Source organism: Enterococcus sp. HMSC061C05 (genome assembly GCF_001814765.1).
GTDB lineage: Bacteria > Bacillota > Bacilli > Lactobacillales > Enterococcaceae > Enterococcus_B > Enterococcus_B lactis.
Genome location: NZ_KV817750.1, coordinates 1 through 53899, shown reverse-complemented (window position 1 = coordinate 53899; position 53899 = coordinate 1). Strand labels below are relative to the sequence as shown.

General features: G+C 36.2%; 42 protein-coding genes and 1 pseudogene. 34 read left to right on the top strand and 9 right to left on the bottom strand.

Translation table 11 applies throughout. From position 1 onward, the window contains the following. Positions 1-217 precede the first annotated feature (217 nt). The 4 genes and pseudogenes from HMPREF2988_RS09655 (at position 218) to HMPREF2988_RS09640 (ending at position 4579) form a co-directional block, all read left to right on the top strand. Entirely contained in the window at positions 218-1150 is a 933-nt protein-coding gene (locus HMPREF2988_RS09655; RefSeq protein WP_070770545.1) for a hypothetical protein, read from the top strand. A gap of 115 nt (positions 1151-1265) precedes the next feature. Beyond that, positions 1266-1664: pseudogene (locus HMPREF2988_RS09650) on the top strand (recombinase family protein); the annotation flags it as partial. A gap of 285 nt (positions 1665-1949) precedes the next feature. Beyond that, positions 1950-3083: a DNA methyltransferase gene (locus HMPREF2988_RS09645; protein ID WP_070770544.1), complete on the top strand. Its 1134-nt coding sequence runs from the start codon at positions 1950-1952 to the stop codon at positions 3081-3083. Next, positions 3080-4579 carry a TRM11 family SAM-dependent methyltransferase gene (locus HMPREF2988_RS09640; RefSeq protein ID WP_070770543.1) on the top strand — a complete coding sequence of 500 codons (1500 nt, stop codon included), beginning with the start codon at positions 3080-3082 and terminating at the stop codon, positions 4577-4579. Before HMPREF2988_RS09645 ends, HMPREF2988_RS09640 begins: the two co-directional genes overlap by 4 nt. A gap of 39 nt (positions 4580-4618) precedes the next feature. Here HMPREF2988_RS09640 and HMPREF2988_RS09635 read toward each other — a convergent pair whose 3' ends face one another. Further along, positions 4619-5665 (bottom strand): phospholipase D-like domain-containing protein, encoded by a 1047-nt coding sequence (locus tag HMPREF2988_RS09635; protein WP_070770542.1) that lies wholly within the window; start codon positions 5663-5665, stop codon positions 4619-4621. Between the two features lie 781 nt (positions 5666-6446). On the opposite strand from HMPREF2988_RS09635, the gene HMPREF2988_RS09625 reads away from it, so the two are divergent. The 6 genes from HMPREF2988_RS09625 to HMPREF2988_RS13795 all read left to right on the top strand — a co-directional run bounded on the left by HMPREF2988_RS09625 (position 6447) and on the right by HMPREF2988_RS13795 (position 15710). Further along, positions 6447-8231: a type I restriction-modification system subunit M gene (locus HMPREF2988_RS09625; RefSeq protein ID WP_070770540.1), complete on the top strand. Its 1785-nt coding sequence runs from the start codon at positions 6447-6449 to the stop codon at positions 8229-8231. Beyond that, positions 8224-9468 carry a restriction endonuclease subunit S gene (locus HMPREF2988_RS09620; protein WP_083314638.1) on the top strand — a complete coding sequence of 415 codons (1245 nt, stop codon included), beginning with the start codon at positions 8224-8226 and terminating at the stop codon, positions 9466-9468. Before HMPREF2988_RS09625 ends, HMPREF2988_RS09620 begins: the two co-directional genes overlap by 8 nt. Positions 9469-9480: 12 nt before the next feature. After that, positions 9481-12513 (top strand): type I restriction endonuclease subunit R, encoded by a 3033-nt coding sequence (locus HMPREF2988_RS09615; RefSeq protein WP_070770539.1) that lies wholly within the window; start codon positions 9481-9483, stop codon positions 12511-12513. 189 nt (positions 12514-12702) lie between these two features. Continuing rightward, positions 12703-14508 (top strand): DUF262 domain-containing protein, encoded by a 1806-nt coding sequence (locus HMPREF2988_RS09610; RefSeq protein WP_041118760.1) that lies wholly within the window; start codon positions 12703-12705, stop codon positions 14506-14508. Between the two features lie 13 nt (positions 14509-14521). Further along, on the top strand, positions 14522-15553 hold the full coding sequence (locus HMPREF2988_RS09605) for a hypothetical protein (protein ID WP_070770538.1): 1032 nt from the start codon (positions 14522-14524) through the stop codon (positions 15551-15553). Next, entirely contained in the window at positions 15534-15710 is a 177-nt protein-coding gene (locus HMPREF2988_RS13795; protein ID WP_180363531.1) for a hypothetical protein, read from the top strand. Before HMPREF2988_RS09605 ends, HMPREF2988_RS13795 begins: the two co-directional genes overlap by 20 nt. Positions 15711-16648: 938 nt before the next feature. Here the strand turns inward: HMPREF2988_RS13795 and HMPREF2988_RS09600 are convergent. Genes HMPREF2988_RS09600 through HMPREF2988_RS09590 form a run of 3 tightly spaced genes read right to left on the bottom strand, consistent with a single transcriptional unit; the run spans position 16649 to position 20026 of the window. After that, positions 16649-17530: an ROK family protein gene (locus tag HMPREF2988_RS09600; protein ID WP_024635368.1), complete on the bottom strand. Its 882-nt coding sequence runs from the start codon at positions 17528-17530 to the stop codon at positions 16649-16651. A gap of 21 nt (positions 17531-17551) precedes the next feature. Further along, entirely contained in the window at positions 17552-18535 is a 984-nt protein-coding gene (locus tag HMPREF2988_RS09595) for a LacI family DNA-binding transcriptional regulator (protein ID WP_002310605.1), read from the bottom strand. A gap of 12 nt (positions 18536-18547) precedes the next feature. Then, positions 18548-20026 (bottom strand): sucrose-6-phosphate hydrolase, encoded by a 1479-nt coding sequence (locus tag HMPREF2988_RS09590; RefSeq protein WP_070770537.1) that lies wholly within the window; start codon positions 20024-20026, stop codon positions 18548-18550. A gap of 228 nt (positions 20027-20254) precedes the next feature. Here HMPREF2988_RS09590 and HMPREF2988_RS09585 point away from each other — a divergent pair, with 228 nt between their 5' ends. Further along, a complete protein-coding gene (locus HMPREF2988_RS09585; RefSeq protein ID WP_070770536.1) occupies positions 20255-22210 on the top strand; it encodes a sucrose-specific PTS transporter subunit IIBC in 1956 nt (651 codons plus the stop codon). After that, on the top strand, positions 22200-23795 hold the full coding sequence (locus HMPREF2988_RS09580; RefSeq protein WP_024635371.1) for a glycoside hydrolase family 13 protein: 1596 nt from the start codon (positions 22200-22202) through the stop codon (positions 23793-23795). The genes HMPREF2988_RS09585 and HMPREF2988_RS09580 overlap by 11 nt, the downstream gene beginning before the upstream one ends. A gap of 194 nt (positions 23796-23989) precedes the next feature. Here HMPREF2988_RS09580 and HMPREF2988_RS09575 read toward each other — a convergent pair whose 3' ends face one another. After that, positions 23990-24310 (bottom strand): PRD domain-containing protein, encoded by a 321-nt coding sequence (locus HMPREF2988_RS09575; protein ID WP_002330723.1) that lies wholly within the window; start codon positions 24308-24310, stop codon positions 23990-23992. Positions 24311-24610: 300 nt separating this feature from the next. Here HMPREF2988_RS09575 and HMPREF2988_RS09570 point away from each other — a divergent pair, with 300 nt between their 5' ends. The 4 genes from HMPREF2988_RS09570 (at position 24611) to HMPREF2988_RS09555 (ending at position 28295) form a co-directional block, all read left to right on the top strand. Continuing rightward, the gene (locus HMPREF2988_RS09570) at positions 24611-26491 is read left to right on the top strand and encodes a heavy metal translocating P-type ATPase (RefSeq protein ID WP_070770535.1); all 1881 of its coding nucleotides are present in this window, start codon (positions 24611-24613) and stop codon (positions 26489-26491) included. A gap of 78 nt (positions 26492-26569) precedes the next feature. Further along, positions 26570-26797: a heavy-metal-associated domain-containing protein gene (locus HMPREF2988_RS09565; protein ID WP_025477381.1), complete on the top strand. Its 228-nt coding sequence runs from the start codon at positions 26570-26572 to the stop codon at positions 26795-26797. Between the two features lie 4 nt (positions 26798-26801). After that, a complete protein-coding gene (locus HMPREF2988_RS09560) occupies positions 26802-27344 on the top strand; it encodes a ferritin-like domain-containing protein (RefSeq protein WP_010727258.1) in 543 nt (180 codons plus the stop codon). A 243-nt stretch (positions 27345-27587) separates the two neighbouring features. Then, positions 27588-28295, top strand: a complete 708-nt coding sequence (locus HMPREF2988_RS09555) for a DUF4767 domain-containing protein (RefSeq protein WP_070770534.1) — start codon at positions 27588-27590, stop codon at positions 28293-28295. 68 nt (positions 28296-28363) lie between these two features. Here HMPREF2988_RS09555 and HMPREF2988_RS09550 read toward each other — a convergent pair whose 3' ends face one another. Then, the gene (locus HMPREF2988_RS09550) at positions 28364-31357 is read right to left on the bottom strand and encodes an LTA synthase family protein (protein ID WP_276605363.1); all 2994 of its coding nucleotides are present in this window, start codon (positions 31355-31357) and stop codon (positions 28364-28366) included. 253 nt (positions 31358-31610) lie between these two features. Between HMPREF2988_RS09550 and sstT the strand changes: the two genes are divergently transcribed. The 7 genes from sstT to HMPREF2988_RS09515 all read left to right on the top strand — a co-directional run bounded on the left by sstT (position 31611) and on the right by HMPREF2988_RS09515 (position 38197). Further along, a complete protein-coding gene (sstT, locus tag HMPREF2988_RS09545) occupies positions 31611-32831 on the top strand; it encodes a serine/threonine transporter SstT (protein ID WP_002316020.1) in 1221 nt (406 codons plus the stop codon). A gap of 152 nt (positions 32832-32983) precedes the next feature. Then, positions 32984-33619, top strand: a complete 636-nt coding sequence (locus tag HMPREF2988_RS09540; protein ID WP_002342774.1) for a DUF998 domain-containing protein — start codon at positions 32984-32986, stop codon at positions 33617-33619. A gap of 219 nt (positions 33620-33838) precedes the next feature. After that, the gene (locus HMPREF2988_RS09535) at positions 33839-35479 is read left to right on the top strand and encodes a BglG family transcription antiterminator (RefSeq protein ID WP_070770533.1); all 1641 of its coding nucleotides are present in this window, start codon (positions 33839-33841) and stop codon (positions 35477-35479) included. Then, on the top strand, positions 35476-35907 hold the full coding sequence (locus HMPREF2988_RS09530) for a PTS sugar transporter subunit IIA (protein WP_002329674.1): 432 nt from the start codon (positions 35476-35478) through the stop codon (positions 35905-35907). The genes HMPREF2988_RS09535 and HMPREF2988_RS09530 overlap by 4 nt, the downstream gene beginning before the upstream one ends. 12 nt (positions 35908-35919) lie before the next feature. Beyond that, complete coding sequence (locus tag HMPREF2988_RS09525) at positions 35920-36201, top strand: PTS sugar transporter subunit IIB (RefSeq protein WP_002292323.1); 282 nt, start codon at positions 35920-35922, stop codon at positions 36199-36201. 4 nt (positions 36202-36205) lie between these two features. Continuing rightward, on the top strand, positions 36206-37456 hold the full coding sequence (locus tag HMPREF2988_RS09520) for a PTS ascorbate transporter subunit IIC (RefSeq protein WP_070770532.1): 1251 nt from the start codon (positions 36206-36208) through the stop codon (positions 37454-37456). Further along, the gene (locus HMPREF2988_RS09515; protein WP_070770531.1) at positions 37457-38197 is read left to right on the top strand and encodes a sugar isomerase domain-containing protein; all 741 of its coding nucleotides are present in this window, start codon (positions 37457-37459) and stop codon (positions 38195-38197) included. It begins immediately after the preceding gene. A 133-nt stretch (positions 38198-38330) separates the two neighbouring features. Here HMPREF2988_RS09515 and HMPREF2988_RS09510 read toward each other — a convergent pair whose 3' ends face one another. Further along, positions 38331-41051 (bottom strand): YfhO family protein, encoded by a 2721-nt coding sequence (locus tag HMPREF2988_RS09510; protein WP_070770530.1) that lies wholly within the window; start codon positions 41049-41051, stop codon positions 38331-38333. A 194-nt stretch (positions 41052-41245) separates the two neighbouring features. On the opposite strand from HMPREF2988_RS09510, the gene truA reads away from it, so the two are divergent. The 10 genes from truA to HMPREF2988_RS09460 all read left to right on the top strand — a co-directional run bounded on the left by truA (position 41246) and on the right by HMPREF2988_RS09460 (position 50946). Next, positions 41246-41989, top strand: a complete 744-nt coding sequence (truA, locus tag HMPREF2988_RS09505) for a tRNA pseudouridine(38-40) synthase TruA (protein WP_002316014.1) — start codon at positions 41246-41248, stop codon at positions 41987-41989. Positions 41990-42223: 234 nt separating this feature from the next. Continuing rightward, positions 42224-43027: a peptide-methionine (S)-S-oxide reductase MsrA gene (gene msrA, locus HMPREF2988_RS09500; protein WP_070770529.1), complete on the top strand. Its 804-nt coding sequence runs from the start codon at positions 42224-42226 to the stop codon at positions 43025-43027. Between the two features lie 140 nt (positions 43028-43167). After that, positions 43168-44124 (top strand): aldo/keto reductase, encoded by a 957-nt coding sequence (locus HMPREF2988_RS09495; RefSeq protein ID WP_002348342.1) that lies wholly within the window; start codon positions 43168-43170, stop codon positions 44122-44124. A 288-nt stretch (positions 44125-44412) separates the two neighbouring features. Continuing rightward, positions 44413-45111 (top strand): FadR/GntR family transcriptional regulator, encoded by a 699-nt coding sequence (locus HMPREF2988_RS09490; protein ID WP_002316012.1) that lies wholly within the window; start codon positions 44413-44415, stop codon positions 45109-45111. 149 nt (positions 45112-45260) lie between these two features. Next, the gene (locus HMPREF2988_RS09485) at positions 45261-46577 is read left to right on the top strand and encodes a PTS sugar transporter subunit IIC (RefSeq protein ID WP_016853121.1); all 1317 of its coding nucleotides are present in this window, start codon (positions 45261-45263) and stop codon (positions 46575-46577) included. Between the two features lie 16 nt (positions 46578-46593). Next, positions 46594-48009: a glycoside hydrolase family 1 protein gene (locus tag HMPREF2988_RS09480; RefSeq protein ID WP_070770528.1), complete on the top strand. Its 1416-nt coding sequence runs from the start codon at positions 46594-46596 to the stop codon at positions 48007-48009. Positions 48010-48321: 312 nt separating this feature from the next. Then, on the top strand, positions 48322-48642 hold the full coding sequence (locus HMPREF2988_RS09475; RefSeq protein ID WP_002292494.1) for a PTS sugar transporter subunit IIB: 321 nt from the start codon (positions 48322-48324) through the stop codon (positions 48640-48642). 24 nt (positions 48643-48666) lie between these two features. Continuing rightward, a complete protein-coding gene (locus HMPREF2988_RS09470; protein WP_002292496.1) occupies positions 48667-48984 on the top strand; it encodes a PTS lactose/cellobiose transporter subunit IIA in 318 nt (105 codons plus the stop codon). A gap of 28 nt (positions 48985-49012) precedes the next feature. Next, positions 49013-50266, top strand: a complete 1254-nt coding sequence (locus HMPREF2988_RS09465) for a PTS sugar transporter subunit IIC (RefSeq protein WP_002316009.1) — start codon at positions 49013-49015, stop codon at positions 50264-50266. A gap of 221 nt (positions 50267-50487) precedes the next feature. Beyond that, positions 50488-50946 (top strand): GNAT family N-acetyltransferase, encoded by a 459-nt coding sequence (locus tag HMPREF2988_RS09460; protein WP_002292498.1) that lies wholly within the window; start codon positions 50488-50490, stop codon positions 50944-50946. Positions 50947-51083: 137 nt separating this feature from the next. Here HMPREF2988_RS09460 and HMPREF2988_RS09455 read toward each other — a convergent pair whose 3' ends face one another. Continuing rightward, positions 51084-51398: a YrhK family protein gene (locus HMPREF2988_RS09455; RefSeq protein ID WP_002292499.1), complete on the bottom strand. Its 315-nt coding sequence runs from the start codon at positions 51396-51398 to the stop codon at positions 51084-51086. A gap of 30 nt (positions 51399-51428) precedes the next feature. Further along, on the bottom strand, positions 51429-52562 hold the full coding sequence (locus HMPREF2988_RS09450) for an alcohol dehydrogenase catalytic domain-containing protein (RefSeq protein WP_070770527.1): 1134 nt from the start codon (positions 52560-52562) through the stop codon (positions 51429-51431). 289 nt (positions 52563-52851) lie between these two features. On the opposite strand from HMPREF2988_RS09450, the gene HMPREF2988_RS09445 reads away from it, so the two are divergent. Beyond that, positions 52852-53712 (top strand): hypothetical protein, encoded by an 861-nt coding sequence (locus HMPREF2988_RS09445; RefSeq protein WP_070770526.1) that lies wholly within the window; start codon positions 52852-52854, stop codon positions 53710-53712. The last annotated feature ends 187 nt before the right edge of the window (positions 53713-53899 follow it).

Sequence of the window (53899 nt, the reverse complement as noted above, 5' to 3'; positions counted from 1 at the left end):
AACAAAGGATACGGCTATTTTTGTGTTAAAAACACCCTTTATGTTAACGATCTAGTCTAGGTTATATCAAACAACGTGAGAGGGGCGCTAACGCTTCTCTAGCGATTTGAAATCGTTAGAGGAGTCGTTAGGGAGGTACTTATCATAAATAGGGGTATTTATTAATGAATATTTGAAATATAATTGTATATAAGAATTAAAAAGAGTGGGGATAGATATGAAAAAGATGGGTAAGTGTATTTTATGTGAAAAATACACTGAACTTACTAAAGAGCATGTACCACCTAAAAAATCAGGGAATACTGGAGGTAAAAAGACCAGAACTGGTAATTTAGATGATTTTCTTAAGGGCGATTTTACAAAAGGTGATTTTCCGAAGGGGATTAAAAGGAAACCTCAAGGAAATGTTTATTATACGTTATGTAGTAAATGTAATAGTTTTTTTGGTAGTGAGTATGTTGAGGAATATATTAAATTTGCAGAAGACAATAAAAATTTCCTTTATAACAATACAAGTTTAAAGAATGGTAAGTCTGATTTAACACATTCAATAAAGAAAATGAATTCACTTAGAGTTGCAAAAGCAATTGTAGCAATGTTTTTTAGTTTAAATGGGGATGAAGATTCAATGGATAAGCCATTCTTAGATTCGGTACGAGAATATCTTAGCAATCCTAAGAGTACTTTATTTCCTCATGAAGACTACAAAATTATAATGAATTATTATCTTCCAATAGGTGCTCCGCAGAATTCTAAAATTAAAATTCCTAATGACATTATAAATGATGATGACGCTCACAATGTAATAAAAGGTTTTATGCCCCTTGATCTATCAACTGGGAGAAAAATTCGATTTTCAGAAATTCAGTATGAAGGAATTGGTTTTACTCTTATAGATTTAAAAAATTCAACTTTTGAAATAAAAGAAGGATTAGATTTAAAAAATCTCCTTTGTGCAGATGATAAAATCAAAAAAATACAATTGTACAAAGTCCCTATATTAACACCAACAGTACTTACAATGTTGGAGATGGAAAATAATATTAATTATATTGACTCAGGTTCAGATTTGCTGATTAGGTGGCAGATAATAACTAATTTTCTTATGGAATTAAAAAAATACAGTAATACTCAGACGTATTTCTCTTGAAGTTATAAAGAATACAATAGATATAAATTTCCTTTAGATTATATTAAAATCAGCAATCGAAGGAAAATAAACGAAGAAAATGGTACGCAAAATCTAACTATTAGAGCAAAAATAGGAAGCTGCTTTGGAAGATAGTCCCGAATTGTTTCCGATGTTAAAAGACCGCTTAGACGAATTGACTGAAAAACGACGGCAGTTACACATTCAAGAGAATAAAATCTTAGGAATCTTTCAACAACAAGGAGAGCCGATTCAAGTCAAAGATGTCCAACAGATATTAACTAGTTTGGATCGCTTTCTTGCCCAGAGTGAGAAGAAGCAAGTCAAAGCCTTGTATCGTACTTTTATTGAGAAAATCACCTTTGATCTTAAAAAGAAGGAGATGTTGGAGATTACGATGAAATTCACGCCTGCCGTGGTACAACAATTGAATGAGCAATATCAAATAGCCGTATCCAAAACAAAGGATACGGCTATTTTTGTGTTAAAGACACCCTTTACGCTAACAATCTAGTCTAAGCTATATCAAGTAACGTGAGAGGGGATCTAACGCTTCTCTAGCGATTTCAAATCGCTAGAGGAGTTGTTAGGGACCTGCGTAATTTAAAAGGGCAATTACTACTAAAAAATAATAGTTTATAGGGAACTTACGTTCTTGATGGTTTGTGATTTGTAGTGTAAAATAGCCATGTATTGCTTTAAGAATGATTTTGTTAAGAAATGATATACAGCTTTCAATTTGAAAAACGAAATATGCTATAATAGAACAGTTAGATTCAATTAGAATATAGGAGAAAACATGCTTACTAAAACTGAAATAATAGATAAAATAGACACGATTGATTGGGATTTTGTACAATCTAGTACTAGTACAACCAAAAATTCAATTCATCCATATCCAGCAAAATTTATTGAAGAGATACCTAGAGCTGTTATTGATTTATTTCCTATGGATTCTTCTTTTGCGATTTTTGATCCTTTTGTTGGTAGTGGAACTACTTTAGTAACTGCACAAGATAATGGATACTATTCTTATGGAAGTGATCTGAACCCAATAGCCTGTTTGATAAGTCGTGTTAAGACTAATGCGTTAGAGTATTCTTTTCTAAATGATTTAAATGAAGTGATTTTAGATTCATTAGATGACCCCGCAAAAAATATAACTGCTAAAGTTCAAAATAAGGATCATTGGTTTGAAATGGAGGTCCAGATTGCATTACAATCGCTTATAAACAAGATATATTTAATTGATAATGTGTTGAATCGAGAAGCTTTACTTGCTGCTTTATCTAGTATTATAGTAAAAGTTTCTAATCAAGAAAGTGATACTAGGTATGCTGCTATCGAAAAAAATGTATCGCAAAAATTTGTATATGATAATTTTGAGAAAGCAGCAAAAAGAATCTTCAACTTTATGAATGTCGATGTTTTTAAACCTCAAACAAAATCCGAAGTTTTCAACATGAATTCTTTGGATATTTCTTCTAGTATGTTTACTAAAGAGATAGGCTTAGTTATAACAAGTCCGCCTTATCCTAATGCTTATGAATACTGGCTTTATCATAAATTTAGAATGTCATGGTTAGGATTCGATCCAAAAGAAGTCAAGGCTGAAGAAATCGGAGCTAGGGCACACTATTTCAAAAAAAATCATGAGACTATCAATGATTTTTTCAATCAAATGTATACTTTATTTAGCAAATTAAACTCGATAGTTATTGATGGTGGGCTAATTGTGTTTGTTATTGGAAGATCAAAAATTCATGGTATTGAGTATGACAATGGAGAGTTATTAGTTGAAGTTGCAGAAAAAGCTGGATTAGAATTTATATGTAATAAAAAAAGAATAATACAATCCTCTAGGAAAAGTTTCAATTTGAATCACGCAAATATAAAAGAGGAAACTATTATGTTTATGAGGGCGAAACGATGAGATATGAGTTTTTTTACGCGGATTACAATATGTTCCCTTACGAACGCAAGTTAGCTGTTGATGAGATCCAATCAATTTTCAACGATAGTAATAAATTAGATGCGACAAGCGAATCACTCATTTTGACTACAGAAGAGTTTATTGATGATAATATGTTAAAAAAGATGACCTATTTCAAGTCTATAAGAATTGACGGAAGAGAAATCACTCCTGTAATTACTTTATTAGAAAAATCATCAATTTCATCTAATAGACAGGCAACTAGGTATTCAGCACATGGGATTCATGAATACAAAGGGAAGTTTAATCCTCAGATTGTTCATGCATTATTGAATATCTTAGGTGCCAATGAAGAAAGCTTGATCCTTGATCCTTTTTGTGGTTCAGGAACAACCTTGTTAGAATCCTCTTTGATGGGATATAAATCAATAGGTTTTGATATTAATCCATTAGCTGTGTTTATTGCTAATGCGAAACAGGAATCTTTGGATGTGGATCCAGAGATTTTACTGGCTACATGGAATGATATAGCTTCAGAAACGACAAGATACTCTTTGAACGAAATAGAAAGTTTAGTAAATGATCAGGAGAGAACGGACTATTTACTTAAATGGTTTCCTGAAAAAACATTTATTGAAATAGAGAATTTGCGTATATCTTTGTTGAACAAAGAAGCTAAAATTAGAGATATCATTTTAGTTCTAATATCAAATAATCTTCGCGACTACAGTAATCAAGAGCCTGGAGATTTGAGAATTAGAAAAAGGAGATCGGACTTTCCAATAATAGAATTGGTTGCAAAAATTGATAAAGATATCAATTCTTTTTGTCAAAAAATGAGTAAAGCTAGGAGAGTCTCAAAAAATTTTAGAGGAATAGGAAAAGCAATATTAGGGAATAATTCTTCTAATAATTTTTCTGATAGTATTAAGGTAGACATAGCGATAACAAGTCCACCATATGCAACTGCTTTGCCATATATAGATACTCAAAGGTTAAGTTTGGTGTGGCTTGGACTTATTAGACCATACGAAATTATGCCTTTAGAAAGAACCCTTACTGGAACAAGAGAGTTGAGGAAATCTGAAATCAATAAGATAATTTCAGAGATGCGGGAAAATAACCGTAAGCTTCCACAGCATTTGAACTTTTATGTAAATATGCTACAAGATACATTAAGTGAAGAGGACGGGTTCAGACGACAGGCAGTTCCAGCATTACTATATAACTATTTTTCCGATATGGAGAGTATGTTAGCTAATATTTTAAACATATTAAAGCCAGGAGGGGCTTTTGCTCTCGTTGTTGGTACTAACTCTACAACCTTGGGCGGGCAAAAATTTGTAATAGACACGCCGGAATGGTTAGCTTATATTGCCGAGCAAATTGGATGGAAGATCGAGTCGCTCAACAAATTAGAGACGTATAAGAGATATGATATTCATTCTGCTAATAGTATTAATGAGGAAACGCTTTTAGTACTGAGAAAGGCATAACACTAAAAGGTGATCACATTTAATGATCACCTTTTAGTGTTAAAATAAATTTTCGAACTCTTCGTTAGAAATCATACCATATTTCTTTCCTTTATGACCGATAAAATTGATGCAATAAGGTTCAAGTTTGGTCCATTCTTTTGATTTTTGACTAAAAATTCTCAAATTATACTCAGTTTCTGATATCCTTTCGAGCGCAAAAAGATCTCCAGGCTTTGCAATATTTGTGTTTCTGAGAGGACCTACCCCTAATCGGAAATCTAAGTTGTTTTCTGCTTCAAAAGTGATCCGCATTTCTTTAGAAATATTTAAATCTAGAAAATTTATGGTTATCAATGCTGAGTATGTAGGTTTAAACCCTCGCTTGTTCCGTATTGTTAATGGTGGAAAAAAATCGAATAGTTGTTTTGATAGAAAGAAATACAAGGAACCAACTTTAACTTTACCTGTAATTCTTGTGGTATCATTAGAAACTAACGTTTGTAACAAAGTATTTTTATCAGTATCATCTAGAACTAGGTTAGTTTTTTGTTCGTCATATAAAAGGTCCCAGATCGGATTTTTATCACTGTTTGTAGCCTTGTGAAATTGCCAATTTTGGGAAAAAAATGCTTTAATTAAGTCTTCCCATTTGAACTGCATTGCTGTTAAAGTTTCACTATCTAAAAAAACGGAAGATTCTACATTTTGTGACATACCTGGACCAGTAAAATTGCCGCTACTTACTACCAGTCGGCTATCATCTTTCGTTGAATATCCATATAGTTTAGAGTGAACTAATCTTTTTCTATTGACAATATGAACTTCAACACCTCTAGTCAATAACTCATTTACCACTTGTTTAGAGGCTAGTCTCTGGCTTGTGCTCCCCCCGAAGATAGCGATCACTTTTCCGCCTTTTGTAATATGCTGTTCTAAAACGTCATAGAAGCGTACGCCACCGTTGAAATTTGCAAAACCTGAAACAATGTAAATAGTTCCTATGCCAGGTTGTACGTTATGAATCCAAGCCCTTTCAAGCATTTGAATTAGTCCAGTTACAGAATCCGTACTGTAGACATTTGGATGCATAGAAAAATAATTCATATAATCTCCCTCACATTTTTAAGCTATCCCAATTGTATAATAGTTTATACCTAGTTTATACTTTTTTATTATGAAAATCGAGGTTGAAAACATCGAAAGAATTAAAAAATTTGCAAATAAGGGTTCAGTGCTTTTTAACTAATCGTAGCGGAAAATTATTTACAAAAATATCAATTGTCAACGTTACGGGTCCCCGTATCACAAATGATGCGGTTTTTAGAAGATTTGAAGAATATCATTCACTCATGATACCCAGCTCCGTATCATAAGTGAGGGTGTTTTTAAATCAGCTGCTACTTATATATAAATGTCGTTGAAGTAAAAGATCGGTTCATGAATTACTAATGGCCCTAGCATTCACTATCGGGTAATTAGATTATTTTTCATGTTGTCTAGGGATTGAAAAATATAATTATCATTCGCTAAAAAGTTTAAAATATGAATGATATAATTGAAAAGGACATTTTAGCATATGAAAACCATCTAGAAATAGAGGACTTTTCTAAAATGATTGATGTTGATAGAATAAATCTTAATAATAAGATAGTAAAAGGCTACTCAGCAAGCTTGCAACCGGAAGTTGACTTGTATGTTTTAAACAAGCACAATACTATTATATTATTGTGAATTACCGTAATTGACGGTGAATTTAATTTGCCATCTCGTAATAAAAAATTAAATAATGAAATTATTCTATGAAGGAGTACTACTATCTTAAAAAAGATTTATACGAATAAAGAGCTATCTTTAAACTATACAAACGAATTGAGGATGAATTTTAGTGAACGAAACAAAACGCAACGAACAAACAACCCAATTTATTCAAAAGAAAGCCAACATGATATGGAATGTGGCGGATATATTAAGAGGATTATACAAACCCCACGAGTATGGGAAAGTCATCTTACCTATGACAGTCATCAAACGTCTTCACGATACCTTATTACCAACCCGTCATGCTGTTTTAGAAGCTGCTGAAAAATACAAAGAGATGAATGACACGATGCGAAGTCGTTTTTTGGAAAAAGCATCAGGCTTTGCTTTCTATAATACGAGTATGTTCACTTTTGATACCTTGATTGCAGATGCGAATAATATCGAGGAAAATTTCCGTGCTTATTTAAACGGTTTTTCCGACAATATGCAGGATATCTTATCAAATTTCAAGTTTGAGCAAGAAATTACGAATATGGCGGAGAATAACATGCTTTTTGCTGTGATCACTGAATTTAATAAGGCATCTTCTTATCTTGGACCAGATATGGTTACTAGCACAGATATGGGATATATTTTTGAAGAGCTAGTACGGAAATTTTCTGAAAGTTACAATGAAGAGGCAGGAGCTCACTTTACCAGTCGAGATATCATTTATTTAATGACAGACCTACTGCTTGCTGAAGATAGTGAGACACTTGTCGGGGAGAATGTTGTCAAAACGGTTTATGACCAAACCATGGGAACTTCACAAATGCTATCTGCGATGATCGAACGGATTCATGATTTTAATGAAAGTGTTGAAGTTCGGACATTTGGTCAGGAATTAAATCCGGAAACCTTTGCCATTGCGAAAGCTGATACGATGATTCGTGGTGGTGATCCAGAAAATATGACAAAAGGAAATACACTATCCAATGATCAATTTACTGATTATACCTTCGATTATTGTATTTCTAATCCGCCTTTTGGTATTGACTGGAAAAGTGCAAAAAAAGAAGTAGAAGCAGAACATAAACTAGGCGAAGCAGGGCGCTTTGGACCTGGTCTGCCTAAAATTAGTGATGGCCAGTTGCTGTTTCAATTAAATGGTGTAGCTAAACTGAAAGAAACCGGGCGGATGGCGATCATCCATAATGGTTCCGCACTATTTTCAGGAAATGCTGGTGGTGGAGAGAGTGCGATTCGACAATATGTCATTGAAAATGACTGGGTGGAAGCCATTGTCCAGTTACCAACTGATTTGTTTTATAATACTGGAATTTCCACCTATATTTGGATTTTGACAAAGAACAAGTCGGCTGAACGTCAAGGGAAAATCCAACTGATCGATGCTTCGAAAATGTTTGAAAAACGTCGTAAAAATATTGGGAATAAACGAGTGGATATTACTGAAGAATGCCGTGAGATGATTGTTAAAGCCTATGGTGAGTTCCAAAGCCGTGAATATCACTTGGATAATAAAACAGTTGAATCAAAAATCTTTGATAATGCAGATTTTGGTTTTACCAAAGTGACTGTGGAGAGACCTTTGCGTGATGAAAACGGCGAAATTATTCTGAAAAAAGGCAAACCAACACCGGATGCTAGCCTACGAGATACAGAAGATATTCCTTTGAAAGAAAATATTCAGGAATATTTTGAACGAGAAGTACTGCCATTTAATCCAGATGCCTGGATGGATCGCAAGAAGGATAAAGTAGGTTTTGAAATCCCATTTACTCGTCTGTTTTACAAATACACTGCACCAGAGCCTTCAGAGGTTATTGCGGAGCGCATCAAACAACTAGAAGAATCAATCGTAGCTAACTTTGAAGCACTCTCTGGAAAGGATGTGAGCAACGTTGACTAGGAAACTGAAAAATTCCGGTGTGGAATGGATTGGGGAAATTCCGGAAAGTTGGGAGTTGGCTAAGATTGGTCAACATTTCAAACAACGGAATGAAAAAGTTTCTGATTTGGATTTTAAACCTTTATCTGTAACTAAAAACGGCATTGTTCCACAACTTGATAATGCTGCTAAATCTTCAAACCATAATGACCGTAAACTCGTTAAAAAAGGAGATTTTGTGATAAATTCAAGATCTGATAGGAAACAATCTTCCGGAATTGCATATGAGAACGGTTCCGTTTCACTAATAAATTTGGTAATAAAATCTAGAACGGTAGATACTAACTTTACAAATTACTTACTTAAAAATGCTGGTTTTGCTGAAGAATTCTATCGATGGGGTAACGGAATAGTTGCAGATTTATGGTCGACAAAATGGGATAGTATGAAAAGAATCCCAATTCCATTACCTGAACTAGCTGAACAGAAAAAAATTGCTAATGTAATTCGGGATAAAGTCAAAATTATTGATACCATCATTTCCGAAACCCAGCAATCCATCGATGAGTTAAAAAAATACAAACAGGCCTTGATTACTGAGACAGTGACCAAAGGATTGGATAAGAACGTTGAAATGAAGGATAGTGGGATTGAATGGATAAAAAAAGTTCCAAAATCATGGGAAATTAAGAAAACGAGATTTTTCCTGAAAGAGGTCTCAGAAAAAAACTACCCCAATGAAGAAATATTATCGCTTTATAGGGATTATGGTGTAATTCCAAAGAATAGTAGAGATGATAATCATAATGTTACATCACTAGATACTTCTGGTTATAAGCTCGTGAATCATAATCAATTGGTTATTAACAAGATGAAGGCTTGGCAAGGCTCAATGGCAATTTCAGAAATAAGAGGAATCATCTCACCTGCATACTACGTTTATGAAGTATTGGACAAGCAAATATATACTAAATTTCTTCATTATGCATTGCGTAATAATGCTTACTTAGATGAATACAGAAGGATATCTGCTGGATTAAGAATTGGTCAATGGGATCTTAACAAAGATTTGTTTAAAAATGTAAAAATTGCTTTTCCATCTACGATGGATGAACAAAGACAAATTGTAGACTTTCTTGAAGAAAAAGTAAAATGGATTGATAATATTGTCATAGAGAAAGAACACCTATTAATTCAATTTGAACAACTAAAGCAATCACTAATCTACGAATACGTAACCGGTAAAAAAGAAGCCTAGGAGGTGATTCATTTGGTAGAGAACAAAGAAATTCGTTTTGAGCAGGATATTGAGACTTCACTCACTACGTATGGCAAATGGCAGAAGGAAACATTCAGCGAATCAAACTTTGATCCTACGATTGGTTTGGATTGTCAAAAATTGCTAGGCTTTGTCCAGAAGACTCAACCAAAACAGTGGGCACGTCACCAACGAAACTATAACAATGATGGAGAAGTCAAGTTCCTTCAACGCTTTAATCAAGAGGTAGAAACCCACGGCATGTTACATGTATTGCGCAATGGGATCAAAGACCGCGGTGTGCGCTTTAAAGTAGCTTACTTCAAACCTGCTTCAGAGCTGAATGATGAAACGATGGAAAAGTATGAAGCAAATAGTTTTACCTGTACTCGCCAGTTTGCTTACAGTCCTAATAACCATAAAACCATTGATATGGTTTTGTCGTTAAATGGTATTCCGCTCGTTGCTTTAGAATTGAAAAACCAGTACACTGGTCAAACAGTAGAAAATGCCAAACTCCAGTTTCAAAAAGATCGTGATCCAAAAGAATTGGTATTTCGTTTTAATCGCCGCTTCTTAGTCTATTTTGCGGTGGACCATACAGATGTTTATATGACGACAAAGTTGGACGGTAAAAAAACGTACTTCTTGCCATTCAATCAAGGTTCCAATGGGCCGGGAAGAGTTGGTGGAGCAGGCAATCCGTCCAATAAAGATAGCTACCCAACTGCCTACTTGTGGGAAAAGGTGCTTACTAGAGACAATTTGATGGATATTATCCAACGTTTTATGAATCTAGAGATTAAAAAAGAAAAGCAAGGCGACAGAGAAGTCACAAAGAAAACGTTGATTTTTCCTCGTTATCATCAGTTAGATGTGGTTCGAAAATTGGTTGCAGATGTAAAAAGCCATGGTAGTGGAGAAAATTATTTGATCCAGCATAGTGCTGGTTCTGGAAAATCTAATAGTATTGCATGGCTGGCATACCATTTATCCTCTATTCATGATCAACTGAACTACCCAATTTTTTCATCAATTATTATTGTGACTGATCGAACAGTGTTGGATCGCCAGTTGCAAAATACTATCATGAACTTTGATCATCAGACAGGTTTGGTAGAAACGATTGACGATCGTAAATCCTCTCAAGATTTAAAAGAAGCCATTAATGATGGGCGTAAGATCATTATTACCACTTTGCAAAAGTTCCCAGTGATCTATCAAGAAGTAGATCATGTCGAAGGGCGTAATTTTGCTGTGATTGTGGATGAGGCACATTCTTCACAGACTGGGAATAGTGCCCAGAAGCTAAAAGCCGCTCTTTCGGACAAATCTAAATCCTTGGAAGAGTATTATGAACTGGAAGGCGAAGTTGACGATGAATTACCAGATGCTGAAGATGAACTAGTTCAACAATTGGCAGCACAAGGTAAACATCAAAATTTAAGTTTCTTTGCTTTTACCGCTACACCGAAAGAAAAGACATTGGAAATGTTTGGTACGAAACAACCAGATGGGCATTTCGAACCCTTTCATGTTTACTCGATGCGCCAGGCGATTGAGGAAGGCTTTATCTTAGATGTGCTGAAGAACTATATGACCTATAGTACTTCCTACAAAATTGCCCGTGAAATTGAAGATAACCCAGAATTACCAAAGAGTGAAGCAACCCGAGCGATTGTTCGTTTCCAATCATTGCATCCTTGGGCAGTTGCTCAAAAGACGGCTGTGATGGTGGAGCAATTCCGAGCGGTTACTTGTACAGCTATTGGTGGGCAGGCAAAAGCAATGGTCGTTACCGCATCACGCTTACACGCTGTTCGCTATATGAAAGAATTTAAAAAATATATAGCGAACAAAGGTTATAATGACTTGGATGTGTTGGTTGCTTTTTCTGGTTCGGTAGTAGATGGAGAGACTGAATATACAGAAACGAAGATGAATGTCACAAAATCTGGTGAGAATGTTCGGGAGAATCAATTAAAGGAAGCTTTCCATACAGATAATTTTAATATCTTGATTGTTGCTGAAAAATATCAAACGGGTTTTGATGAACCGTTGCTGCATACCATGTTTGTCGATAAGAAGTTAAAGGGTGTTAAAGCTGTTCAGACTTTATCACGACTCAATCGAACAATGCCTGGGAAGAAGGATACCTTTATTCTTGATTTTGTAAATGATGTTGAAGATATTGAAGCTGCTTTCCAACCCTTTTATGAACAAACAAATTTGAGAGAAGAAATCAATGTTAACTTGATTTATGATACTCAAAGCAAGCTACGAAAATTTAATGTTTACAATCAAGGTGATATTGAACGTGTCATGAAATTGGTGAAACAAGCCCAAAAGCAACAGAATGAGCGCTTGCTTGGACGAATTTCTAGCATGTTTAAGCCGATTATGGATCGCTATGAGGAAATGAACAAGGATAATCAGTACCAGTTTCGGGTGACTCTACGTAACTTTGGCAAGTGGTATGATTATATTTCACAACTTGATCGGTTATTCGATATGGAATTATTGGAGGAGCGGATTTTTACTGGATACTTGCTGAAGTTTCTACCTAAAGAAACACGAGAGAATATTGATATTTCTGATAAAGTAAAGTTGGAATATTATAAGTTACGTCAGGATTTTTCCGGTGAAATTCATCTAGTGAATAAAGAAGGCGAGCTAGTAAATCCAAAGACAATTGATGCAGGAATCAAACCGCCGGATGAACGAGACTCACTAGAAGAAATCATTCATAAAATCAATGAACGATTTCCTAATGATTTTGATGAAGGAGATCGAGTATTAGTAGAGATTTTGTATCGGTCATTTGCAGATAACCCAGATTTGAAGGTTGTCAGCATGGCTAAGAATAACGATGCTCAGATGTTTGAAAAATCGCTGTTCCCTGATGTATTTAAAGATAAGGTGATGGAGCAGTATGAGAAGAACAATGCAGCTTTTGAGAAAATGTTTGGGCATGATGATAAGTACTTTGATCTAGTATATACATTAGTTGCTAGAGATTTATACAAGTTATTACGGACGAAATAACTTGTATAAATAAGGATTAAGCAATACAATTTCTCTCAAAAATAAAGGAGAAGTTGTATTGTTTGCTTTTAAGAAAGCACTGAAAAATTTGTTACATACTAAATTGTCTGAACTCTGTCATATCAGCTATGTTAGAATAAAGGAAATAGATTTATTTTTATAAACAGTGTTGTCTCGGAGGTTTAAAATATGTCAACCACAATTGAAGTGAACAAACAAAGCGTGAAGCAGTTTCTTGAAACTGGGAAGATCAAAAAATTTGTTATTCCAGAATATCAACGTCCCTATGCTTGGACTGACGAGCAAATCCAAGTACTGTTTGATGATTTAGCGGAGTACACAGCAAACAATAACGAGAGTACTTACTTTTTGGGAAGCATTGTGGCTTATGAAAATGATCATAACGAGCAAGAAATCATTGATGGACAGCAAAGGATAACTACGCTATTTTTATTTTTGAGAGCTATCTATGCTAAATTAGAAAATAGTTGTGAAAAGGAAGCTTTATTCTTGAAAAGCCAAATTGAACCTGCGTTATGGGAACAAGATGACTTAACAGGTGAGGTTAAACCAGATAAAATTCTGATTATGTCTCGAGTAATGGGGGACGAGGGGAATGAAGAATTTGCTAGTATTTTAGTAAGTGGCAAAGCAGATGTTAAATCAAAAAGTAACTATTCAAAGAACTATAGTTTAATTCAACATCTATTAAATGAGTATGCAACAAACGAACCACTATCATTTTATCGTTTTATCAGTAATATATTGAATAAGGCGATTTTATTGCCGATTACAGCAGATACTCAGGATACGGCGTTGACTATTTTTTCAACATTAAATGATCGAGGACTTGCGCTATCAGATGCAGATATCTTCAAAGCAAAAATCTATAATCATTTGGATGTTCAAGGGAAAAATGATTTCATAGAAAAGTGGCAGCAATTGGATGAAGAAGCCACTAATGCTAATGAAAGTATTCAAAAACTTTTTTATTACTATATGTTTTATTTGAGGGCACTTGAGAATGATCGTAATACTACAACGCCAGGTGTAAGAAAATATTATTCAAAGAATAATTTTGAACGATTATATTCTGATGATGTACTGACTAACCTCAATACGATACTTAATCTGTGGATTGTGATAAACAATAGAAATTCACTTGATGGTGAACCATGGTCCGAGAATAAAGAGATTAAGCAGGTGCTTGATTGTTTAACTTCATACCCTAATGAATTTTGGAAATATCCAGTCGTGACTTATTATTTGAGTTATCATAAAAGTGATGAATTTGAGACTGATTTTTTAGCATTCCTCCGTCGCTTGTTGGCAACATTATCTGCACGCTATATTGTGACTCCGACAATAAACGCAGTAAAAAGAGGAATCTTAAACTTGAATGCAGAAATTGTCAAATCGTCTAGACCTAAATTTGATTTTACTCCGACTGATGAAAAAGACTTGAAAGAAAAAATAAAGGATGCTCATCGTAATACAGTACGCATGATATTGAAGATGATTTCTTATCAACATCAGGAAGAACTACTACCTGAAAAGTGGGAAATCGAGCATATTTTCCCTCAAAAATGGCAACCGACATATTTCCCGACAACATCAGATAAAGAAGTAAGGAATCTTGTAGAACATATAGGAAATAAAATACCATTTGAGAAAAAGCTGAATATTACTGCAAGTAATGGTTATTTTACAAAGAAAAAAGAGAGTTATGGTAAATCAAAAGTAGGCATATTACGTGAATTATCAGACGCACATGATGATTGGGGACTAGATGAAATTCGTGAACGTGATATACGGATTGCCGATGAATTATTTGATTTATTAAGTCAATGGGGATTGTATCAAAAGGATCCTGCAGAAGGGAAAAATCTAATTCCAATTCCAGAAGAAAAGTTCAATGACTATCAAAAATTTATCAAGATGTTTAATAAAGAGGACTCTTGTGAAACAAGACAAATGTTTTTAAATATGATCTAGGTGGGATTTGGTTGTGGATAAGAAAGAAGAACGAGTAGACAAACTAAAGGTGATAGAAAATAGCCCTTTTGATGTAAGAAAAGGAACATTTCTAAAATATCAAGAAAAAAAGAAAGCTAAACTCATTTCAGAATTAGCTTATCAATTGGTAAATGTCCCTCAACTAGTTGAAGAACTGACAAAGAGTCGCATGAAGATATTAGATATTTCTAAGGAGCTTGCTGAAAAAATTGTTAATGGTGAACTTGTTTTTAGTAGAAAAGAGACCACCGGAGAAGCAGTGGGAATCTTGCGAGACGTAAAAACTGGTAAATTATTTTCTCAAATACCCATTAAAGATATGCCAGTAGAATTAGGAGCAACTATAGCAACTGTGGGTCTGAGTGTAAAATTACAAGAAATCTCGAATAAACTTGAAGTGCTTAATAGTAAAATTAATAGAGTAAATCGAAATTTTGACTTAAACAGATACGCGGAAGTTTATTCAGCAGAGGACAAGTTCAAGTTAGCAATTTTGACCAAAGATCAAGAAATCAAAAAATCGTTACTTGTTGAAGTGTTATCTCAAGCTACTAACGCAAAAAACTTGTTGCTTAACCAATTATATGAATCAAAGCGACAACTCGAATTAGATAAGAACAATAATAATTGGCTGAGTGAAACAATCACGATTAAAAAGAAAGCAGAACAAGCAGCGAGCTTAGCGCAAGATGCGTTGGATAACCTTTACTATATGAAGGATGCCTTTAATTTTCAGATTATGAGTTTAATTGAATTAGGTGAATATGAAGCATTGAGTTATACAGTGAGTGATTTTAAGGATTTGATACTTAGAGATTTTTCAGGCGAGGATGCTTTATTTTTAGATGGTCATCTTCCACCAACTTCAACTAATCCATTTAAGTATCTCTCTGAGGAAGTAATCGAATCATCAACTGGGATTATTGAATTTCTGAGTTGTAATGGAGATTTATTGAAGGTAGATTTTTTTCCTAGCGATATAGTCAGAGTAAAGGAGGATATTAATGAAAGTGAGTATTTGTAAAGTAAAAGGCTGTGAAAAACAAATCCTAGATGGTGAAAAATATTGTAGTTATCACAAGAAGAAAAAGGCAGAAAATCGTGGAACTATGGTCAAAAGAGCACTAACTGTTGCCGCAGGGGCAACATTCTTAGCTATAACAGGAAAATTAAAACCTTAAATTTAGATTGGTTAAATTATATTCAATGATTTAATTTTAGAGGTATTCAGGGGATACTGGTATTTTTTTGAAGGTCTAAATTATCGGAAATAAAAAATAAATCCAATCATCACTCTATGATACATACGAAAGCTTTCACTTGAGTGAGAGTAATTGGTACTCTTTCACAAAACATGGATAACCAGTTTTACAAATTTCTTCTTTTTTTGTGAAAGAAAAAATGATCGATATATAAGGTATTCCTTTTTGACTATAGGAATATCTTATATACTTTAAATTCATGTAGATTTTATTATTCGAAACTAATCGATAGTAGTAAGATTTAAAGATATCATTTCTTTATGATACCCAGCTCCGTATCATAAGTGATGATATTTTTGAAAAAAGCGATAATCTAATATAGTTATTGTTAAAGTAAATACTTTTTTGTTATAGTTCAGTGATACCGGAATATACACTTTTACAAAAGCTTTTTTAATGAAATAGATGTAAAATTCAATAACAAGGTCACTATTTAATTTTTATTAAATAACTAAGTTAAATAAATTGAGCTGTTGCATAATAGACATAAGGAAATGTTCTTTTCTATATTTAGAAAAGCTGTCAAGGCGAAGTTTAAATATCACAAAACTTAATTGGAAAAGAGAATCAACTGGAACTTGCTAGCGTTGCAAGTTGAATAAAAAAACAACCAAGATTAGATTGTAGGAACTTGTAGAAGATCATAATTTGAAGTTAACAAAAGAATTCCACGACACCTCTACTCTGTTAAGCACAGGAAACAGAGAGTTAAGGGCAAGAAAAATAGGCGAGGATATCGGGTTGAAAGGCCGATTGTAGAACATAAGTTAATAGTAAATAAAAAGACGAAGAAATCGCGTCAAGTGGATTCTTCGTCTTTTTATTGATGAGATTGTTGTGACAACGTGCTTATTTTATTAGAAGATATCTTTTTCTGATTTTTCTAATGCTAAAGCTAAACACCCAATGATTCCAGCATCATCTCCTAATTTTGGAGGTAATACATAGTTTTCGAATGCTGGGTAGTCTACATAGTGATTCATCAAACCAACCAAAGCTTCTTGGACTCGTTCTCTCAGATGTGCTTGTTTCATTACGCCTCCGCCAAAGATGATGACATCAGGTGAAAATAGAAGAGTTGTGTTATAGACACATTGAGCGATGTAATAAGCTTCTAATTCCCAAGAAGGATCAGCGACAGACAACTCTTGACCTTTCATGCCTGTTCTTTGTTCGATTGCAGGTCCAGAAGCCATTCCTTCCAGGCAATCGCTATGATAAGGACAAACACCTTTAAAGGTATCCACAGGGTGTCGGCGCACAAGCATATGTCCCATTTCAGGGTGGCTGAAACCTTCTACAAAAGTGCCATTTTGCAAGGCACCGCCACCAATACCTGTTCCAATCGTATAGTAAACAATAGTGGAACGCCCTTTTCCATTCCCCGCGACATATTCTCCGTAAGCAGCTGCATTGACATCGGTGGTAAAGACAATCGGTAGTTCTTTTAAATTTTTATTTAAATAACCGATAAAGTCAAAATTCTGCCAAGCTTTTTTTGGCGTAGAGGTGATATATCCGTATGTTGCTGAATTGGGATGAATATCAATCGGTCCAAAAGAACCTATTCCAATCGCTGCCAGTTGGTCTTGGTGTTTTTTGAAGAAATCAATAACGTTATTCATCGTTTCTATCGGCGTGGTTGTAGGGATTTGTATTCTTTCAATTACTTCTAAATCTTTCGTACCTACTGCGCAGACAAATTTTGTTCCGCCAGCTTCAATTGCTCCATATAACATAAAACATTTGCTCCTTTGCAGTTAAGTCGTTTTACCTTGAATCAGCTTTACTGGTAAAACGTAATGTGATTCCAGTGGTTTTTCAGCATCTTGGATTCTTTGCAGTAGCAAGTCTACAAGGATGTCGGCAATATCCGTTATTGGTTGAGCGATAGTAGACAGATGCGGAAAATAATTCTGGATAAATTTTGTTCCGTCATATCCAATGATTTTCAATTGCTCAGGGATGCGGATATCGAGCTCTTGACACAGATTGTATGCCAATACAGCTGTAAGATCATCTGTGCAAAAAATACTGTCAATCTCTTCATTTTGCAAAATCCGTTTGATTTCTAAATTTTTTAAAGCAGTGGAACGAGCAGTTGAATGGAATTGAAAAATCTGTGGTTCTAGCTGCTGCTCATCCATAAATTTCAAATAGCCGTTCATTCGGTCATTTGTGGGGGAGTTGGATTCTTGCGAGCCCGTCAAAATAGCGATTTTACGAGCTCCTTTTAGATAGAGATTTTCTGTCGCGAGATAACCGCCTCGGAAATTATCACTGCTGACGATTGGTGTTCCGTCTGCCAGATAGCGGTCAAAAGAGACGATTGGCAACTCAATATTTTCGTACTCCTGTATCCCGAGATTATGAGCGCCGGCGATGATGCCGTCCACTTTATTTGCTGCTAACATGTTGAGATAATTTCGTTCTTTTTCTTTATTATTAGCACTGTCACATAAGATCGAACGATAGCCTAAATCAAATAATTTACTTTCCAACTGTTCGACTAATTCGCCAAAAAACGGATTGGCGACTGTTGGGAAAATCAAGCCGATCAATTGGGTGTTTTTTCCTTGAAGTGAACGGGCTAACGAATTCGGCTGATAATTGAGTTCTTTCATTGCTTGATTCACTTTATCGATTGTTTTTTGACTTAAAGAACCATAATTATTTATCACTCTCGAGACAGTAGTAGGAGAGACTCCTGCTTTTTTTGCCACATCTGTCAATTTAACAGCCATTTTCTTCATCCTTTATTTGTTCATATTCCGCAGATGCCATAATTTCCCTTTAAATTCCCTGTCACTTTTTATATACAAGCCCGTTTGATCATCTGTCGGAAAGACACGGGCAGTCGCTGTTTGCTGTCCATCATTTACAAACACCTCTACAACGGAACGATCAACAAATATTTGTAATTTCAGCGGTTTCTTTTCAATTGAGAATTCACGTACAGTTCCAAAATTTTCAGCGAAAGATTTGCCGGCATGGCTGCGATCCATACTCATTTTACCATGTATCGTATCAAAGGATAGTGTTAAACCGTGTTTTTGTTGTTCATCTGCAAACAATAAAATAGTACCTTTCTGTGAGTAATCGAATTCTAACTGGAGTTCATATTGATTTATTTCCGCGTCAATAGTGGTTTCCAAACCGCTAAAGTGATAAGGTTTTCCTTTTCGCAACTGCGCTGTTTCTTTCACCGGTCGTTGATAGAGCTGCTCTTTTTCAATAGTAAGTTCTTTTACGATGCTCAAGCAGTGTGCCCATCCTTCTTCGTCAGTTGGATAGCTGATTTCAGGCAACCCAATCCAACTGATTGCCAAGGTTCGTCCATTTTCATCACTGAAACAATGCGTCGCGTAAATGTCAAATCCTTCATCTATATTTTTTATGTGAGTAGGGTCGGAAAGCTCATTTTTTTCAAAATCAAATGTTTGACCGATCACGTAAGTATTCGGATAAATATTACTGTATGAGTGGATCTCGTGAGATAAACCTTGTGGGCAGAAGACCAGTAGTGCTTTGCCGTTCACAAATAATAGATTTGGACACTCGATCATAAAACCCATTTCTTCCTCTGTAAAACCCAAAGTTCCTAAAAACTGCCAATTTTGAAGATCTTTACTGTAATAAGTTAGGATTCTTCCTTGTTTTTGTTCAGTTTGTGCTCCGACAATGAGCAAGTAACCGCCATCATAAGCAATCAGCTGAGGATCACGGATTTCTTGTGTATATCCCGAAGGTGGGGAGCTGATCAAAGGAGTCGGTATCTTAGTGATATTACCATTTTTGTCCATCCATGCCCCTAACTGAAAGGAATGACGTCCCCAATTCGAATCACGCACATTTCCGGTATATGCAAGGAACAGTTGATTATCAATCGGCAAAGCTGAACCTGAGTACACACCGTGACTGTCAAATGAATTATCCGGAATCAGTTTGAGGCCATCGTTTTTCCAATCTATCAGATTAACTGAGGAGAGATGGTACCAAGATTTCAGACCATGAACAGACCCCATCGGATATGCTTGATAAAATAGCTGCCATTTCCCGTCGAAATAGGAAAAACCATTCGGATCGTTCAATAAACCAGTAACTGGTTGTATATGGTAGCCTAAGCGCCAATGGGAAGAATTGATTTTTTTCTCTAAGGAATGCAAATGTTCTTCAGACCATTCTTTATATGGACGATAACGATCCGTTCGTGACCAATTTTCTTTAAGTTTCATGACAAACTCCTTGTAAACGTATTCTTGGAATTATAATATATTTTTTCTGGTAAAATGTCAAACGAATATCAAAATTAAATGGCTTATAAAAGCTATTTTTTTATATATAAAAAATTATTTTATTTAAAATTTGATAATCGATTGACAATTGTTTTAAATCATGGCATATTGTGCTTAAGAAAAATTTATAGTTACTGCTTCAATAATTTTGGATTAGGAGGAAATGAAATGGATTACAAAAAAGTAGCTGAAGAAATCAGCAAAGCGCTTGGAGAAGACAATGTACAAGCAGCTGCGCATTGTGCAACACGTTTACGGCTTGTCTTAAAAGATTCAGACAAAGTAGACCAGAAGGCTCTGGATGATAATGAAAGTGTGAAAGGAACTTTTGAAGCAAATGATCAATTTCAGATCATTATCGGAGCAGGTGATGTGAATAACGTATATGATGAATTCGTTAAGATCACCGGCGTAAAGGAAGCTTCAACCGACGATTTGAAAGCGGTAGCATCGAATAAGAAGAATAATCCTGTCATGGCCTTTATCAAGGTGTTGTCAGATATCTTCGTTCCGATTGTCCCTGCATTGGTTGCGGGTGGACTGTTGATGGCTCTGAATAATGTTTTGACGGCACAGGATTTGTTTGGTCCTCATTCAGTGGTTGAGTTGTATCCATCAGTGAAAGATTTTGCTGGCATCATTAATTTACTTGCTTCAGCGCCGTTTGCTTTTTTGCCGATTTTGGTAGGTTTTTCAGCAACTCGACGTTTTGGAGGCAATCCGTATCTTGGAGCAGCAATGGGGATGGCGATGGTCATGCCGGATTTAGTGAATGGATACAGTGTGACGAATGCTATTGCAGAAGGATCGATGCCTTATTGGAATATTTTTGGAATGAATGTGGCACAAGCCGGTTATCAAGGATCTGTTCTTCCAGTCCTTGCAGTTTCTTGGATTTTAGCTACTTTAGAAAAATTCTTCCATAAACGGTTGGCTAATGCTTTCGACTACACATTTACTCCAATGCTAGCTATTATTATTACTGGTTTTTTAACTTTTACAGTAGTAGGGCCGGTGATGCGTACTGTCGGAGACGGCTTAGCTGATGGATTAAGCTGGTTATACAGTACTACTGGAGCTTTCGGCTTAGGTGTCTTTGGTTTCTTCTATTCGCCGATAGTCATTACCGGATTACATCAAAGCTTTCCAGCAATCGAGACTACTTTACTAGCAGATGTTGCCAGAACGGGTGGCTCTTTTATCTTTCCAGTTGCCTCAATGGCAAATGTAGCGCAAGGAGCGGCTGCTTTGGCGATTATGCTGCTGACAAAAAATAAAAAGCAAAAGAGTCTAGCTACCACTGCAGGTGTTTCCGCTATGTTGGGGATTACTGAGCCAGCGATATTCGGTGTGAATTTGAAACTGAAATTTCCGTTTATTTGTGGAATGATTGCTGCAGGAATTGCTTCATTCTTTATCGGCTTGTTCCACGTATTAGCAGTTGCGATGGGACCGGCAAGCGTCATTGGCTTTATTTCCATTGCACCTCGTTCGATTCCTTCATTCATGATCGGAATTGTTATCAGTATAGTGATCGGTTTTTTAAGCACTTACTTCTATGGAAAAAAACATATGGAACTGCTAGCAGATGGTGAATCAAAAGGAACAGAAGCAGCTGAGTCAATCAGTTCAGCTCCTAAAACGACTAGGAAACCGCAAGATGAAATTTTAGCTGCATCAGTCAGCGGGAAGATTCTCCCTTTAACGAAGGTAAAAGATCCAGTTTTTTCCACTGAAATGATGGGAAGAGGTATAGCAGTCAAACCAGATGACGGGGTAGTCCATGCTCCAGCAGATGGTATATTGACAGTTGTCCACGAATCTAAACATGCATATGGCTTGAAAACAGAGAAAGGAGCGGAAGTACTGATCCATATCGGTATCGATACAGTGAATCTAAAAGGGGCCGGATTCACGACACAGCGACAATATGGTGAATTAGTGAAAAAAGGGGATATTCTCGGTACATTTGATCGTAAATTGCTTAAAGAAGAAGGGTACGACGATACAATTATGGAAATTGTCACTAATTCCTCTGCATATGCTAATGTAAAAATTCTTGAAAAAAACACGGTCAAAAGTGGTGAAGATATTCTGATAGTGAGTGAAACAGATGAAAAATAAATGGTGGAAAAGTGCAGTAATCTATCAAATCTATCCTCGAAGTTTTCAAGATACAAATGGAGATGGCATTGGAGATATTCCTGGTATTCTTTCAAGATTAGATTATCTAGAAAACCTGGGAATCAATGCGATATGGTTAAGCCCGGTTTATGAATCACCTAATGATGATAATGGCTATGATATCAGTGACTACAGAAAAATAGGCGCAGAATATGGAACGATGGCAGATATGGATTTACTGATAAAAGAAGCACGACAAAGGGGAATAAGAGTCATCATGGATCTTGTTATCAATCATACGTCAGACAGACATCCATGGTTTCAATCGGCAAAAAAAAGTGTTACCAGTCCCTATCACGACTATTATGTTTGGCGTAAAGAACCGAATGGATTAGAGTCGAACTTCGGCGGTTCAGCATGGACCTATGTGCCCGAAGTGAATCAATATTATCTGCACTTGCATTCGAAAAAGCAGCCGGATTTGAATTGGCAAAATCCAAAGATGAGACAAGCAATCTATGACATGATGAATTTTTGGCTTGAGAAAGGGATTGGCGGATTTCGATTAGATGTCATTGATCTGATTGGAAAACAGCCGGAACAATCTATTACTAAAAATGGTCCTCTTTTACATGATTTATTGCAAGAAATGTACCAAAAAACATTTGGTCATTATGATGTAGTGACAGTGGGAGAGACTTGGGGGGCAACGCCCAAGATTGCGCAGCTGTATTCAAAAGAAGAACGCAAAGAATTATCAATGGTCTTTCAATTCGAGCATATTAATCTAGACAAACAGAATGGCAAGCGAAAATGGGATCTAAAGGATTTAGATCCACAGGAATTACATCGGACTTTTTCTAAATGGCAGATTGAATTAGGTGGTTGTGGTTGGAATTCTTTATTTTGGAATAATCATGATCTCCCACGAATCATTTCTCGCTGGGGGGACGATCAAGAATATCGAACAATCAGTGGAAAAATGCTAGCGATATACCTCCATTTTATGCAAGGTACTCCTTATATCTATCAAGGAGAAGAAATCGGCATGATCAATTATCCAGTAAAGAGTATTGATGAGGTAGATGATATTGAAAGCCAAAGAATGTATGCAGAACGTATAAAAAAAGGCTATTCGAAGGAAGAGTTGATCCAATCAATCAACTCGAAGGGGCGAGATAATGCTCGCCATCCGATGCAATGGAACAATCACAAAAATGGTGGCTTTACGGAAGGCACTCCTTGGTTGCCAGTGGGGAATACAGAAGAGATCAATGTAGAAGCAGCATTAGCTGCTCAAGATTCCTTGTTTTATACGTATCAAAAACTGATCGAATTGCGCAAAGAATTACCTGTGATTGTCTATGGGAAATATCAAGTCATTGAGACAGAGGAACCGAATGTTTTAGCATATCTACGCAGTTTAAAAAACCAAAAAATACTAGTTGTAGTTAATTTTTCTGATCAAAAGACTACTTTTCCAATCGGTAAGTATCGTGTCAAACAAGTCTTGATCCAAAATTACAAAAAGAAAGTTACTAACAATTTACTCCCATATGAAGCTTTTAGCGCGCTGATCTATTAAGTGGTTTTTTCTATAGATGAATCTTTGTTATGAGGTAGATAGTTCAATGAAACAGTTATTCGATTTGTTTATAGAAAACAATTTAATCAGCAAAAAGGGGGACAAACTTTTAATTGTCTCCCTTTAATTGTTAGGATGGAATATTATCACTCTTAAACAATAAGTTAAAAAAATATTCGTTTACATAAAAAAGATTATTTAGATGCGATAATATCATAGATAAAGAAACATTCATCATAAGAAACAGTGATCCCAAATTCTGTTTCAATATTTTTGAAGGCCTTTTTTACATGAAAAATTGTTTCATGAGAAGGTCTTGTGTCATCTTCTGATATAATTTTAAGTTCATGACCGTTTATCAATGTACGCTCAATTAGACACGCTGTATGAATCAAAAGTTTTAAAAGAATGGAATGAGTGAATTTTTTGTGGAAAGTACATTCCAATTCTTGGATAAAATCCATTAAGCTTTTTTGGATCTTATTCCCAGCTAATAAGTAGAGATATTTGTCCACTGCTTCAATTCCCATATCAAAAAACGATATTTCTTGTGAATGAGTGGCTGCTGCCCTTTTTTGATTGTTGTTCTTCAGTCGTAAGATGACAAAGCATCTTATCTTTGAATAAAAAAATAGAACTACCTAAGGAAGCGTTTCGGCGCTTCCTTTTTCTATATGATCGTTTAATGACTGTAGGAATTCAGTATACCAAAAGAAAACCACCTTTTTGACTAAACTTGATAGTGGTCAATTTTTTATGATGGATAAGTATCTATACTTAGTCTCGTAAGAACGAAAAGGAAAAGAGGGAGAAAGATGAAATTTCAAAAGTGGATCCAAGAGCATCGAAATCATATCACCGCCTTATCAGCTGTGTTGATTATTTTTGGTTTTATCGGAAAATTTACTGGATTTGTCTTGTTCTATAACACTGCTCTAGCCATAGCTTCTATTATTGCGGTCATACCTATTATGATCCATGCGTATCAGGCAGTAAAAGTCAAAGTTATCTCAATTGATTTACTCGTTACTATTGCTGTGCTTGGTGCCTTTATGATCGGAGAATACAAGGAGTCAGCTATCGTTACATTCTTGTTTTTGTTTGGTAGTTATCTGGAACAAAAAACATTGACCAAAACGCGGGAATCAATCAAGGCTTTGACCGAGATGGCCCCATTGACTGCCAGCGTTGTCCAAGAAGATGGAACGACTGAAGAAGTGGAAATCGATGACGTGGAAGAAGGTGATATCGTCTTAGTAAAAACTGGTGGAGCTATTCCTGTGGACGGACGAGTCATTGACGGAAAAGGGTATGCGGATGAAGCCGCAGTGACGGGTGAATCACGACAAGTCGTCAAAATCAGTGGAGATGACGTATTTTCTGGAACGATTTTAGCAGATGGCTACGTGACGATCGAAGCAACTAAGGTCGGAGATGATACGACCTTTGCCAAAATTATCGAATTAGTCGAAGAAGCACAAGATACCAAATCACATGCGGAAAAATTCATTGATCGTTTTTCTCAGTATTATACTCCAACCGTTTTACTTATTGCGTTGCTTGTTGGTCTGATCAGTCGTGATTTTCGTTTAGCCATCACTGTTTTGGTTCTTGGTTGTCCTGGCGCTTTAGTCATTGGTGCGCCTGTTTCGAATGTAGCAGGAATCGGTAATGGAGCGAAACGGGGCATCTTAGTCAAAGGCGGTGAAGCAATGGATACTTTTTCCAAAATCGATACTTTTGTCTTTGATAAAACCGGTACATTGACCAAAGGAACTACTGCTGTATCCACTATCAAGAACTATACAGAGGATGAAGGGGACAGCTTAGCTTTAGTGGCTCGATTAGAAACGTTATCCGATCATCCTCTGGGGCGCGCCGTGATCCATTATGCTCAGGAGAAAGACATTGATTTTCAACAATTAGCAGTCAAAGATAATCAGACGATCAAGGGACAAGGAATCACAGCTGAGATTGATGGTCATACAGTTTGTGCGGGCAACACCAAATTGATTGCCGCTCACAAACTTTCTCTCACACCAAAGCAAGTACAAGATTTACATCAATTACAACAAACAGGCAGCTCGGTCATTATTGTAGTAATCGACAAAAAAATCACTCAAATCATTGGTGTGTCAGATGTGATTCGACCAGAAGTCGCTGAACAATTAGCTATGTTGAAACAAGCAGGAGCAAAACATTTAGTGATGCTGACAGGTGATAATCAGATGACTGCTGATTATGTAGCTGATATGTTAGGCATTGATGAAGTCCATGCTGAATTATTACCAGATGAAAAGGTTCAATTTGTGAAAAAATACCAAGAACAAGGATTGCGCGTTGCTTTCATTGGAGATGGAATCAATGATTCTCCCTCTTTGGCTGCGGCTGATATCGGGATTGCTATGGGATCAGGAACGGATGTTGCTATCGAAACGAGTGACGTTGTCTTGATGCAATCTAGTTTTGGATCGTTGGTTCATGCCTACCGTTTGGCTAAGAAAACTGTTTTGAATACCCGTGAAAATGTAGTGATTGCCATTGGTGTCGTCTTATTTTTACTCATCGGCTTATTTGCCGGGTTTATTTACATGGCTAGTGGGATGTTCGTTCACGAAGCTAGTATCTTGATCGTTATCTTTAACGCGATGCGTTTATTGTATTTTGGACACGAAAGCAAAGAGGAAAAATCGTAAAACTTGATAAGAATCAATTTTTTTATGGAAGCTGTAATCTAGAATAAGACTATCAAGAAAAAGGAAGGAAGAACTATGATGAAAAAAATGATTATGCAATTAGATACACTAGCTTGTCCAAGCTGTATGCAAAAAATCGAACATGCGGTTTCGCAACAGCCTGGGGTAAGCAATACGAAAGTTTTGTTTAATGCGAGCAAAATCAAAGCAAACTTTGATCCAGATAAAGTTCACCCTGAACAATTAGCTGCAGTTGTGGAAAAATTAGGTTATGAAGTCCAATCAACAAAAGTAAAAGAGGCGTAAATCAATGAATATAGTGGAAGAAAAATTTGCTCAAGAAACAAAACAAGCAGATATTGACCATCATAAACCAACTGCTGGCGCCATGGTGGGGCATGTATTAGCAAATTTTAAATTAGAAGAAATGAAATTGATCCAAGCACAATTGTATGTTTTGGGTACATCTTCGCAAGAATTAAGTACCCTTTTTTCAGAATATGCTGATCAAGAAGCGAGATGGTTCAATAAAATCTCTCATGAGTTAGTGATTGAAAATGAAATCGTTCCGTCTACTTTAGAAGAAGTCATGCGTTATGGAAAAATTTACGAACATGGTCAAAACAAATATTTACCAGCCTCAACAATGTTGGAAAACTTTGCAAAAGATTTTGATTTCCAAAATATGTTTATCACACGGGCAATCAAGTTAGCTGAAAAAGAAGAAAAATATGGCTTGCAACAATTGCTTGTTGAACTTTTAAGTTTCAATAAAGAAATCATCTACCAAGTACAAAGACTCCAAGGAAAAACTGTCCGACAAGATTTGGATGAGGAAGACGATGATGACTAAAAGTCTATGTTTCTTCAAATACAAATATAAAGCGTGAGAAAAGCGGGAAAAAAACACGAAGTTTTGTCTTAAAAATAAAATAAAAAGAAGCACCCGCTGAAGTTGTCTATAAGACATCAGCGGGTGCTTCTTAGTTCTTAAAAGGTTTAAAAGATGGATGAGAAAATACGAAAAAACAATAAAATCACATTGCTTATTTGATAGAATAAAGAAGTGGGGGAGTAATCGAAAGGAGTTTTTTAATTGAAAAAAAGGATTTTATTAACAATGGGTCTAGCTTTTTTGTTAGCTGGTTGTACCAACGGGAATGAACCAAGAAAAGAATCAACAAAAGAAACAGCGAAAGAAACAATTGCAACTACTACAACAACTAGCACAGAGAGCAAGTCAACTGCAACAAGTATAGAAACAGCAGATACCTCTACTTCGTCAGAGTCTTCCAAAACGATTGAAACAACTCAAACATCTACTTCAAGTTCTTCTGTAGAGGCTTCATCTTCCTCTTCAGAAAGCAGCGAACAAGTCGAACAAACACTATGGAATGCAGACAAAGCCGCACAATTAGAGGCATTTATGACTACATGGGGCCAAACAATGGGACAACAATACAAAAGTTATACGAATCAAATGAGTGTGGACTTATATGGTCTTAAAGTCCCTCAAGCTATTTTGAACGGGGAGTGGAAGATGGCTATTGGTGGAGTGCCTGTTTCTGCAGAATGGTCAGAAAGCGGAACAGGTCAAGCAGATTATCAAATCACAGCCGTCTATTCCGATGCAGAGACAGAACCATATCTGAAAAAGCATGTCTATCTATTCGGGTTTCAGCAAAATCAGCCCAAAGTATTGGTGACACAACAAAATCAGGGGAATCCCGATAATTATCTTTACTTCAACGAGACAGCGAATAATGAATTGAAAAATGGCTTTGATCAAATCGTTTATGGGTAAGTAAATTAGTGAGATGAACAAGGGGTTGTGACATGTCTTTTGTCACAACCCCTTGCTCAGTTTATTTGTTAGTCTTTTATTTTTTGTGTCGCCCATGTTGCACTGTACTGGTTACCTGCAACAAGATCATATTGTATCAGACGATAATCTTCTAGAATTTCTTTTTGTTTCTCAGTCAAATTTTTTTCTTGGATAATTTGACTATCTTCTGTAACAAAGACCTGTTTTCCGTTAAAACGATTAGACAAGCTTTCCGTAGGATCAATTGTTAATGCAGGTAGATGATTAGATACTTCTGTCAACAACGCATAGTAAGGAGTTACTTTGATATTCGCATGCTCAAGAGCCATAGCACCAAAGTTATTAGGAGCGACAACTTCTTTATTTAACGTAGTTGCTTGTTCACGACTATACTTGTTGCTATAAATGAAATAATCTGTCTGGTGCTGTTCTAATCCATATTTTTTTGAATCATTCCCACTATAGATTGCGGGTAAATGGTCACCATAAAAAACAAAAGTAATCGGTTTATCGATTTTGTCGATTTCTTGGATGAATTTTTTTACTGCTGTATCGGTATAATGAAGACCCTGCATATAAGTTTGTAATTCTTTTCTTCGATTAGGAATGACAGCAGTTCCTTCAGCAGTATAGTTCAATTCACTATAGTAATCATCATAAGGCATATGGTTTTGCATAGTGGATAATTGGATGAATTGCGAAGTTTCTGTATTGCTTTGTAAAGCTTTCAAGGTTTCTTTGTATGCTGAATCATCCGATATACGTGGACTTTGTTCTATTTTATCCGTATAAGTTAATTTATTCGGACTGTCTAAATAATAGAACCGATCAAAACCAAATTTATCAAACACTTGTTTTCTGCGATAAAGAGCAGCTGTAAAAGGATGGATGGCTATTTTTTCATCGAATAAATCGGTAATGTTTGGACTTATTTTCTGACGTTCCACTAGCTGGGTATAAGGGGTAACTAATGAAGCAGACAGGTTGCTGATACTCAATCCTGTCAATCCTTCCCATTCCATATTAGCTGTTCCGCCACCATAACCAACGGATAACATCAATCCTCCTGTTCCTTCTGTTATAATGCTTTTGATGTAAGGAATAGGGTCTGTAGGTACTGTCAGATTAGGGACACGTGCAGGATCACTGAAACTTTCACTTAAATTGAGAACGATCGTCTGATTGTTTAACCAGTCATTTCTTGTTTGATTGATTTCCACTGCCTTTGTATTATACTTTTTCATTATTTCATTAATTTTTTCTTTCGAATAGTCAGCAGGTTCTTCCATGATTTTAATGTCGATATTATTTAGGAATTGAATGACTGGACCGTTATCTTTTACGGCCCCTTGTTGGTTAAAGAAAGTCTTGTTTACTTTAAATAAATTAAACAGCAAGAAAGAAGGCGAATTTTTGTGATTAATGAAAAAGACCCCCGAAAAACATACTAATAATACAGCGATACTGATAAATCGACGTTTCCAATGAATCTTCAAGGAATACTGTTTTTGTAGTCTACGTTGTACAATAATACTAGTAATCAATAATAGGAGAAGGATTAATCCGCCCACGATTAATAAGATTGGGCTAACCATCGATAATAGTTCCGACAATCCGGTCAGCATTTTTAAATCTGAAGGAAAGACAGGTTCTTCCCGCATTTCCATTTTGATTACTGTCGAAATAGTGAGCAGTAAGTTAATGATTAAGGTAGCAGTAAAGGCGTACCAAAAACGATTGGAAATCAACAATAGTAAGAAGAAAAATCCCATAATGATGATGATTGTCAGGATCATGGGTGCTTGTCGCTGAGTAAATATTTTTAAGGCAACTTGGATAGTTTCTTTCCAACCTTCTTTTGGTTCTAAAACGAAAATCTGCACGAAGGTAAAGCAGTAAAAAAATGTTGCAACTAAAAAATAACTTTTATGAACAAAAAGCCAATGAATTCTTTTTTTCCAACGTTGTGTTAATTGTTCAATCGAATCAAAAGCGAAGTATTCGATGAAATGATGAATGAAACGGATTTTTTGTATATAAAATAAAAAGATAACTAGGAGGGACACTGCTAATAAATAGTAAATAAAAAACTGCCCGATATTTATCAGCCATGCCTTTCCTGAGTTTGGAAATTCACGTTTCATAAATGTAGATACGCGATAAGAAACTAAAGGGAAATTACATATAACTTGAGTGACAATCAAAAACACAGCAAGGAATTTTCCTCTTCCTTTTATATCTAATTTATCGGATAGCATTTCTAAAAATAAAAACGAAGAGAATGTATAATACATTGCGAAGAGAGAATATGGTTTAGAAAACCTTAGCGCTGTATCTGTATTTCCTCTGATGATGAGTGAAATTTGTGTCATCAAAATAATCAAACCGAATAAAACAATCAAGCTGATAAATACTTGAGGAAGCTTATAGCGGACCTTTTCTTTCCAGTTCCATTCTTTCAAACCATAACCCATTAAAAATAAATAAAAAATCCATAAAATACTCTGTCCATTCTGTAATGCAAACGGGTCTTTATTAAATAGAGTAGAGCAGCCAACTAATCCAATTGTTAAAAATAATAGTAGATGTTTAATTGTTATTTTCGATAATTTATTTAAAAATGCAACTGTATAAGGAATACTACAAAAAAGCAAAGTACAAGAAACAGCATAAGTAAAGTAGTTCTGACTGATAGGCGTTAGGATAAGCCAATAATCACGAATATTCAAGCTACCAGCTTGTACGTAAAAAAAGATATTGCAAGCTAGTGTGGCTATTAGGAATATAAAGGCAAAACGACTTAAATAATGTAAAACTTTTAAACGGGCGATTTTTTGATATTGGTAACCCATATAAAGTGGGATTAAATTTGTACCAATAACAACGGAAGTTTGTAAAAATGTATAGATGTAGAATCGTCCAGGGTTTGTGGAATATGTAGGAATAGTGACTGCTGAAATCAATATACGCTGTAAAACCATCATTATACAAGCGACAAAGATTGTTAAGAAGCCATAACTCTCCTTCTTTATTTTTTTCAAGAATAAACACCTCACAAAAAATTGGACAAAAACATAAGAAAGTGTTTCCTGAGAAGTTGCCCATTAATAACATCCTAACTTAGAATATCTCAAAAAACAACGTGTAGACAGAAAAAGTGTAAAACTAGCAAGAAATGGTTGTTTATATTATTAGAATTTTTAGAAAATTGCACCTTTAGTTTCTTTAGATAAAATGATACAATGATTGTTAAAATTGTGAAAGGGTGGTCATTTGTTAGAGAAGTTTTTGGATATGTCGTTAGTTCAACGTATTGTTGTTGGTATTTTAGTCGGAATATTGTTTGGTATCTTTTTCCCCACGTGGACATTTATTTCAATATTGGGGACGTTGTTTGTCAGTTGCTTGAAAGCAATTGCGCCTCTTCTAGTTTTTTTCTTGACGATGGCTTCAATTGCCAAACATAAAATAGGAAATAAGACATTTGTGAAGCCTATTTTAGTCTTATATTTAGTAGGAACATTGCTTTCGGCACTTGTAGCAGTGATTATAAGTTCAATTTTTACTGTTCCTATTACTTTACAAGAAACAGTGTCTGAACAAGCACCGCAAAATTTGGAAAGTGTTTTATCTACGATGTTGACAAATGTCACACAAAATCCTGTTCAATCGCTCATTGATGCGAATTATCTTGGTGTCTTATTCTGGGCTGTGTTGTTAGGTCTAGCTTTTCGAGCACGTTCAGAATCGACAAAAGAATTGGTGGATCAAATATCTGTAGCATTATCACAAGTCGTACAAGTGATTATTGCATTCGCTCCGATAGGGATTTTAGGATTAGTTTATCAATCGATTGCCACGACTGGAATCGCTGGATTGGCAGAGTATCTGCAGCTTTTACTTGTGTTGATTGGCACGATGCTGTTTGTCGCATTAGTTGTGTACCCGTTCCTCACGTTTTTGTTTATTAAAGAAAACCCCTATCCATTGATTCTCTTTTGTTTGAAAGAAAGTGCGCTTCCCGCTTTCTTTACCCGAAGTTCTGCCGCAAATATCCCGATAAACATGATGCTGGCTGAAAAATTGAAATTGACGAAAGAGTCTTATTCCATATCGATCCCATTAGGTGCTACGATCAATATGGGCGGTGCTGCGATTACCATTTCCGTGATGTCATTGACGGCTGTACATTCCTTAGGGATTGAAGCACCATTTGTTTTGAAAGTCCTTTTATGTATTTTGTCTGCTTTAGCTGCTTGTGGGGCTTCAGGTGTTGCGGGCGGTTCACTGTTATTGATTCCATTAGCATGTAGTTTGTTTGGTATCTCTAATGATGTTGCGATGCAAATCGTCGGTATCGGATTTATTATCGGTGTTATCCAAGATTCAATGGAAACTGCCTTAAATTCGTCAAGTGATCTGTTGTTTACTGCAATAGGAGAATTAGGCGCGCGTAAAAGAAGTGGAGAAAAAATCAAATTGAAAGATCGATTAGACGGATTAAATGAACGTTGAACATTAGATATTTAGGGGATGAACCTTAAGACGATTCAAATTTTTAATGAGTTATATAGATGTTCGTGTAAAATAGAGGTTCCTGTTAAATCGAGATAAAGTCGTTTATAATAACAATTAAAAGCATAGGTAATTGTTATTGGAGGCGCATCATGGATTTTTTACGTAAATTTGGTTTCTTCTTTTTATTATTAGGCGTGTTGAGTGATTTTTTGACTCCGTACGTATTAGGATTGTATTATCCTGAATTAGATCAAATGAAGAGTGTGATCAGTGTATTTGGAGAGGTTTCCAGTCCTGTAAGAAAGGCGTTTCTTATTTGGTCAGTAGTTTCAGGGATTTTTTTCATCCTGTCATTGCCTGCATTATATGCTGCATTTGCAAGTACATCTCGCGTGTTAGCTACCCTGGTTACAGCATCTATCGGTTTTTATGGTATAGGTGATTGTATCTTCACAGGTTTGTTCAGTATCAATACCCATGAGTCTTCGTGGAATGTCTCGACATGGGTCCATAATATCGGATCAGGTTTAGGTTACAGTGGTTTTTTATTGTTTCCAGTTCTTCTTTTCTTGATCTATCGAAAAAATGGGCAAATGGACGTAAGCCACTTATACCTTGGACTGTCTGTAATCAGTTTGCTTTTTGCGGCGATTTATGGTCTGGCAAGAATTCCTTCTATAAATTCTTGGCCATTACTGAATAAAATAGGATTTTGCCAAAGAATCAGTTTTTTCTTTAATTATGTGCCCATTGCCTGGTTGAGTATCTTGCATCTCAAACAGTAAAACTTGAGCCGTCAAATTGAACAGTCAGCGGACATTTCGTCCGTTGGCTGTTTTTTTGTTTTTCTGAAATATAGTTCCATAATTTTCTTGTAGAGCTTCTGTTTTAGCGTATATTAACTGAGAAAGAGTAGTGTATGATTTCTCAGGTTATTTTAATCTTTTATTTGGTCTAGTTCTCCTTATAAAAAAAAATTATAGTGAATATAGAAGGTGATGGAAATGAGTGTAATACAATATCAAGAAAGCAAACTACGAAGAGTAGCGATCCTGAACAGACTGTCCAATTTCGAGCATGTAAGTTACCAGCAACTTTCTGAAGAATATTATGTTTCCAGAAGCAGTATCGCAAATGATATTTCTTACATCAAATATGTATTTGCGAAAGAAGGGTTGAATCTCAGTTTTGATCGTTTCGGGACATATTTTGAAGGAAATGAAATACAGGTTCAGAAGGTACTGAAGCGTATGATCCTGAATCATTTTGATGAATTGGAGATCGTAAGAGAAATAGTGGATCGAAAGCTTCTAGCAATAGTCGAACGATCTTTTCGCGAGAGCATTGCAGACAAGCAAATTGAGATACCAGAAAGCTACTTTTCAAGTATCATTGTTTCGATCTTATTGATGATTCAGCGTTCAAGAGAAGGGAAGAAAATCAGTTTAAAAGGTAAAAATCAATATGGAAAGTATTTTTTAGAATTCAATAAATATCCCCTCGCTTGTGAATTGCTGCATCAGTTAGAGGAACAGCGTATTTACCAATTTTCGCAAGAAGAAGTACAGTATTTGACTTATGTTATTGTGGGAAGTGGTTTACGCTTTTTCATGAAAAATGAAACGATCCCTTTAGTATTTCGAGAAAAAATCCGGCAATTGATCCAAAAAGTGAGTAGAGGCATTCAGATAGATCTTACCCAAGATAGTCGTTTAGAAGAAGATCTGCTTGTCCATCTGTATCAGCTGCTTTTACGTATTGAGGCTCAAACGACCATCGTAAATCCTTTGATAGATGAGATAAAACAAAATTATCCTTCTTTGTATGGTGTTGTCTGGTTTGCGTTAAATGATTTTCGCTGGCCTTATCAAGTAAGCTTGTCCGAAGATGAAGTAGGTTTTGTAGCTATCCATTTCCAAGCAGCAATCGAGCGTGTCAAACGATTAAATAGACTCTTATTCGTATGTCCCAATGGCATGGGAACCAGTTCATTTGTTTCTGCAAAAATCAGAAGAATCTTACCTGATATCGATAGTATCGAAACAGCATCTGTCGATAAATTGAACAGACTAGATTTGTTTGACGTAGATTTGATTATCTCCACTGTCGATATACCTAAACAAATTAGACCAGTAGTAAGAATCTCACCAATGGTTACTGCTAGAGATATGAAACGTATCATGAATCATTATATCGATCTGGTCATAGATAACGAACAAATAAACATCGAAGGCTCGATAGCTGAAAAAGTGAAAACTCTTATTTCCTCTAATGTCTATTTTGATCACTTTGATTCAAAAGAAGCTGCTATCCGTTTTTTGGTTGATCAGCAACAGTTTGAGAATGAAGAATCGAAACAGCGATTTCTCCACTCTATTTTTGAGCGTGAGGAAATCCAATCAACATACTTGGAGAATGGTTTTGCTATTCCTCATGGCAATCCTAATGTCGTTAAACAAACTTCGGTTGCTGTATTGATAGCAGACAAGCCATTTTCATGGGGATATCAAAAGGCAGATATCGTTGTTCTGCTAATGATCCGAGAAGAAGATGTGAAAGAAGTCGAACCTGTGATGAAAATGGTCATGCAAGGAATAGAGGATAAAAATTGGTTTATTTCAAAAATGTTGGAGGTCAGAGAATGAGTAGTATCAATAAATTGCTACCGAAAAATCAAATCCAAGTAATAGAAACGGCTGAAAATTGGATGAAAGCAGTCGAAATTGCTAGTAATCCATTATTAAAAAACAAAATGATAACGCATACGTATTTAGAAAACATGATCAGAAGTGTAGAGGAAAATGGACCATATATGGTGTTGGCTGATTATTTTGCGCTGATGCACGCAAAACCAGGTCTTGGAGTAAACGAGCAAAGTATGAGTCTTTTAGTCGTAAAAGATGCTGTAGATATGAAAGGGAAACCAATCCATATTTTTTTGGTTTTAGCTGCCAAAAACCACGAAAGCCATCTGGAGAGATTAAAAGATATCATGGAAATATTTATGGACAATGAAAAATATCAAACGATTTTATCAGGAAATAAAGAAACAATCATTCAGTTATTTGCATAAGGAGGAAGAAAAATGAAAATTTTAGCAGTATGTGGATTTGGTGTGGGGAGTTCTATGGTTTTGAAAATGTCTCTTGATAAAGTAATTAAGGAGCTTGGTTTAAAGGCGACAGTGGAAAATACAGATTTATCCACTGCCAAAGCAACGATGGCAGATGTTTATTTTACAAGTCATGAATTACTTCCAGAACTAAAAGCTTCTGTAAAAGCGCCTGTTTATCCTATTAAAAAGTATATGGATACTTCAGAAATAAAGGCGCAATTGGAACAATATCTAGCTGATAAGGGGGAATAAAAGAATGAATTTCATTAGTGAACACATCTTGAAGAATCCACCCGTCTTGCTAGGTTTGATTGCGATGCTCGGGCTGATCATCCAGCGAAAATCATTTTCAGAAACGGTTAAGGGAGCTTTGACCGCTGCATTTGGTATGGTTGCTTTGACCGCCGGTGTCAATATGCTGGTCGGAACGATTTCTCCAATCAATATAGCTGTCCAAACACAGTTGGGTGTAGAAGTGACAGAAGGACTATCTGATGTGACGTTTACTGCAGAATATGGCGGAACGGTCGGATTAGCTATGTTTTTAGGATTAGTTATCCATTTATTGATTGCTCGGTTTACACCTGTGAAGACGATCTTTTTAACAGGTCATATGCTTTGGTGGTTTCCTTTCGTATTTGTAGCAGCTGGTGTGGAGGCAGGACTGTCAGGGGGAGAATTGATTGGAATCAGCGGGATTTTATCGGCTTGTTATTGGTCTTTCATGCCGTGGATCATGCGCAAATATGTCTGGGATGCTACGGGAGATGATTCTTTCCTGATTGGTCATCCAACGGGTGTTTTGTCTTTAGTTTCGGGATTTGTAGCAAAACGAGTAGGAAATAAAGAAAAATCGACAGAAGATATCAAAGTACCTGAGAATCTTTCATTTTTCCGAGAAATCTCAATTACAGGTGCACTAGTCATGTTCTTGATGAATACCGTAGTTGGGATCATCGCACCTGTTTTGATACCAGAAGGGGATAATCTCCTGATGTTTTCGATTGAAGCAGGGTTGAATTTTGGTGCAGGACTACTCATTATGCTATATGGTGTCCGACTACTGATCAATCAAATCATTCCAGCATTTCAAGGGATTGCAGAAAAAGTCGTACCGGGAGCGAAACCAGCATTTGATGTGCCTATTTTATTCAATTATCGACCAAATGCAGTGATTATCGGTTTTATCGTGGCAATGATCACTTCTACGATTTTAGTTGTTTTGGCGAATTCATTCCATCTATTCGGTGTGTTGCTTGTGCCATTAGTAATCACAAGTTTCTTTGAATGTGGTGGTGCAGCAGTCATCGGTGAAGGTCAAGGTGGCTTTCGTGGAGCGGTTGTCGGAACAATCGCAGCTTCATTTGTCATGGTCGTATTAGCTGGTTTTTCAGCTATTGTTTTTAGTACGACGATCCAAAGCTGGATATTGATTTTCGGCGGAAACGATTTGTCGTTATGGGGAATGATCGGTAGAGGATTCAGCGGTTTGTTTGGAGGGTTCTAGATGTTCAAATATATGGATAAAATCAAACAGTTATTAGATTTGGTTGAAAAGGAAGAAAAAAAGTCAATCAAAGAAGCAATCGATGTATTGACCCAAGCGAATCTACAAAAACGTTCGGTCTATATTTTTGGTGCTAGTCATGCTGGTATCTTAGCGGAAGAGATGTATTATCGGGCAGGTGGGATGATGACCATCAATGCTATCTTTGGACGAGAAGTGATGCTAGATCGTTCCCCTATCACCTTTACCAGTCAAATGGAACGTTTAGAAGGATATGGAACGAATTTAGCAAAAACAGTTTCATTTAAAAATCAAGATGTATTGATCCTTCACTCGGTATCGGGAAGAAACCCAATCATTATTGATTTAGCGTTAACTGCAAAAGCGAAGGGCGTAAAAATCATTAGTTTGACGAATGTCCAATATTCACGATCGGTGACTAGTCGTCATTCATCAGGGAAACGATTGTTTGAGGTTTCTGATATAGTTATCGATAACCATGGGGATATAGGAGATGCTTGCTGTGAGCTGACAGGTATCGTACAAAAAGCTGGTCCTTCCTCTACTGTAATCGGTGCAGCCATCCTCAATACGATCATCGTGGAAGTTTGCGAACAGCTTATTGCAAATGGGATAAAACATCCTCCTATATTTTATTCGGCGAATTTAGATGGGGGCGATCTGCGAAACGCGGAATTATATGAGGAATATAAAGAAGTGATTCATTATGAATTCATGTAATTCATAATGGCAATTTATCTTTTAGAATATAAGTGAAATAAAAGGGCTGCGACAAAAGTATTGTCACAGTCCCTTATTTCGAACAAAGGGTGTTCCAGAAGTATCTTTCGGAAATAAACCCAAATTTCTTGAATTATTTAAAAGAAAATCGTTTTTTCAAGATAATAGTGAATAAGAAGATGATCCATCCAACGATAGTGAGTATCCAACCTGTCGTTAAACCAGGTGTATGATAGATCAGTTTGATTTGATGATTACCTGGATTGAGGAGTAATCCTGTATACATATAATTCGATTGGATAATTGGTATTTTCTTTCCGTTATCATAAGCAGTCCATCCTTTTTCATAAGGGATGGTTAATAAAAGCAATTTTTCTTTTTCCAGATTTAGTTCACCAGATACTTCATTTGCCGAAAAATGAACATCCTGAAGTGTGTTTTCCCTTAATTTAGCTATTTCCGTACTTAATTGACTATAGTCACGCGTATATAACTCAATAGAATCAAATGTATAGACTCCTTGATTTCTAAAGCTGACTTGAATAGTTTGATTAGGTTGCACTGCCCCTAAATTAAGTAAGGAATTTTTGATCCCTACGTACCATCCTTGATATTGATTTCGAAAATTAAATTCTTTTGACAGTTGTCCATAAGTTACTTTTAAATACGTGGCGGTCTCAGTTGGAAGAAATAATCCTGGTTGTGTATTAGGATAATTTATTCCCTTAAACCGTAGAAACAAATAATTGTTTGTCAAATCAGATGGAGCGTCTACAGAAAACGTAACAGTTGCATTGTTCTTAGAAACGATATACTGATTTCCTTTTATCTCTACTCCATCCGTTTGCTGTATATGATCGTTCAGTTTTTTGATTCCTTTATCGGTAATAGGATTTTTCTTTAGACCAGAGATATCTTTATTTATAATAACACTTTTTGTCATACTATCCATAATAGCTAATGAACTAGTTTGAGTATCATTTTGTTTGATATAGGAATCGTACGTATAGCCAAAAGGTAGGAAATTTGTATTCTGATAGATTTCTACATCTTGACCATTTTTATTGATTGTTTGTAAATAAGTATAACCAAAAGGAATATCTTGATTAGTGTCAGTTTTTAGTTTTGCGTAATATTTGCTATTTGCTAAAGTGCCTAATTCTGCACGACTATCTAGCCCATAATATTCATAGTCACTGTTGATATTGTTCTCAATAGACTTATTGAAGGAAAAAATATTTTTATTTGCTAAACTAAAATAAAAATTCGTACTATTTATTCCCCTTAACAAAGCATTGTTTTCTTCGGAACGAGGATTTCCAGTTTTAGACAATTCATAACGAGACCAGTCAGTATCTTTATTGATAATATCTGAGATAGCTGAACTTTTTGGTGCCCAATAATCATTTTCTACGATATTTTTATCAGTATAACTGTTAATAATAAGGGGATTGATTTTGATATTTGTTTGAAAGGCTCCATAAACTAGAGCATTCAAAAATACCAGTATACTCAACGCGATTTTTGTTTTTTTCGAATTAGCAAACAATAAAAAGATAGTTGAATAGAGCAACAGGAAGATCAAACCGATATAAGGCTGTACATTTCGCTTATAGTTTGCAAAAGTGAAAAGGATAAAGAAAAAGAAAACAATAGAAGAAATATGCACAAACCGTTTTCTTTTTGATAAATCAGTTGCGGATTCAACTAAAACAGGTAAGTATTTTGCTGTTAGAAAAGCCCAAAAGAATGCATAACCAAACATCCAACGATTCGTGCTATAAGAGAATCCGTTGAAAAGACTACCAAAAAATGGAAAGAATAAGAAAATAGTCAACAAGCTAATGGCTAAAAGATCAAGTCTTGCAAAATTATTTTTTTGCTTAGAACGATATAAAATAACAGATAATACAAAAATGATGATTGGGAAAAAGGCTGTGACAGTTGAGGCTTCTCCTCCGTAAACTGGTGAAATAAAGTTTTTCACAAAATTCAAATAAAATGATTTCGTGTAAAAAGGTAAGAGCGTTGAATGAATCTCCCCGCGTCCAGCATTGAAAAATTGATTAATTACGGGAATGAAAATAACGGAGCCCATCATTATTCCTAATACGTAACTACCAATAGATTTGAATAACAGAGAAAACAACACTTTATAGTCTTTTAAAGTATAAAGTTCAAAATATCTGTAAACAGCGTATAAAAAGATTAAGATAGAAAGCATATAAAAGAAATAAAAGTTGCTGATAACAGAAATGAAAATCATAAACGTAAAGAGTTTATATCCTCTTTTCTCGAAGATATACTCAAGCCCCAAACATAGCAATGGTAGATAAATCATCGGATTGATGAAGTAAGGGTGTTTCCAAGCAGAACTTAGTACGAAACCAGAGAATACATAAATGAATGTGGCGATAAAAGTTTGATAGTTGGCCATTTTCTTATGTCGAAGAAAGATCGATATAGAGATTCCGGAAAAGAAAATGCGTAACATGATTGCTAATGAAAAGGCAAATTCTGCATACTTTGGTTTAGCAAATACTGCTAACAGTGAAAAAGGATCACCAATGATATAGTAATGTAATGTTCCTAAAATATCTTGACCATAACCAATACTAAAATCATAAGTTGGGATAGAAAAATTATGATCAATCAAAATATTTTTGATTATTTCCCGAATGTATTCGCCAAAATAAACAAATGAAACAAAGTGTTGGGATTGACCATCCCATAGCTCAACAGGGGCTTTTCCAGCAATAGGCCACCACATATAAAGACTAACGATAACGACCCATAAGCAGATGCTTAAAATAGAATAGTAAGTGAAAGCATCTTTTTTTAACAGTTTTTTCAAAACAAGTTCCTCCGATAATAGATTAAAGAATATATATCAAGTATAGACAATGAGAATTAGGAAAACTAGCATTATTTTAAAATGAGTATCTGAAAATCAAGGAGACATCAATAGTATGCAAGCTACGCTATTTAGATTATGTTATACTCATGAAGCAAATAAATTGTAACTGACCATAAAGGAGTTAAATAAATATGAGAAACATCAAGTTGACGATCGAATATGACGGAAAAAGATATTCAGGCTGGCAAAGACTTGGAGATGACGATAAAACCATCCAAGGGAAAATCGAAAAAGTGTTGCATCAGATGACAAATGAAGAGATAGAAATTATTGGATCAGGAAGAACAGACGCCGGCACGCATGCGCGAGGACAAGTGGCAAATTTCAAAACAAACTCAGAAATTGGACTGGCAGAAATGATCGACTTTATGAATCGCTATCTTCCGCGAGATATTGTCATCAAAAGAATCGAAGAGATGCCTGAGCGCTTCCATGCAAGATATAATGCGGTGGGCAAAAAATACAGCTATTATGTTTGGAACAACGTGATTCCTTCAGCATTTGAACGAAATCACAGCTTTTATTTTCCTCAAGAGTTGGATATGGATAAGCTGAATGCAGCTTGCGAAAAATTGATGGGTACACATGATTTCATTGGTTTTTCTGCATTGAAAAAATCAAAAAAATCTACGGTACGTACGATTGATGAATTATCTATCGAACGTAAGGGAGAAATGCTTCATTTTACTTTTGTCGGAGACGGATTTCTATATAAAATGGTGCGAATCATCATGGGAACATTACTAGAAATCGGTACAGGTGCCATGCCGATAGAAACAATCGATGAAATATTCGAAAGCAAAGTGCGGCAGCATGCAGGAGAAACCGTCCCTGCACAAGGTCTGTTTTTGGATGAAGTTTATTATCGTTCATAAAAAAAGAATCATCTTTACTCGACTTCTGAGAACTGGAGAACATCCCTTTTTTCAGAGGTCGTTTTTTAGTTAAACCAAACCATAGAGTATACTTTTTAAGATAAAGATCATCTTATATCATCTGAAGCCGCTTATCTTCTTTGAATAGATACGATTCAATCGCTTATTTCCTCACTTTATGATAAATTACAGCTAAAGTCACTAGCTTGTCTTCTTCGGAAAGGAGGAGAGTCTATGGATAAGGAACAAGTATTCATTCAAACACTTTATAATCTGATTTTAAATCCGAATACACGAGATTGGGAACGAAAAGTATTGATCCAGACAAAGAATGACATAAGAGAGAATACATCCGCTAAAGAACAGTTATCAAAACTAGAAGCAACACTACGTCCATTAGCTATCCGAATGAATCTGACGCCTGACGTAATGGACTTTTATTTATTGCTTACGGAAGGATTTGACACGCAACAAAAATATGACTTTTCCAAGCATGCTATGCAAGATGCTGACTATCAAGAACGTGCAGTATTTGCAGGGGGATGTTTCTGGTGCATGGTCGAGCCGTTTGAATCGAAAAAAGGGATCCTATCCGTTTTGTCAGGATACACGGGCGGACATGTTGAAAAACCAAATTATGATCAAGTAAGTGGTGGTTACACAGGCCATGTGGAAGCTGTGGAGATCATTTATGATACGAGAGAGATAAGTTATAGCGATTTGTTGACAATCTATTGGCAAATAACTGATACCACAGATGCCTTTGGACAATTTCAAGATAGAGGGAAGCAGTACCGTCCGGTGATTTTTTATCAAGACGAACGTCAGAAAAAATTAGCGGAGCAATCGAAACAGGAACTAGTCAGTTCAGGAACGTTCCGCCAACCAATCGTCACAAAAATTGAACCAGTTGGTACGTTTTGGCCAGCAGAAAATTATCATCAGCAATTTTACAAAAAACAACCGAAACGCTATAAAAAAATTCAGCAAGCACGTAAACAATTTCTGATCTATCAACGAATAAAAAACAAATGGTAAAAAAATACAAGAAAAAATCATTTTGACTAACTCCTTTTCTTTAAAATGTAGTAAACTAAAAGCAGAACGAAAGAAAGCGTTTTAAAAAATGGTAAGGAGGAGAAAACTTGTATATTGCAGATAGTGCACGTTATGAAAAAATGGAATATCGTAAATCCGGTCATTCAGGTTTGAAATTACCGATTTTATCTCTCGGATTATGGCAAAATTTTGGTGATTATGATCCTATCCATAACCAAAGAGAGATTTTAAGAGGCGCATTCGACATGGGAATTACCCATTTCGACCTTGCGAATAATTATGGAGGCCCTGCTGGAGCTGCAGAGAAAAACTTCGGGCGTATTTTTAGAGAAGATTTTCAAGCCTACCGTGATGAACTGATTATTTCTAGCAAAGCAGGTTATCATATGTGGGAAGGCCCATACGGAGAATGGGGCTCTCGTAAATCTATCATTTCAAGTTGTGATCAGAGTCTCCAAAGAATGGGACTAGATTATGTCGACATCTTCTATCATCATCGTCCAGACCCTGATACACCTTTGGAAGAAACAGCAGAAGCATTGATGCAACTTGTAAGACAAGGGAAAGCATTATATATTGGTATATCCAACTATAATGGAGAAGATACCAAAAAAATGACTGAAATTTTAAAAAGAAAAGAAGCACCGTTCATTATTCATCAGATGCGCTACAATATGTTTTCTCGTGAACTACTAGAAGACGACTTATCTCCAGTATTAGAAGAAGAAGGTCTAGGAGCAATCACGTTCAGCCCGCTTGCCCAAGGTTTGCTGACAAATCGTTATCTGCATGGGATTCCTGAAGATTCTAGAGCACATCGTAAGGAAATACCATTCCTTTCAGAAGAACAAGTTGGATCAACTCTGGAAAAAATCAAAGCACTGCAGACAATCGCCGTATCACGAGGGCAATCATTAGCGCAAATGGCCCTTGCATGGAATTTGCGACAAAAATCTGTTACGAGTGTACTGGTTGGAGCAAGTCGGTTAAGTCAGTTACAAGAAAGTGTTCGAATGATGGATAATTTAGATTTCTCACCAGAAGAAGAATTGAAGATCGACCAAATTCTAGAATAGAAACGATGTAATCAAATTTTTTATCCATCTATCAAAAAATGAACAAAAAATGTCATCAAGAATCGAATGAAGCTCATCTATTATTGAACATCATACGTTTTGTCGTTCAAAATAAAAATGATCGAAGGCTAGGAGTGAATTTTATCCTAGTCTTTTTTTATGGTAAATAGCTTCGTTTGTATATCCATGAACGGATGAATCAATTTTTTATACAAAAAATCATCAGATGATTCAAACGTGTTATAATAATTACGAAAAAATACATCAGATGAAAAGGAGGTATGTGGTTTGGAAGAAAATAAAACCCTAGTAGAAGTAACCACGGACAAGATCCTTAGATATTTAAAGGAAAAGCAGTTGCAAGTAGGAGATAAATTGCCGAATGAATATGAGTTGTCCGATTATTTAGAGGTGGGACGCAGCACGGTGCGAGAAGCTGTCCGAGCGCTTGCTTCTAGGAATATTCTTGAAGTTCGGCAAGGGGCGGGGACATTTGTCAGTGATAAGCGAGGAATTGCTAATGATCCACTCGGTTTTTCTTTGATTGAAGATCAGGACCGGATGATACGAGACTTGTTTGAGCTGAGATATTTACTGGAGCCAAAGATGGCAGGGTTAGCGGCGGAATATGCAACGAAAAATCAAATCAGCCGAATGAAAAGCTTAACGCAAAAGATTGAAACGTCTTTTCGAGAAGGTACACAAGATCATGTTCAATTAGACATCGATTTTCATACGACGATTGCAGAAGCTAGCGGAAACGTAGCGTTACTGCATATCATTCCGATCATTAATGAATCGATTGCTTTATTTAACAAAAATTATGATATCCAGCATTTGAAAATCGAGACGATCGATATCCACACAGAAATCGTTCAGGCTATCGAGAGGCGGAATGTACTTGCGGCATTTGATGCGATGACTGTCCATATGGCAACAAATCGGAGAGAATTACAGAAAATAATTGGGAAGAAAGAAACTAATTGACAGTTCATCTGATGTATTTTATGATAAATACATCAGATGAATTTTTGTTTTATATTTGGTAAAACGGACAAGCAAATAGTTTTTATTCACCGAAATGTAAGCGCTGACTAACAGGCAAAAAGAGATGACGGCAAGGAGAAGAAGCAGGAATGAGGGGATCTGGAATGAGTTTTATGGATAAATTAGCCAATGTTTTAGGGAACGTGGCAACGAGAATCAATAATTTAAGGTATATCATGGTGATAAAAAACGCATTTGCTGCATTGATTCCGGTAATTATTACGGGTGCTTTTGGCACGTTGTTTTCAGCAATGGTCTTTGATTCGGAAAATGGGTTAGCACAGATAAGTTTTTTGCGTTTTTTAGAAGAATTAAAACCTATCGCATCTGCCATCAGCTATGTCACACTAAGTTTCTTGACCATCTATGCTGTTTTTCTGATAGGGATCGAATTAGCAAAGCTGAATAAAGTGGATGGTGTATTCCCTGGTATTATCGCAGTGATGTCTTATTTATCTGTTAATCCAACTGTTTATGAATTAGTGAATGAAAATCAGACTGTTATAGTAGAAAACGTATTGGCTAAACAATATACAGATACGAAAGGGTTATTTTTGGGAATGTTGGTCTCCATCCTTTCCATTGAACTTTATTGCTGGTTGAGGAAACAGAAGAAACTACAGCTGAGAATGCCGGATACCGTGCCAACGAATGTTTCTGCCAGTTTTTCTGCGTTATTTCCCACGATTCTGACAGTATCAGGTATCGCGGCTGCGGGATTTATCATCAAAGAACTTACAGGGATGTACCTTTATGATATCATTTACAATGTCGTACAACGCCCATTAGAAGGTGTCGTTCAAGGGCTACCAGGTATTTTGTTATTGATGTTCATTGCGCAAGTCTTTTGGGTGATTGGTATCCATGGAAATCAAATGGTGAAGCCAATTCGAGAACCGTTGCTTTTAGCGGCAATTGCTGTAAATACGGAAGCTTTTGAAGCTGGAAAAGAAGTACCAAACATTATCACTATGCCATTTTGGGATATGTATATGAGTATGGGCGGGTCTGGGGTCACGATAGGTCTACTGATAGCAGTATTGCTAGTGGGAAAGCGAGAAGATATGAAACAAATCACCAAGTTATCTCTTGCTCCTGGGATCTTCAACATCAATGAACCAGTTATTTTTGGTATGCCGATCATGCTGAATCCTATTTTAGCTATCCCGTTTATCTTAACGCCGCTTGTTACAGGAACGATTGGTTATTTTGCAACCGCTTTAGGATTTGCGGCAAAAGCAGTTGTAATGGTTCCTTGGCCGATGCCGCCGATCGTCAATGCTTATCTGGCCACAGCAGGAAATATCGGTGCAGTTATTACGCAACTTGTTTGTATTGTTGTTTCTATTTTGATCTATCTGCCATTCGTAAAAGTAGCAAATCGTGTGGAAAATGATGGGATCTAAAAAACAGGAGGAAATCATGAAAATTACTATTCCAGAAAATTTTATTCTTGGTGCAGCATCTTCTGCTTGGCAAACGGAAGGTTGGAAAGGAAAAAAAGAAGGACAGGATTCGTTTATAGATAGCTGGTATAAAAATGAACATTTTGTTTGGCATAATGGGTATGGTCCAGCCGTAGCAACTAATTTTATGGAGCAGTACCAACAGGATGTAGATTTGATGAAATCCATCCATCTGACACATTATCGGACTTCTATCAATTGGGCTCGTTTTTTCACTGATTACGAGAATTGTATAGTAGATGAAGAATATGCTCAGCATATAAGTGAAATGATCGACTCTTTGATCGAAGCAGACGTAGAACCGATGATTTGTTTAGAACACTACGAAGTCCCTGCTTTTCTTTTGGAAAAATATGATGGCTGGTCTTCAAGAAAAGTGGTTGATTTTTATGCTAAGTACGCAAAGATTGCTTTTGATCGTTACGGTGACAGGGTAAAAAACTGGTTTACATTCAACGAACCAATCGTTCCCCAAACGCGTTGCTATTTGGATGCTGTTCGCTGGCCGCATGAACAAAACACAAAAAAATGGATGATGTGGAATTATCACAAAGTATTAGCAACGGCTAAAGCTGTAGAAATTTACCATAGTGGCAATTATGGCGGAAGGATTGGCTGTATTTTAAATCCTGAGATGGTCTATGCTCGTTCCAGTTCTCCAGAAGACCAAAAAGCTGCTTATATGTATGATCTGTTTTATAATCGAGTATTTTTTGATCCGATGGTAAAAGGGTACTACACAGAAGAGTTCCTAGAGTTGTGTCGAAAACAATCGATTTATTTCGATCCTGCAACAGAGGATTTAGAAACGATTCAGCATCATACAGTAGATTTCCTTGGGATCAATCAATATTACCCTAAACGCGTTCGTGCTCCTCGTTATCAATGGAATGAAGAGACACCTTTCCATCCAGAACGATATTATGAAGTCTTTGATTTACCTGGAAAGAAAATGAACAATTCTAGAGGGTGGGAGATCTATCCAAAAATCATGTACGATATAGCCATGTATCTAAAAGAAAATTATCATAATATCCCTTGGCTGATAACAGAAAATGGTATGGGAAGAGAACATGAAGAACAGTACATGGATGAGAAAGGGATCGTGCAAGATGACTATCGTATCGAATTTATCGGACAGCATTTGCGTTATTTGATCAAAGCAGCAGAAGAAGGTGCAAATTGCGAAGGTTATATGTTATGGGCATTCACTGACTGTGTTTCACCAATGAATGCATTTAAGAATCGATATGGATTAGTTCGAATCGAATTGAACGATGAACGGAGCAGAATATTGAAAAAGTCTGCTTCATGGTATCAGTCTCTGATTGATAAGAGAGAATTAAACTTGCCTAATGAAGCCTATAAATAACTAGAAGTTTTTCGAAGATATTGATTGTATTTGATGGTTATTTGGAATAAAGGAGGTTGTGAAAGTAGCATTTTGACCTCTTATTCAAAAAAGTTGTGACAAAAGACTTGTCACAACTTTTTTTGTGCACGTTAAAAGAAATAAATACAATAAAAAAGAATTTGTGTGTTTAGTGTGCGCTTTCTTTTTTAGTGTGTATGCAACTTGGTATAGACCATAAACGTGATATTATCAACTTTTTAAAGCGCTTTTAAAGTTGGCACACTACTTGCTTTATATACAAGTGTAAGAATAGAAAGGAACGTGTTTAAAATGGAAAAGAGAACAATCATGCTTGTATGTTCAGCGGGAATGAGTACAAGCCTCCTAGTCACAAAAATGCAAAAAGCAGCAGAAGCAAAAGGAATGGAAGCAGATATCTTTGCTGTCTCTGCTTCAGATGCAGATAATCAACTAGAATCTAAAAATGTAGACGTTTTACTTTTAGGTCCGCAAGTACGTTTTATGCAAAATCAATTTGCTGAAAAGCTAGCACCTAAAGGCATTCCTTTAGATGTGATCAATATGGCTGACTATGGCATGATGAATGGTGAAAAAGTACTCGACCAAGCAGAAAAACTAATAAACAAATAATAAAAATATCGGAGGAAACAAGAAATGGAAGATCAAAAAAATCTAGAAGCCATCATGGGTCTGATCATGTTTGGCGGAAATGCAAAAAGCGATGCAATGGAAGCGATTGCTGCTGCGAAAAAAGGAGATTTCACTTTAGCAGATGAAAAAATCAAAGATGCAGAGGAATCTTTAGTCCAAGCACATCACTCTCAAACAGAGATGCTGACGCAAGAAGCACAAGGAAACCACGTTGAAGTAACACTTTTGACAGTTCACAGTCAAGATCACCTGATGACATCTATTGCTTTTACAGATTTAGCAAAAGAGATCATTGATCTGTATCGTCGGTTGGACGCGTAATCCACAGTAAAGAAAAGAGGGAAGATTTATGGATAAATTTGTTGCATTTATGGAGAAACATTTTATACCTGTCGCATCAAAAATTGGTGCACAACGGCATTTAGTTGCGATTCGGGATTCATTTATGGTGAGTATGCCGTTAATGATTTTAGGAGCATTAGCAGTAATGATCAATAACTTACCGATTCCCGGATTCCAAGAATTGATGAATTCAATTTTTGGCGGTGAATCATGGAAAGGATTCGGGGCTGCAGCTTGGAACGGCACATTTGCCATTCTTTCTGTCTTGATTGCTTTCTTACTTGCGTATCATTTAGCTAACGGCTACCGAAAAGACGGTGTTTCCGCAGGTGTGATTTCTTTAGGCTCTTTCTTTGCTTTAGGCGGAGCATTAGGTATGAGCTCAAACGGTTTGTTTATTGCTATTATTGTTGGGATTATTTCAACAGAAATCTTTGTACGTTTAAGCGGAAATGAAAAATTGATCATCAAAATGCCTGATGGTGTGCCACCAGCAGTTGCGAAAGCATTTGCTTCATTACTGCCAGCAATGATCACTATCTCTGCCTTTGCTTTAGTTGCTGCAATTTTTGCTGCATTTGGGGTTGATGATATCGTAGGTTCGTTCTATACAGTGGTCCAAGAACCATTTATGGGACTTGCAAACTCTTATCCATCTGCATTATTGCTTGCATTTATCACACCATTCTTATGGTTCTTTGGTTTACACGGGGCGAATATGGTCGATCCTTTGATGCAAACGATCAATGCGCCGGCAATCGAAGCAAATGTCAATGCGATCGCAGCTGGACATAGCGCACCATTTATCGTGAACAAACCTTTCTTCGACAGCTTTGTCAATTTAGGAGGAACAGGTGCAACATTAGGTTTACTGTTAGCTATTTATTTAGTAGGACGTAAAAACAAACCGTATATGGTTGTAACAAACTTGTCGATTGCGCCAGGTGTTTTCAATATCAATGAACCAACAATGTTTGGTTTACCGATCGTATTGAATCCAATCATGTTCATTCCATTTATTTTGACACCAATGGTCTTAGTTAGTGTTGCGTACTTTGCGACTTCTACAGGTTTAGTGCCAGCAGCTACTGTTATGCCACCATGGGTAACACCACCAGTTATTGGCGGTGTATTGGCAACGAAGAGTATTGCAGGTGGTGTACTGGCCGCTGTCAATCTGATCCTTTCTATTTTGATCTATCTACCGTTCGTCAAGGTAGCTACGATCCAAGAAAGAAGAAAAGAAGCTTTGGATGCTTAATGAAAAAAGAAAGCAGAACCGGTTATCTGGTTCTGTTTTTTTATGGAAACAAGTAATTTAAAACTTAGGATCGAATAATGAATGAGAAAATCGAGGTATATTTGTCTTGAAATTTGTGTATAAATAAAAAATCCCATTCATTCAAAAAAATCGAGCGATTGAAAAGCTATTTGAAATACAAGGTGCTATAATAGACCAAATATGAATGGGAGAGAGTACAAATGGAGAGAAGAACAGTCATAAAATTGCGGGATCGACCGACGTTGATAAAAGAAACAGCCGAATGGTTTGCTTCAAAATGGCATCTGCCAGTTGCTGTTTATGAAGAAAGTATCCAAGCAAGCACGAGAAAAAACACATCGGTTCCGCAATGGTATGTGGTATTGAATGAATGGGGAGAGATTATTGCAGGTGCAGGTGTTGTTGACAATGATTTTCATGATCGGGTAGATTTGACTCCGAATGTCTGTGCGCTGTTTGTTGAAAAAGACTACCGAAACCAACGGATTGCCAAAATGATTTTAGAAACGATCAAGCAAGACTTTGCAGAAATGGGCGTAAAGGTGCTTTACCTTGTGACGGATCATACGGATTTTTATGAAAAATACAATTGGCAGTTTATCGGGATGGCTCAGGATAATGAAGGAATTCCTGTGCGAGTGTACCAAATGACGCTGTAAGAGTAGATACATGAAACAGCATAGACGTGAGTATATAGAGAAGGAAACCGAAAAATTGTTCTATACTTAGAAATTTTTTCGAATCGCAGTATGCGAAATATGCACAACACAATAATAACAAAAAAGCATGGAGAAGGCTAAACTGCCTTCCCATGCTTTTTCCTTGTTCTTTTCTCGTCGTAAATGAAAATGTTCCTAACGATTCTGAGAATAGGACGAATCGTCAAGAAAACAGCACCAGCCAAATAAAAATAGGTGCCATATCGATCGGGGATTTTAGTTAAGGAAGCAAGGCTTCCAAAAATATAGAAAATCCCGGTTAATAAGTCGACAGCTAGTGAGATCAATGTGTAACGGTTTTGGAAATAGAAGCGGAAGCGACGTCCTCGTATTTCGATATCTTCTTCTTTTCCTATTTCGATCTCATGGGTATTTCGTTTGATTTTGGGCATAAAGAAAATCACCTGTATTTTTTACTGATTTCAAGGTTTCAAAACAACTTTTATATTTTTATCTTCTTTTTTGTCAAAGATCTCATATGCTTGTGCTGCTTCTTCTAGTGGCAGCGAATGAGTAATGATCTGTGTAGGATCAAATAGTCCTTCTGCAATCATTTCGTAGATTTTCGGCATCAGATGGATAATGGGTGCCTGTCCATGCTTGACCGCAATATCTCGCATGAAAAACTCTTGAAGCGGGTAAGAAGAAGCTGGCGTCATATACACACCAGTTACTTGGACGGTTCCGAATTTTTTGACAGCTTGCGAAGCCATCTGTAATGGAGAAATCGTGCCGCTTTGTAGGCTCACCAAATTTTTTGCTTTTTCTTTTACAGGTTCTAACCCATCCATTCCTACACAATCGATGATGACATCGGCACCACCTTTAGCCAACTCATACAATTCCGTTCCAGCTTGTGCTGTGTCTTCTAAGAAATAAGTTTCCACGCCGTTGTAATCAGCCGCTTTATCTAAACGATGTTGTACTGGATCCACTGCAATCACGCGCTCTGCTCCAGCCATTACAGCGAATTTTTGAGCCAATAGACCGACTGGACCAGATCCTAGAATCACAACTGTATCGCCTTTTTTTACGCCTGCATTTTCAACGCTCCAATAAGCTGTAGGCAAAATATCTGATAAAAACAAAACTTTTTCATCAGGAAGATTATTATCTGGAACGACAAACGACGTAGAGTCTGCATAAGGTACTCTTAGGTATTCTGCTTGCCCACCCCAATGATTGCCATTCAACTTGCCAAAACCGAAAAGCCCGCCATATAACTGATCTGGATTTGATTCATCACATTGGCTTTCCATGTGATTCAGGCAGAAATGACAATGACCACAACTGATATTAAAAGGGATAACCACTCGTTGCCCTTTTTTCAATGTTTGAACTTGTGATCCTACTTCTTCAACGATTCCCATAGGTTCGTGACCTACAACATACCCTTTTTCCAAAACTGCTTCACCATGATGGTAAAGATGCAGATCGGAGCCGCAAATGGCGGTTGCTGTGATACGGATGATTGCGTCTGTTGGTTCTAATATTCTTGGATCATCTACGTTTCTGATTTCCATTTTTTGTTTTCCTTGCCAAGTGACTGCTTTCATTGGAGATGCTCCTTTCAGATTCACAAAATTGTCTGCATTATTGGTACTACAGATAGTTTCATTCTAAAGGAGTTCTTATCTTTTTGATAATGAAACGCTTTTTTCTCAAAATAAAAATCCTCAAAAAGCAAGAGTACCAAAAATTTTTTTTATTAGAAAAAGAAGGAGTGTGCCTTCATTGTATCCTTACGTACAGTAAAGTATAGTTGAACTATTGAATCATTTTAACTATTTAAACAATAACCAACCATCATTCGTTTCAGTGAAAAAACAAATACGAGGAGGCGTAATGAAACAAATTCAAAATAAATGGAATAAACGGATCATTGTTATGATTAGTTCTGTCTGCCTGTTTTGCCTGACTGTTATGCTTTGTTTAATAAGCACCTTGGCAAATCAACATTTTATGTTAGAGCAAAACATGCAATCGGACTATGCGAAAAAAGTAGCTGCTGAGATCAATCGAGAGATCCAAAGCTATCATTATGAGATCGGAGCTCCGGCTGAAGCATTGGAAAAGATTGTTTCTGAAGAACTAGTACAAAAAAATATCGAGCTTTTCATCCGCAACAGATATGAAAAAGAACCAGTAGAACTGATTGGAGAAAAGGAAGTAGAAGAAAAGCTCCAAGAGATAATCAATACATACAAACAAGAAGAAGCAGAGGATGATCCATTTGCTAGTGAAGAAAACAATTTACTCATCTATATGACTTCTGGGATTTTTCGACGAGGAATACAATCAATTTATTTGATGTCGTTCATCGATCAGATATTGACGATACGAGAGCGAATGGTTTCTTTTCTTCCAATGATCAGTAGTATCTTGCTTGTATTGCTGAGCGGAGTGTTTTATTTATACAGAATGTCTTGGAAAAAAGTTCTTTGGTCATTTGCAGTGGTGATAGGAGGTGCGGGCTTCCAATTATTAAGTCTGTCAGTCAGTCTCTATTTGTACGATATGGCCAGTCAGTTAGATATTCGAACCCAAGCACTCGAACATTTGTTAGACACATATATTTTGTCATTCATCCAATTTTTTAGTGTAGTAGCAATCGTTGAAGTAGTGATAGCAGCTGGATTATGGTGGATTGGCAAGAGAGTGAATACTGAAAAAAAGGTTTTTTCAAAAAGAAGCGGATATAAATAATAAGAGGTTGTGACATGAAATCTGTCACAACCTCTTGTTATGAATAAACGGGGTTCCCCTACCAACTCCTCGGTCACAATATTCATAAAACATAGGAAGCTATTTTTTGAAATTGCTTCTTGTGACTCAGAGCTAAACGGTAGGTTCACAACCTCTTGGTAAACGGTGTTCAAAAGCCAGTTTCTCG

Excerpts from the sequence above, each read along its gene's own strand:
- HMPREF2988_RS09655 (WP_070770545.1), top strand. The coding sequence starts at position 218 with ATGAAAAAGATGGGTAAGTGTATTTTATGTGAAAAATACACTGAACTT.
- HMPREF2988_RS09645 (WP_070770544.1), top strand. The coding sequence starts at position 1,950 with ATGCTTACTAAAACTGAAATAATAGATAAAATAGACACGATTGATTGG.
- HMPREF2988_RS09640 (WP_070770543.1), top strand. The coding sequence starts at position 3,080 with ATGAGATATGAGTTTTTTTACGCGGATTACAATATGTTCCCTTACGAA.
- HMPREF2988_RS09635 (WP_070770542.1), bottom strand. The coding sequence starts at position 5,665 with ATGAATTATTTTTCTATGCATCCAAATGTCTACAGTACGGATTCTGTA.
- HMPREF2988_RS09610 (WP_041118760.1), top strand. The coding sequence starts at position 12,703 with ATGTCAACCACAATTGAAGTGAACAAACAAAGCGTGAAGCAGTTTCTT.
- HMPREF2988_RS13795 (WP_180363531.1), top strand. The coding sequence starts at position 15,534 with ATGAAAGTGAGTATTTGTAAAGTAAAAGGCTGTGAAAAACAAATCCTA.
- HMPREF2988_RS09600 (WP_024635368.1), bottom strand. The coding sequence starts at position 17,530 with ATGTTATATGGAGCAATTGAAGCTGGCGGAACAAAATTTGTCTGCGCA.
- HMPREF2988_RS09595 (WP_002310605.1), bottom strand. The coding sequence starts at position 18,535 with ATGGCTGTTAAATTGACAGATGTGGCAAAAAAAGCAGGAGTCTCTCCT.
- HMPREF2988_RS09590 (WP_070770537.1), bottom strand. The coding sequence starts at position 20,026 with ATGAAACTTAAAGAAAATTGGTCACGAACGGATCGTTATCGTCCATAT.
- HMPREF2988_RS09585 (WP_070770536.1), top strand. The coding sequence starts at position 20,255 with ATGGATTACAAAAAAGTAGCTGAAGAAATCAGCAAAGCGCTTGGAGAA.
- HMPREF2988_RS09580 (WP_024635371.1), top strand. The coding sequence starts at position 22,200 with ATGAAAAATAAATGGTGGAAAAGTGCAGTAATCTATCAAATCTATCCT.
- HMPREF2988_RS09570 (WP_070770535.1), top strand. The coding sequence starts at position 24,611 with ATGAAATTTCAAAAGTGGATCCAAGAGCATCGAAATCATATCACCGCC.
- HMPREF2988_RS09565 (WP_025477381.1), top strand. The coding sequence starts at position 26,570 with ATGAAAAAAATGATTATGCAATTAGATACACTAGCTTGTCCAAGCTGT.
- HMPREF2988_RS09560 (WP_010727258.1), top strand. The coding sequence starts at position 26,802 with ATGAATATAGTGGAAGAAAAATTTGCTCAAGAAACAAAACAAGCAGAT.
- sstT (WP_002316020.1), top strand. The coding sequence starts at position 31,611 with ATGTCGTTAGTTCAACGTATTGTTGTTGGTATTTTAGTCGGAATATTG.
- HMPREF2988_RS09540 (WP_002342774.1), top strand. The coding sequence starts at position 32,984 with ATGGATTTTTTACGTAAATTTGGTTTCTTCTTTTTATTATTAGGCGTG.
- HMPREF2988_RS09535 (WP_070770533.1), top strand. The coding sequence starts at position 33,839 with ATGAGTGTAATACAATATCAAGAAAGCAAACTACGAAGAGTAGCGATC.
- HMPREF2988_RS09530 (WP_002329674.1), top strand. The coding sequence starts at position 35,476 with ATGAGTAGTATCAATAAATTGCTACCGAAAAATCAAATCCAAGTAATA.
- HMPREF2988_RS09525 (WP_002292323.1), top strand. The coding sequence starts at position 35,920 with ATGAAAATTTTAGCAGTATGTGGATTTGGTGTGGGGAGTTCTATGGTT.
- HMPREF2988_RS09520 (WP_070770532.1), top strand. The coding sequence starts at position 36,206 with ATGAATTTCATTAGTGAACACATCTTGAAGAATCCACCCGTCTTGCTA.
- HMPREF2988_RS09515 (WP_070770531.1), top strand. The coding sequence starts at position 37,457 with ATGTTCAAATATATGGATAAAATCAAACAGTTATTAGATTTGGTTGAA.
- truA (WP_002316014.1), top strand. The coding sequence starts at position 41,246 with ATGAGAAACATCAAGTTGACGATCGAATATGACGGAAAAAGATATTCA.
- msrA (WP_070770529.1), top strand. The coding sequence starts at position 42,224 with ATGGATAAGGAACAAGTATTCATTCAAACACTTTATAATCTGATTTTA.
- HMPREF2988_RS09495 (WP_002348342.1), top strand. The coding sequence starts at position 43,168 with ATGGAATATCGTAAATCCGGTCATTCAGGTTTGAAATTACCGATTTTA.
- HMPREF2988_RS09485 (WP_016853121.1), top strand. The coding sequence starts at position 45,261 with ATGAGGGGATCTGGAATGAGTTTTATGGATAAATTAGCCAATGTTTTA.
- HMPREF2988_RS09480 (WP_070770528.1), top strand. The coding sequence starts at position 46,594 with ATGAAAATTACTATTCCAGAAAATTTTATTCTTGGTGCAGCATCTTCT.
- HMPREF2988_RS09475 (WP_002292494.1), top strand. The coding sequence starts at position 48,322 with ATGGAAAAGAGAACAATCATGCTTGTATGTTCAGCGGGAATGAGTACA.
- HMPREF2988_RS09470 (WP_002292496.1), top strand. The coding sequence starts at position 48,667 with ATGGAAGATCAAAAAAATCTAGAAGCCATCATGGGTCTGATCATGTTT.
- HMPREF2988_RS09465 (WP_002316009.1), top strand. The coding sequence starts at position 49,013 with ATGGATAAATTTGTTGCATTTATGGAGAAACATTTTATACCTGTCGCA.
- HMPREF2988_RS09460 (WP_002292498.1), top strand. The coding sequence starts at position 50,488 with ATGGAGAGAAGAACAGTCATAAAATTGCGGGATCGACCGACGTTGATA.
- HMPREF2988_RS09455 (WP_002292499.1), bottom strand. The coding sequence starts at position 51,398 with ATGCCCAAAATCAAACGAAATACCCATGAGATCGAAATAGGAAAAGAA.
- HMPREF2988_RS09450 (WP_070770527.1), bottom strand. The coding sequence starts at position 52,562 with ATGAAAGCAGTCACTTGGCAAGGAAAACAAAAAATGGAAATCAGAAAC.
- HMPREF2988_RS09445 (WP_070770526.1), top strand. The coding sequence starts at position 52,852 with ATGAAACAAATTCAAAATAAATGGAATAAACGGATCATTGTTATGATT.